The 56,852-nt window shown below is 71.0% G+C and carries 51 protein-coding genes and 1 tRNA gene (1 of these 52 only partly in view); 33 read left to right on the forward strand and 19 right to left on the reverse strand.

What is annotated here, in order from left to right:
• Positions 1–216: 216 nt before the first annotated feature.
• The gene (locus I5731_RS08515) at positions 217–2,364 is read right to left on the reverse strand and encodes a S8 family peptidase (RefSeq protein WP_197310930.1); all 2,148 of its coding nucleotides are present in this window, start codon (positions 2,362–2,364) and stop codon (positions 217–219) included.
• 299 nt (positions 2,365–2,663) lie between these two features.
• Here I5731_RS08515 and I5731_RS08520 point away from each other — a divergent pair, with 299 nt between their 5' ends.
• On the forward strand, positions 2,664–3,908 hold the full coding sequence (locus I5731_RS08520) for an NAD(P)/FAD-dependent oxidoreductase (protein ID WP_235981641.1): 1,245 nt from the start codon (positions 2,664–2,666) through the stop codon (positions 3,906–3,908).
• 488 nt (positions 3,909–4,396) lie between these two features.
• On the opposite strand, the gene I5731_RS08525 is transcribed toward I5731_RS08520, so the two are convergent.
• Entirely contained in the window at positions 4,397–4,693 is a 297-nt protein-coding gene (locus tag I5731_RS08525; protein WP_197310932.1) for a hypothetical protein, read from the reverse strand.
• A 463-nt stretch (positions 4,694–5,156) separates the two neighbouring features.
• On the opposite strand from I5731_RS08525, the gene cbiB reads away from it, so the two are divergent.
• Positions 5,157–6,134 (forward strand): adenosylcobinamide-phosphate synthase CbiB, encoded by a 978-nt coding sequence (gene cbiB, locus I5731_RS08530; protein WP_197311174.1) that lies wholly within the window; start codon positions 5,157–5,159, stop codon positions 6,132–6,134.
• Positions 6,135–6,140: 6 nt separating this feature from the next.
• Here the strand turns inward: cbiB and I5731_RS08535 are convergent, their stop codons facing one another.
• Positions 6,141–8,120, reverse strand: coding sequence for a protein meaA (locus I5731_RS08535; RefSeq protein WP_197310933.1), 1,980 nt, complete (start codon positions 8,118–8,120; stop codon positions 6,141–6,143).
• Between the two features lie 518 nt (positions 8,121–8,638).
• Here I5731_RS08535 and ccrA point away from each other — a divergent pair.
• The 6 genes from ccrA to I5731_RS08565 all read left to right on the forward strand — a co-directional run bounded on the left by ccrA (position 8,639) and on the right by I5731_RS08565 (position 14,667).
• Entirely contained in the window at positions 8,639–9,916 is a 1,278-nt protein-coding gene (ccrA, locus tag I5731_RS08540) for a crotonyl-CoA carboxylase/reductase (protein WP_197310934.1), read from the forward strand.
• Between the two features lie 286 nt (positions 9,917–10,202).
• Positions 10,203–11,126, forward strand: a complete 924-nt coding sequence (locus I5731_RS08545; protein WP_197310935.1) for a metal ABC transporter substrate-binding protein — start codon at positions 10,203–10,205, stop codon at positions 11,124–11,126.
• Positions 11,113–11,943 carry a metal ABC transporter ATP-binding protein gene (locus I5731_RS08550; protein ID WP_197310936.1) on the forward strand — a complete coding sequence of 277 codons (831 nt, stop codon included), beginning with the start codon at positions 11,113–11,115 and terminating at the stop codon, positions 11,941–11,943. The genes I5731_RS08545 and I5731_RS08550 overlap by 14 nt, the downstream gene beginning before the upstream one ends.
• Positions 11,940–12,815, forward strand: coding sequence for a metal ABC transporter permease (locus I5731_RS08555; RefSeq protein ID WP_210336267.1), 876 nt, complete (start codon positions 11,940–11,942; stop codon positions 12,813–12,815). The genes I5731_RS08550 and I5731_RS08555 overlap by 4 nt, the downstream gene beginning before the upstream one ends.
• The gene (locus I5731_RS08560) at positions 12,812–13,672 is read left to right on the forward strand and encodes a metal ABC transporter permease (protein WP_328838440.1); all 861 of its coding nucleotides are present in this window, start codon (positions 12,812–12,814) and stop codon (positions 13,670–13,672) included. Before I5731_RS08555 ends, I5731_RS08560 begins: the two co-directional genes overlap by 4 nt.
• Positions 13,673–13,761: 89 nt before the next feature.
• Positions 13,762–14,667, forward strand: a complete 906-nt coding sequence (locus I5731_RS08565; protein ID WP_197310937.1) for a TraB/GumN family protein — start codon at positions 13,762–13,764, stop codon at positions 14,665–14,667.
• Positions 14,668–14,682: 15 nt separating this feature from the next.
• Here I5731_RS08565 and I5731_RS08570 read toward each other — a convergent pair whose 3' ends face one another.
• The 3 genes from I5731_RS08570 to I5731_RS08580 all read right to left on the reverse strand — a co-directional run bounded on the left by I5731_RS08570 (position 14,683) and on the right by I5731_RS08580 (position 17,501).
• Positions 14,683–15,327 carry a response regulator transcription factor gene (locus tag I5731_RS08570; protein WP_197310938.1) on the reverse strand — a complete coding sequence of 215 codons (645 nt, stop codon included), beginning with the start codon at positions 15,325–15,327 and terminating at the stop codon, positions 14,683–14,685.
• Positions 15,324–16,805 (reverse strand): histidine kinase, encoded by a 1,482-nt coding sequence (locus I5731_RS08575; RefSeq protein ID WP_197310939.1) that lies wholly within the window; start codon positions 16,803–16,805, stop codon positions 15,324–15,326. The genes I5731_RS08570 and I5731_RS08575 overlap by 4 nt, the downstream gene beginning before the upstream one ends.
• A gap of 132 nt (positions 16,806–16,937) precedes the next feature.
• Positions 16,938–17,501, reverse strand: coding sequence for a hypothetical protein (locus I5731_RS08580; protein WP_197310940.1), 564 nt, complete (start codon positions 17,499–17,501; stop codon positions 16,938–16,940).
• Between the two features lie 413 nt (positions 17,502–17,914).
• Between I5731_RS08580 and I5731_RS08585 the strand changes: the two genes are divergently transcribed.
• The 13 genes from I5731_RS08585 to I5731_RS08650 all read left to right on the forward strand — a co-directional run bounded on the left by I5731_RS08585 (position 17,915) and on the right by I5731_RS08650 (position 32,636).
• On the forward strand, positions 17,915–19,807 hold the full coding sequence (locus tag I5731_RS08585; RefSeq protein WP_197310941.1) for a methanol/ethanol family PQQ-dependent dehydrogenase: 1,893 nt from the start codon (positions 17,915–17,917) through the stop codon (positions 19,805–19,807).
• 152 nt (positions 19,808–19,959) lie between these two features.
• Positions 19,960–20,790, forward strand: coding sequence for a methanol oxidation system protein MoxJ (gene moxJ, locus I5731_RS08590; protein ID WP_197310942.1), 831 nt, complete (start codon positions 19,960–19,962; stop codon positions 20,788–20,790).
• Between the two features lie 38 nt (positions 20,791–20,828).
• On the forward strand, positions 20,829–21,371 hold the full coding sequence (gene moxG, locus I5731_RS08595; protein WP_197310943.1) for a cytochrome c(L), periplasmic: 543 nt from the start codon (positions 20,829–20,831) through the stop codon (positions 21,369–21,371).
• A 150-nt stretch (positions 21,372–21,521) separates the two neighbouring features.
• Positions 21,522–21,815 (forward strand): methanol dehydrogenase [cytochrome c] subunit, encoded by a 294-nt coding sequence (locus I5731_RS08600; protein WP_197310944.1) that lies wholly within the window; start codon positions 21,522–21,524, stop codon positions 21,813–21,815.
• Positions 21,816–22,099: 284 nt separating this feature from the next.
• Positions 22,100–23,170, forward strand: a complete 1,071-nt coding sequence (locus I5731_RS08605) for an AAA family ATPase (protein ID WP_197310945.1) — start codon at positions 22,100–22,102, stop codon at positions 23,168–23,170.
• Positions 23,167–24,048: a DUF58 domain-containing protein gene (locus I5731_RS08610; protein ID WP_197310946.1), complete on the forward strand. Its 882-nt coding sequence runs from the start codon at positions 23,167–23,169 to the stop codon at positions 24,046–24,048. The genes I5731_RS08605 and I5731_RS08610 overlap by 4 nt, the downstream gene beginning before the upstream one ends.
• Positions 24,048–24,950, forward strand: coding sequence for a nonribosomal peptide synthetase MxaA (locus I5731_RS08615; protein WP_197310947.1), 903 nt, complete (start codon positions 24,048–24,050; stop codon positions 24,948–24,950). Before I5731_RS08610 ends, I5731_RS08615 begins: the two co-directional genes overlap by 1 nt.
• On the forward strand, positions 24,947–25,972 hold the full coding sequence (locus I5731_RS08620) for a vWA domain-containing protein (RefSeq protein WP_197310948.1): 1,026 nt from the start codon (positions 24,947–24,949) through the stop codon (positions 25,970–25,972). Before I5731_RS08615 ends, I5731_RS08620 begins: the two co-directional genes overlap by 4 nt.
• Entirely contained in the window at positions 25,969–26,586 is a 618-nt protein-coding gene (locus tag I5731_RS08625) for an MxaK protein (protein ID WP_197310949.1), read from the forward strand. Before I5731_RS08620 ends, I5731_RS08625 begins: the two co-directional genes overlap by 4 nt.
• Positions 26,586–28,226 (forward strand): SRPBCC family protein, encoded by a 1,641-nt coding sequence (locus I5731_RS20005; protein ID WP_328838444.1) that lies wholly within the window; start codon positions 26,586–26,588, stop codon positions 28,224–28,226. The genes I5731_RS08625 and I5731_RS20005 overlap by 1 nt, the downstream gene beginning before the upstream one ends.
• A 17-nt stretch (positions 28,227–28,243) precedes the next feature.
• Positions 28,244–29,218 (forward strand): YncE family protein, encoded by a 975-nt coding sequence (locus tag I5731_RS08640; protein ID WP_197310950.1) that lies wholly within the window; start codon positions 28,244–28,246, stop codon positions 29,216–29,218.
• Positions 29,215–29,685, forward strand: coding sequence for a c-type cytochrome (locus I5731_RS08645; RefSeq protein ID WP_197310951.1), 471 nt, complete (start codon positions 29,215–29,217; stop codon positions 29,683–29,685). The genes I5731_RS08640 and I5731_RS08645 overlap by 4 nt, the downstream gene beginning before the upstream one ends.
• Positions 29,686–29,756: 71 nt before the next feature.
• On the forward strand, positions 29,757–32,636 hold the full coding sequence (locus tag I5731_RS08650) for a hypothetical protein (RefSeq protein ID WP_197310952.1): 2,880 nt from the start codon (positions 29,757–29,759) through the stop codon (positions 32,634–32,636).
• Positions 32,637–32,751: 115 nt separating this feature from the next.
• On the opposite strand, the gene I5731_RS08655 is transcribed toward I5731_RS08650, so the two are convergent.
• Positions 32,752–33,165 (reverse strand): hypothetical protein, encoded by a 414-nt coding sequence (locus I5731_RS08655; RefSeq protein ID WP_197310953.1) that lies wholly within the window; start codon positions 33,163–33,165, stop codon positions 32,752–32,754.
• A 299-nt stretch (positions 33,166–33,464) separates the two neighbouring features.
• Here I5731_RS08655 and I5731_RS08660 point away from each other — a divergent pair, with 299 nt between their 5' ends.
• Positions 33,465–33,830 (forward strand): cupin domain-containing protein, encoded by a 366-nt coding sequence (locus I5731_RS08660; RefSeq protein WP_197310954.1) that lies wholly within the window; start codon positions 33,465–33,467, stop codon positions 33,828–33,830.
• Positions 33,827–34,609, forward strand: a complete 783-nt coding sequence (locus tag I5731_RS08665) for a cobalt-precorrin-6A reductase (RefSeq protein ID WP_197310955.1) — start codon at positions 33,827–33,829, stop codon at positions 34,607–34,609. The genes I5731_RS08660 and I5731_RS08665 overlap by 4 nt, the downstream gene beginning before the upstream one ends.
• Before the next feature lie 30 nt (positions 34,610–34,639).
• Here the strand turns inward: I5731_RS08665 and I5731_RS08670 are convergent, their stop codons facing one another.
• A complete protein-coding gene (locus tag I5731_RS08670) occupies positions 34,640–35,584 on the reverse strand; it encodes a ring-cleaving dioxygenase (protein ID WP_197310956.1) in 945 nt (314 codons plus the stop codon).
• 254 nt (positions 35,585–35,838) lie between these two features.
• On the opposite strand from I5731_RS08670, the gene I5731_RS08675 reads away from it, so the two are divergent.
• The 4 genes from I5731_RS08675 to I5731_RS08690 all read left to right on the forward strand — a co-directional run bounded on the left by I5731_RS08675 (position 35,839) and on the right by I5731_RS08690 (position 39,989).
• Positions 35,839–36,606 carry an SDR family NAD(P)-dependent oxidoreductase gene (locus I5731_RS08675; protein WP_197310957.1) on the forward strand — a complete coding sequence of 256 codons (768 nt, stop codon included), beginning with the start codon at positions 35,839–35,841 and terminating at the stop codon, positions 36,604–36,606.
• Positions 36,607–36,775: 169 nt separating this feature from the next.
• Positions 36,776–37,582 (forward strand): CDP-alcohol phosphatidyltransferase family protein, encoded by an 807-nt coding sequence (locus tag I5731_RS08680; protein WP_197310958.1) that lies wholly within the window; start codon positions 36,776–36,778, stop codon positions 37,580–37,582.
• Positions 37,579–38,343, forward strand: a complete 765-nt coding sequence (locus I5731_RS08685; RefSeq protein WP_197310959.1) for an FkbM family methyltransferase — start codon at positions 37,579–37,581, stop codon at positions 38,341–38,343. The genes I5731_RS08680 and I5731_RS08685 overlap by 4 nt, the downstream gene beginning before the upstream one ends.
• On the forward strand, positions 38,340–39,989 hold the full coding sequence (locus tag I5731_RS08690) for an alkaline phosphatase family protein (RefSeq protein WP_197310960.1): 1,650 nt from the start codon (positions 38,340–38,342) through the stop codon (positions 39,987–39,989). Before I5731_RS08685 ends, I5731_RS08690 begins: the two co-directional genes overlap by 4 nt.
• A gap of 286 nt (positions 39,990–40,275) precedes the next feature.
• Here the strand turns inward: I5731_RS08690 and I5731_RS08695 are convergent, their stop codons facing one another.
• The 6 genes from I5731_RS08695 to I5731_RS08720 form a co-directional block, all read right to left on the reverse strand.
• The gene (locus I5731_RS08695) at positions 40,276–41,073 is read right to left on the reverse strand and encodes a class I SAM-dependent methyltransferase (RefSeq protein ID WP_197310961.1); all 798 of its coding nucleotides are present in this window, start codon (positions 41,071–41,073) and stop codon (positions 40,276–40,278) included.
• A complete protein-coding gene (locus I5731_RS08700) occupies positions 41,070–42,167 on the reverse strand; it encodes a glycosyltransferase family 4 protein (protein ID WP_210336268.1) in 1,098 nt (365 codons plus the stop codon). The genes I5731_RS08695 and I5731_RS08700 overlap by 4 nt, the downstream gene beginning before the upstream one ends.
• Complete coding sequence (locus I5731_RS08705) at positions 42,164–42,562, reverse strand: 6-pyruvoyl trahydropterin synthase family protein (RefSeq protein WP_197310962.1); 399 nt, start codon at positions 42,560–42,562, stop codon at positions 42,164–42,166. Before I5731_RS08705 ends, I5731_RS08700 begins: the two co-directional genes overlap by 4 nt.
• A gap of 79 nt (positions 42,563–42,641) precedes the next feature.
• A complete protein-coding gene (locus tag I5731_RS08710) occupies positions 42,642–43,661 on the reverse strand; it encodes a zinc-dependent alcohol dehydrogenase (protein ID WP_197310963.1) in 1,020 nt (339 codons plus the stop codon).
• Positions 43,662–43,665: 4 nt separating this feature from the next.
• On the reverse strand, positions 43,666–44,202 hold the full coding sequence (locus I5731_RS08715; RefSeq protein ID WP_235981642.1) for a cytochrome b: 537 nt from the start codon (positions 44,200–44,202) through the stop codon (positions 43,666–43,668).
• Between the two features lie 114 nt (positions 44,203–44,316).
• Positions 44,317–44,523, reverse strand: coding sequence for a 2TM domain-containing protein (locus tag I5731_RS08720; protein ID WP_197310965.1), 207 nt, complete (start codon positions 44,521–44,523; stop codon positions 44,317–44,319).
• Positions 44,524–44,982: 459 nt separating this feature from the next.
• Between I5731_RS08720 and I5731_RS08725 the strand changes: the two genes are divergently transcribed.
• Positions 44,983–46,332 (forward strand): MFS transporter, encoded by a 1,350-nt coding sequence (locus I5731_RS08725; protein WP_197310966.1) that lies wholly within the window; start codon positions 44,983–44,985, stop codon positions 46,330–46,332.
• Between the two features lie 66 nt (positions 46,333–46,398).
• Here the strand turns inward: I5731_RS08725 and I5731_RS08730 are convergent, their stop codons facing one another.
• Both I5731_RS08730 and I5731_RS08735 read right to left on the reverse strand, forming a co-directional pair.
• Positions 46,399–47,667 carry an SMP-30/gluconolactonase/LRE family protein gene (locus I5731_RS08730; protein WP_235981643.1) on the reverse strand — a complete coding sequence of 423 codons (1,269 nt, stop codon included), beginning with the start codon at positions 47,665–47,667 and terminating at the stop codon, positions 46,399–46,401.
• A 70-nt stretch (positions 47,668–47,737) separates the two neighbouring features.
• On the reverse strand, positions 47,738–50,590 hold the full coding sequence (locus tag I5731_RS08735) for an ATP-binding protein (RefSeq protein WP_328838452.1): 2,853 nt from the start codon (positions 50,588–50,590) through the stop codon (positions 47,738–47,740).
• Between the two features lie 301 nt (positions 50,591–50,891).
• Between I5731_RS08735 and I5731_RS08740 the strand changes: the two genes are divergently transcribed.
• The 5 genes from I5731_RS08740 (at position 50,892) to I5731_RS08760 (ending at position 55,774) form a co-directional block, all read left to right on the forward strand.
• Positions 50,892–51,857 (forward strand): helix-turn-helix domain-containing protein, encoded by a 966-nt coding sequence (locus tag I5731_RS08740; RefSeq protein ID WP_197310967.1) that lies wholly within the window; start codon positions 50,892–50,894, stop codon positions 51,855–51,857.
• 62 nt (positions 51,858–51,919) lie between these two features.
• The gene (locus I5731_RS08745) at positions 51,920–52,678 is read left to right on the forward strand and encodes an alpha/beta fold hydrolase (RefSeq protein ID WP_197310968.1); all 759 of its coding nucleotides are present in this window, start codon (positions 51,920–51,922) and stop codon (positions 52,676–52,678) included.
• 136 nt (positions 52,679–52,814) lie between these two features.
• Positions 52,815–54,062, forward strand: coding sequence for an MFS transporter (locus tag I5731_RS08750; RefSeq protein ID WP_197310969.1), 1,248 nt, complete (start codon positions 52,815–52,817; stop codon positions 54,060–54,062).
• 111 nt (positions 54,063–54,173) lie between these two features.
• Positions 54,174–54,752, forward strand: coding sequence for a type 1 glutamine amidotransferase domain-containing protein (locus I5731_RS08755; protein WP_197310970.1), 579 nt, complete (start codon positions 54,174–54,176; stop codon positions 54,750–54,752).
• An 11-nt stretch (positions 54,753–54,763) separates the two neighbouring features.
• On the forward strand, positions 54,764–55,774 hold the full coding sequence (locus I5731_RS08760) for an aldo/keto reductase (RefSeq protein WP_197311181.1): 1,011 nt from the start codon (positions 54,764–54,766) through the stop codon (positions 55,772–55,774).
• A gap of 260 nt (positions 55,775–56,034) precedes the next feature.
• On the opposite strand, the gene I5731_RS20010 is transcribed toward I5731_RS08760, so the two are convergent.
• The 3 genes from I5731_RS20010 to I5731_RS19940 form a co-directional block, all read right to left on the reverse strand.
• Entirely contained in the window at positions 56,035–56,337 is a 303-nt protein-coding gene (locus tag I5731_RS20010; protein ID WP_328838537.1) for an Arm DNA-binding domain-containing protein, read from the reverse strand.
• Positions 56,338–56,359: 22 nt separating this feature from the next.
• A tRNA-Thr gene (locus tag I5731_RS08765) sits at positions 56,360–56,435 on the reverse strand.
• 161 nt (positions 56,436–56,596) lie between these two features.
• Positions 56,597–56,852, reverse strand: the 3' portion of a protein-coding gene (locus I5731_RS19940) for a heme biosynthesis protein HemY (RefSeq protein ID WP_197310971.1). It continues 1,619 nt past the right edge of the window; 256 of the gene's 1,875 nt are visible here — the last part of the coding sequence; its start codon lies beyond the right edge, outside the window; it ends in the stop codon at positions 56,597–56,599.

Here is a 56,852-nt window from a genome sequence, read left to right on the forward strand (position 1 = left end):
TACTTCCGCTCCCGATTTTTTGCTCTGTCAATAGATGGCTGCAAAGAAATGGGGAGTCGCGTGCAATGTGCCGGAAAGCAATCCTGAGGCGACCGCGACGTCGGTGACTGCCGACGCGCGGAAATTCCAAGCAAAACAAAAGGAGCCGGCGTGAGCCGGCTCCCTGATGGCAGCATCGAAGAGGCCGCGAGCCGTGGCCCGCGACGGATCGTCAGGTCACTTCATCTCGATCAGCGAGACTTCCTCGACCGCCGCGCCGGGCGCCGGGCGCGGTGCGGCGATGCGCAGGCGGATGTTGCCCTGGGCGTTGTTGTAGCCGCCGACCTGGACGAAATAGACCTTGTTGGCGACGCCGGTGAACACGACGCGGCTGGTCCGGTCGGTCGCGCTACGGTCGTCGTTGTACAGCACCAGGTTCAGGTTCTGCAGCGTGGTACCGTCGTAGACGGCGAGCGTCGTGTCGAAGTCGCTCTGCGCCGTCTCGACGATCCAGCGGCCCGCGGCGCTGGTCCGGAACCGGTACCAGACGGTCGCGCTCTCAAAGCCCTGGATGGGTTCGCCCGCCTCGGTGGTCGCAAGCAGGTTCGAGGAACGCAGCGCCACGGCGCCGCCGACCGGCGGCGAGCTCACCGCACGGCTCGACGCGAAGGCGTCGTTCGTCGGGGGCAGCGGCTGGACGGCCGTGCTGATCACGACGTGGCCCTCCTCACCCGGCGCGGCGCCGCCGACGGCGACGTAGTAGAGCCGGTTGCGGTCGGCATTGAAGGAGACGGTGCTCGCCTTCTGGGCGCCGCCGACGTCGTTGTTGGCGGCGACGGGGGTCGAGAGCGCGGCGAGCGAGGTCTCGCTGTAGACCGCGAGCACGGTGTCGAAGTCCGAGCCGAGCGTGTCGATGGTGACGCTGCCGCCAGTCGGCACGCGGATCTTGTACCAGATGGTCTGGCCGTCGGTCGCGGTGACGTGGCGGCGCTCGCCGGTCTGGCGGGTGGCATAGGTGTTGTTGCCGGCGAGGTAGCCGTTCAGCGGCAGGTTGACCGCCTTGGCGAAGGCGTCGTTGGTCGGCGGCGTCGGGTTCAGCAGGAACTGGCGCGCGCGCTCGAGCTTGGTCAGCGGCTTGGTATGCACCGGCGTCGTGATCGCCTGCCCGGTGCGCTGCAGCGCCGCGAGCATCTGCGCCGGCGTCGCGTTCGGGAACAGCTGCTTCAGCACGGCGAACTGGCCGGCCACCATCGGCGACGACATCGAGGTGCCGCAGAAGGCGTCGAAGGCGTTGGTCTGCACCGAGGAGACGACGCAGTCGCCGAATTCGCCGCCGACCGAGAAGAGGTCGGTGGTGCGGTTGATGTTGGAGTAGGACGCGCGCGCCGACGTCTTGCCGACCGATGCGACGGAGACCGCGGTGCTGATGCAGCCGGGGGCGCCCATGTCGTCGTCCCACGAGTTGTTGCCGGCCGAGATGGCGACCGGAATGCCGAGCGCCCGCAGGCGTTCCAGCACGGCCTTGGTGTTCGGCAGGGCGCTGTCGCACTCCGTCCTGAACCGGTTGCCGCCGATGCTCATGTTCACCGCGGCGATCTTGTAGCGGTTGTTGCCCTCGAGGACGAGGTCTTCGACATGCTCGAAGGCGCGGTCGAGGTTGGAGAAGCCGGTGCTGCCGAACGGGCCGAACACGTTGATCGGGATGTAGCGCGACGCGAAGGCGACGCCGGTGCGCGGCCCGGCCGCGCCGCTGCGCCGACCGACCGTGATGCCGGCGACGTGGGTGCCGTGGCTCTGGCCCGGGGCGGCTTCCGAGGCGCCGGCGCCGATCTGGGATCCGGTGCCGTTCGGGCAGGCGGAACTGCCGGCGATGAAGCAGGCCTCGGCGGCGGCGATGTGGCGGTTGCCGAGGAAGGGATGGCTGCGCTGGGCGCCGTCGTCGATGATCGCGACGGAGAGGCCGCGGCCGTTGCCGCCGGCCGAATGCACGGTGTTCGCCTGCACGATCGGGATCGCCTGGTCGAGGTGCTTCTCGACCTGGATGTCGTATTCGATCGAGGCGACCGTCGGCGAGGCGGCGAGCGCCTTGATCTCGGCCGGGGTCAGCCGGGTGGCGAAACGCGGCGAGGTGGTGAGCTTCAGGACGTTGCGGCCGGGCACCAGGCCGGCGACCGCGGCGTCGAGGTCGGCGGCGATCCCGGCCTTGACGGCAGCGCGCGACGCGGGCTCCAGCAGGTCGCGCGCCGAGGCGCGGCGCAGCGTATTGATCGTCACGACGACCGGCACGGCTTCCGTGCCGTTCAGCAACTCGACGAAATTCTTGTTGACCACGATCTTGTCCGGCAGGGTTCCCGGCTTGTCGGCCGCGAACGCAGGCAAGGCCAAGGCAACGGCACTGGCAAAGGCCAGCAGCCGCGATAGAGACATATTCATAATACGACCCCCGATGCTAGGAATCCGGCACGTCCCTGGCCATCGGTGCACGCAATATGTCCGTGCTGGGCCGAGAAGATTTGCCGCCGAACCACCAAATCAGAAATGACTGGATCAGCGGCTCTGTTCTAGCCTTGCACCGGCGACCGGGCAAGCAAAAGCCTCCGCACGAAAGGTCTCGTCGCCGGCAGGCTTGCAGCAACGGGCGTCGCCCCCTATCGATGCCGCAAAGCCGAATGGACGGAGCCCGGATGAGTTCGCTGCGTACTGTCGTCGTCGGAGCCGGACAGGCGGGCCTGCAGCTGGCGCTGAGCCTGCGCGAGGCCGGCGAGACCGGCCCGATCTTGCTGCTCGGAGACGAGCCCTCCGCCCCCTATCAGCGCCCGCCGCTGTCGAAAGCGTTTCTCGCCGACAAGGTCGATGCCGCCGGCCTGCTGCTGCGCCCGCCCGAGGCGCTCGTCGCCGGCGGCATCGAGTGGCGCGGCGGCGTGCGCGTCGAGGCGATCGACCGCGCCGACGCGCGGCTCGAGACCGCCGGCGGCGAGCGGATCGCCTATGACCGGCTGGTGCTCGCCACCGGGGTGCGCAACCGCCGCTTGATGCTGCCGGGCGCCGATCTCGCCGGCGTGCTGTCCGTGCGCACGCTCGCCGATGCGGTGGTGCTGCAGCAGGTGTTGCCCGCGGCGCGCGACGTCGTGGTGATCGGCGGCGGTTTCATCGGCCTTGAGGTGGCGGCGCTGGTCGCCGCCGCGCGCGGTGCCGGCGCAGCGCCGGTCCGGGTGCTGGAAGCGGCGCCGCGAGCGCTGGCGCGGGCCGCCTCGCCGGCGATGTCGGCCGAGGTGACCGCCCGGCTCGCCGCCGCGGGCGTCGTCGTCGAGGCGGGCGCGGCCGTCGCCGGGCTCGAAGGGCGAGACGGCCGGGTCGCCGGCGTGCGGCTCGCGGCGGGGGATCTCGTGCCGGCCGACCTCGTCATCGTCGGCATCGGCGCGGTGCCGAACACCGAGCTCGCCGTCGGCGCCGGCCTCGTCGTCGACAACGGCATCGCCGTCGATGCGGAACTCGGCACGTCCGATCCGGCCATCGCGGCGATCGGCGACTGCGCGTCGTTTCCCGACGCGCGGACCGGCCAGCGCATCCGCCTCGAGTCCGTGCAGAACGCCGTCGACCAGGCACGCCATCTCGCCGCGCGCTTCGCCGGGCGCGCCGGGCCCTATGCGGCGGTGCCGTGGTTCTGGAGCGACCAGGGGCCGCTGAAGATCCAGATCGCGGGGCTCACCGCCGGCGCCGACCTCGTGCTGCCGCGCATCGATGCCGCGGGGGCGACCATGCTGTGCTTTGCGGGTGGGCGGTTCCTCGGCGCGGAGACGATCAACCGGCCGGGCGACCACATGGCGGTGCGCCGGCTGCTCGCCGCGGGCACGGAGCTCGACCCGGCAACCGCCGCCGACCCCGCCTTCGACCTCCGCGCCGCCGCGGGCGGGCGGCGGCACGGGTGAGGGGGTAGGACACAGCGTTCCATCTGCCGGCGCCTCGGCTTTTCCGTTGCCCTTCGAGACAGGCGCTGCGCGCCTTCCTCAGGATGAGGGAAAAGGATAACGGTCTGAAGAGAAAACAGAAAACCCCTCAGGCCTCATCCTGAGGAGGCCCGAGAGGGCCGTCTCGAAGGACGAGGCCGGGCGCACGACCCCGCTCCGACTGCGAACCCGACAGCCGTGAGTCAAGCCCGGCGATGACGGATCGAAGGTCGAAGTGATGTGCTGCCGAGGGTCGCGTCCGGGCGGCGCAGCTTCGTCGATGATGTTATCGAGCAAGCCAAGACGCGTTAGCAAGATGTCGCGGTAAGCCACATCGATCCGCTTGCGTGGCGTCGTATAGCTGGCTTGGAAAGCGTTGGCGATCCCATTGGGGAGGAACGAACGCGCCGACACGAGCGATTTGTTTGAGCAGTCTCGTTTGGCAAAAACCGCTATAGCTTAGCAGAAAATTAACTCATGCTGATGACTAGTTCCCTCAACATTTCAGCATACCTAATCTCAGAGAATGCAATCACAAGATATTCTTTTAGATAATCCTGCCTCGCCTCGCCCTTTCGTAGATGCAATGCAGAACCTGTCAGTCTGTGCTGTATTTCGTTAATTGCCATCATCAATTTTTCGTCGCTAACATGGCCACTTGGATAAGCGGTTCTACTCACAACTGTTAGTTTGAAAGATAAATTTAAAACTAAATCTATTATTTTTTCATTACTCATATTTTCAATGATAAGTTGAATATCCTTCATTTTAATAAAATCCCCCTACATTTCATCATCATACTCTCCGGGATAGCTCGTTTCAGATTTATCCCTTTTAATTTCCACTTGAGGCAGCGCATCTACGTCATACCCTAGCTCTCGCAGGCCTTAGTCTTCGTATTGCCATCCCAAATTTCACCATCTGGCGTAACTTTTAGTGGTTCTTTCGCGCCCGGTACTAATGATTTGACTATCTCGTCGGTTTTAATTGCTTACCAATGCTCAAGTCTGTAGTATTCTGCCCCGTTTTCCATGTAGAATCTTTGTGCATACTCTCCAGTTTCGGCAAACTTGACCCACACGGTGCATTATTAACCCAAATGCTTCCATTTCCCACGAAGAAGGAATGATCCGTCTTATCGGCGTGAAAAGCAGCTCCTCGTCGCCGTTCGGCTTCCTGTTCTTCAGACCTCCCACCCTCGCCACCCCGCCAGCCCGGATCGGTCTCTCGATGGAACTCGCCCTCTTCCCCCTGCTCGCGCTGGTCGCCGCCCTCATCGAGGCCGGGGCCGGCTATCCGGCGGCGGTGTTCCGGGCGATCGGGCATCCGGTGACGTGGATCGGGGCGCTGATCGCGGCGCTCGACCGGGCGCTCAACCGGGACACGGCGACGCCGCGCCGGCGCCGGGTCGGCGGGGTCGTGGCGCTTGGGGTGCTCGCCGGGGTGCCGGTGCTGGTCGCCGCCGGGGTGCAGGCGCTGCTGCTGCCGTTCGGCTGGCTCGGCTTTGCGCTGCTCGCGGTGCTCGCGGCGAGCCTGCCGGCGCAGCGCAGCCTGCATGAGCATGTCGCGGCGGTGGCGGATGGATTGCGCGACGGCCTCGAGCCCGGCCGGTTGGCGGTCGGGCGGATCGTCGGGCGCAATCCGGCCCTTCTGGATGAAGCCGGGGTGGCACGCGCGGCGATCGAAAGCCTCGCGGAGAACTACTCCGACGGCGTCGTCGCGCCGCTCGCCTGGACCGCGGCCTTCGGCCTGCCGGGCGGGGTGTTCTACAAGGCGGTCAACACCGCCGACAGCATGATCGGCCACCGCACGCCGCGGCATGAGGCCTTCGGCTGGGCCGCCGCGCGGCTCGACGATCTCGTCAACCTTCCCGCCTCGCGCCTCGCCGCGCTGGTCCTCGTTCTCGCCGCCGCGACGCTGCCGGGGATGAATGCCGCGGGCGCGATCCGCGCGGTGCGCCGCGACGCGGGCCGGCACCGCTCGCCGAACGCCGGCTGGCCGGAAGCGGCGATGGCCGGGGCCCTCGGCCTCGCGCTCAACGGCCCCAAGGTCTACGGCGACGTCCGCGTCGAGGACGCCACCATGGGCGACGGCCGGCGCGACGCCGGGCCGGCCGACATCGACCGGGCGCTCAGGCTCTACCGGCGCGCGCTGGTGATCGAAACACTGGGGCTCGCCGCGGTCGCCGGGCTGGCGCTCGCGGCCTGAGTGACGTCAGGCCGCGACCGCCGTCCCCTGATCCACGATCCGCACCACGTCGGCCATGATGTCGGTGAGCTGGAAATCCTTCGGCGTATAGACCGCGGCGACGCCGAGGGCCTTCAGGGTTGCGGCGTCGTCGGGCGGGATGATGCCGCCGACGACGAGCGGCACGTCGTCGAGGCCGCTCGCGCGCATGCGGGCGATCACGTCGCGCACCAGCGGCACATGGCTGCCCGACAGGATCGACAGGCCGATGATGTGGACGCTCTCTTCCAGCGCGGCGTTGACGATCTCGGCCGGGGTCAGGCGGATGCCCTCGTAGACCACCTCCATGCCGCAGTCGCGGGCGCGCACGGCGATCTGCTCGGCGCCGTTTGAGTGGCCGTCGAGGCCGGGCTTGCCGACGAGGAACTTGATCCGCCGCCCGAGCCTTTCCGAAACCGCGTCCACGGCGGCGCGGACCGCCTCGATCTCGCCGATGCCGGCGCTCGCCGCGGCGCCGACGCCGGTCGGGGCGCGGTATTCGCCGAAGACGTCGCGCAGGGTGCGGCCCCATTCGCCGGTGGTGACGCCGGCCTTCGCCGCGGCGATCGACGGCTCCATGATGTTGCGGCCTTCGCTCGCGGCGGCGCGCAGGTCGGCGAGCGCGGCAGCGACGGCCTTCGCGTCGCGCTGGTCGCGCCAGGCTTTCAGCGCCTCGATCGCCTCGGGCTCGACGTGCTCGGGCACGGTGAGGATGCCGCCGTCCGCGCCGGCGGCGAGCGGCGAGGGTTCGGTCTCGGTGAACTTGTTGACGCCGACGACGGTCTGCTCGCCGGCCTCGATGCCGGAGAGGCGGCGCGTGTTGCTCTCGACGAGGGCGCGCTTCATGTAGCCGCTCTCGACGGCGGCGATCGCCCCGCCCATTGCGTCGATGCGGGCGAGTTCCTCGCGCGCCTCGGCCTTCAGCCCCTCGACCTTGGCGTCCATGACGCGGCTGCCGTCGAAGATGTCCTCGTGTTCGAGCAGGTCGGTCTCGAAGGCCATGATCTGCTGCATGCGCAGCGACCACTGTTGGTCCCACGGCCGCGGCAGGCCGAGCGCCTCGTTCCAGGCCGGCAGCTGCACGGCGCGGGCGCGGGCGTTCTTCGACAACACCACGGCCAGCATCTCGATCAGGATGCGGCTGACGTTGTTTTCCGGCTGCGGCTCGGTGAGACCGAGCGAGTTGACCTGCACGCCGTAGCGGAAGCGGCGCATCTTCGGGTCCTCGATGCCGTAGCGGCTTTCGAGGATCTCGTCCCAGAGCGCGGTGAAGGCGCGCATCTTGGCGATCTCGGTGATGAAGCGCATGCCGGCGTTGACGAAGAAGGAGATGCGGCCGACCGCCGCCGGGAACTCGGCGGCGGGGATCGCGCCGGAGGCCTTCATGCCGTCGAGCACACAGACGGCGGTGGCGAGGGCATAGGCGAGCTCCTGCACCGGCGTCGCCCCGGCCTCCTGCAGGTGGTAGGAGCAGACGTTCATCGGGTTCCACTTCGGCATGTGCTGGTAGGTCCAGGCGATCATGTCGGTGGTGAGCCGCATCGAGGGCGCGGGCGGGAACACATAGGTGCCGCGCGACAGATACTCCTTGATGATGTCGTTCTGCGTCGTGCCGTTCAGCTTCGCCCGGTCGGCGCCCTGCTCGTCGCCGGCCGCGACATAGAGCGACAGCAGCCAGGCCGCGGTCGCGTTGATCGTCATCGAGGTGTTCATCCGCTCGAGCGGGATGTCGGCGAACAGGCGGCGCATGTCGCCGAGATGGGCGACTGGCACGCCGACCTTGCCGACCTCGCCGCGCGACAGCGCGTCGTCGGGGTCGTAGCCGGTCTGGGTCGGCAGGTCGAAGGCGACGGAGAGGCCGGTCTGGCCCTTGGCGAGGTTGGAGCGGTAGAGCGCGTTCGAGGCCGCGGCCGTCGAATGGCCGGCATAGGTGCGGATGATCCAGGGCTGGTCGCGTTTCACGCTCATCTTGTCGCCTCCGCCGCGGCCTGCCCGAGACCGGGGCAAGGCCGACCGCTCGCAGCCCGCAGGACGGCGGGCGCGCCACATGCTGATGCTATAGGATGATGCTTCGCGGACGGGGAAGCCCTCCCTTGGCGGCATGGGCCGCCGGCACGGCCCGGGCACAATACGGCCGCACCGCATCAAGTCATTGAACAGAATTGGTTTTCATGCCCGGGCAGGTGCGTTCGGTGCGCGATTCCGCCGGCCGGGCGGAACAATTGGACGCACCTGCGGCCTGGCCCGGGGCGGCCATCGGCGCCGCCGATGCGCCGATGCGACGTGTTGCCCTATCCCGCAGGCGCACGGCTTCAGCGCATGGTGCCTCCAGCCGATGCCGCAGTGCAAAAGTGGCGCGCCTCGCGTGCCGCGGCCTGCACCGCACGCGGTGATCACCATGCCGCCACCCGGCTGAAGGCGCCCTCCGGAGAGAACGGGCGCCCCGCGGGCGGTTCGACCGAGGCAAGGACAAGGGAGCCACCATCATGCAAGCCGTCGCCAGCAGCCGGGCCGAGCCTGAGCTCAAGGACCTCTACGACGTCGGCGAAATCCCGCCGCTCGGCCATGTGCCGGCGAAGATGTGGGCGTGGGCGATCCGCCGCGAGCGCCACGGGCCGCCGGACACCGCGATGCAGCTCGAAGTGCTGCCGACCTGGACGCTGGAGAGCGACGAGGTGCTGGTGCTCGTGATGGCGGCCGGCGTCAACTACAACGGCGTCTGGGCCTCGCTCGGCCAGCCGATCTCGCCGTTCGACAGCCACAAGCAGCCCTACCACATCGCCGGTTCCGACGCCTCGGGCATCGTCTGGGCGGTCGGCTCGAAGGTGACGCGCTGGAAGGTCGGCGACGAGGTCGTGGTGCACTGCAACCAGGACGCCGGCGACGACGAGGAATGCAACGGCGGCGACCCGATGCTGTCGCCCTCGCAGCGGATCTGGGGCTACGAGACCGGCGACGGCTCGTTCGCGCAGTTCGCGAGGGTGCAGAGCCGGCAGCTGCTGGCGCGGCCGAAGCACCTCACCTGGGAGGAGAGCGCCTCCTACACGCTCACCCTCGCCACCGCCTACCGCATGCTCTACGGCCACGCGCCGCATACGCTGAAGCCGGGCCAGAACGTGCTGGTCTGGGGCGCGTCGGGCGGCCTCGGCGTGTTCGCGGTGCAGATCTGCGCCGCGGCGGGCGCCAACGCGATCGGCGTGATCTCGGACGAGTCGAAGCGCGACTACGTCATGAGCCTCGGCGCCAAGGGCGTGATCAACCGCAAGGACTTCGCCTGCTGGGGCCAGCTGCCGAAGGTCGGCTCGCCGGAGTACGACACCTGGTTCAGCGAAGCGCGCAAGTTCGGCAAGGCGATCTGGGACATCACCGGCAAGGGCAACAACGTCGACACGGTGTTCGAGCACCCCGGCGAGGCGACGTTCCCGGTGTCGTGCTTCGTCGTGAAGCGCGGCGGCATGGTGGTGTTCTGCGCCGGCACCTCCGGCTTCAACATCACCTTCGACGCGCGCTACGTCTGGATGCACCAGAAGCGCATCCAGGGCTCGCACTTCGCCCACCTGAAGCAGGCGTCCGAGGCGAACCGCTTCGTGCTCGACCGCCGCGTCGACCCCTGCATGTCCGAGGTGTTCGCCTGGGACCAGGTGCCGGCGGCGCACATGAAGATGTGGAAGAACCAGCACGCGCCCGGCAACATGGCCGTTCTGGTGAGCTCGCCGGTGACGGGGCTCCGGACGCTGGAAGACGTGATCGCGGCCGGCCGCTGACCGCCGTCGTCTCTGGTCGGGATTTCATCAATGAGGGGGTGGCGCTGCCGGCGCCGCCCCTTTTTGCGTCTGGGTCTGCTGCACCGCGGGAACGAAACGGTGCTCGCCGAGTTTAGATTGCAAATCATTCGCACTTGCATTCCTACCTCGGCACCCTATTCTGCAGTTGCAACTCATTTGCAAAAAGCCGGTGCAGGCACCGTCCCATCCCTGGGCAGGTTCCGGTGGCACCGGCGGATGACCACGGACGAGGAGCATGAATTTGCCGCGCGGAATCAAATCCGGAATGACGACGAGCCGGGACGGGCGCGCCGGGCGCGTCGTCCTCGCCGCGGCCACCGGCCTCATCGCCCTGGTCGGCCTCGCCGCCAATCCGGTGCGCGCCGACGAGCCGAAGCGGATCGTCACCACCTTCACGATCCTCGCCGACATCGCCCAGAACGTCGCGGGCGACAAGGCGCTGGTGGAATCGATCACCAAGCCGGGCGCCGAGATCCACGACTATGAGCCGACGCCGCTCGACGTGGTCCGCGCCCGCTCCGGCGACCTCGTGCTCTGGAACGGGCTCGGCCTCGAGCGCTGGTTCGAGCGCTTCTTCGCTGGCGTCGACGTGCCGAGCGTCGTCGTCTCCGACGGCGTCGCGCCGATCGCGATTTCCGAAGGCGCCTACGAGGGCAAGCCGAATCCGCATGCCTGGATGTCGCCGGCCAATGCCGCGATCTACGTCGAGAACATCCGCAAGGCGCTCGCCGAGCTCGACCCCGCCAATGCCGATGCCTACGCCGCCAATGCGGCCGCCTATCTCGAAAAGCTCGCGGCGATCGATGCGCCGATCCGCGACAAGCTCGCCGGCCTGCCGGCCGACCAGCGCGTGCTCGTCACCTGCGAGGGCGCCTTCTCGTACCTCGCCCGCGACTACGGCCTGACCGAGAGCTATCTCTGGGCGATCAACGCCGACGAGCAGGGCTCGCCGCAGCAGATTCGCCGGGTTATCGACACGGTGCGCGATGCGTCGGTGCCGGTGGTGTTCTGCGAGAGCACGGTCAACGACCGGCCGATGCAGCAGGTGGCCTCCGAGACCGGCGCCCGCTACGGCGGCACGCTCTATGTCGACAGCCTGACCCCGGCGGACGGCCCGGCGCCGACCTATCTCGACATGATGGCGCTCAACGCCGAAACGCTGACGCGAGGCTTCGATGTCGTCAACTGACCCCAAAAGCGGGCCTGCGCCCGTCGTCCGCGTCGACGACGTCACCGTCGCCTATCGCTCGGGCACCGTCGCGCTCGAAGGCGTCAGCCTGACGCTCGACCGGCCGTCGATCTGCGGCCTCGTCGGCATGAACGGCGCCGGCAAGTCGACGCTGTTCAAGACCATCATGGGCTTCGTCGAGCCGACGCGCGGCAAGGTGAGCATCGGCGGACGGCCGGTCTCGGCCGCGCAGAAGGAAAACATCGTCGCCTACGTGCCCCAGGCCGAAGAGGTCGACTGGACCTTCCCGGTTTCGGTCGCCGACGTCGTGATGATGGGCCGGCAGGGGCGGATGGGCTTCCTGCGCATGCCCGGCGGCACCGACCGCCGCCTCGTCGCCGAGAGCCTCGCCCGCGTCGGCATGGCGGATTTCGCCGACCGGCAGATCGGCGAACTCTCCGGCGGCCAGCGCAAGCGCGTGTTCCTCGCCCGGGCGCTGGCGCAGCAGGCGTCGATCCTCTTGCTCGACGAGCCGTTCACCGGCGTCGACGTGCGCACCGAGGAGGCGATCATTGCCATCCTGCGCGATCTGCGCGCCGGCGGCGCCATCGTGCTCGTCTCGACGCACGACCTTGCCACCGTGCCGGCCTTCTGCGACAGCGTCGCGATGGTCAACCGCCGCCTCGTCGCCTTCGGCCCGGTCGCGACCACCTTCACGGAAGCCAATCTTTCCCGCGCCTTCGGCGGCACGCTGCACCGTTTCCTGCCCGGCCACGGCCTGCCGGCCGGGCCCGATGCCGCGGCCGCCCGCGGTCTCGCGCTGGGAGCGGCCGGATGACGACCGCGGAGATCGCCGCGCTGCTCGCCGAGCCGTTCGGCTACGGCTTCATGATCAAGGCGATCGCCGGCGGCGCCGCCGTCGGCGCGCTGTGCGGCCTGCTCTCCTGCTTCGTCACGCTCAAGGGCTGGTCGCTGCTCGGCGACGCGCTGTCGCATGCGGTGGTGCCGGGCGTTGCGATCGCGGCGATCTTCGGGCTGCCGTTCGTCGCCGGCGCGGTGGTCGCGGGTGTCTTCGCGGTCGGCGCGATCGGCTTCGTCGAGCGCAATTCGCTCCTGAAGAACGACGCGGTGATCGGCGTCGTGTTCACCGCGATGTTCGCGCTCGGGCTGTTCCTGATCTCGGTGTTTCCGAGCAACCTCCGCCTCACCACCATCCTGTTCGGCAATCTGCTCGGCGTCGCCGACGCCGATCTCTGGCAGGTGGCGGCGGTCGGCGCGCTGGCGGTCGGCATCGTCGCGCTGAAGTGGAAGGACCTCTTGCTGTTCTGCTTCGACGCCGGCCACGCCCGCTCGATCGGCCTCGACACGCGGTTGCTGCACGGCGTGCTGCTCGGCCTGTTGTCGCTCGCCGCCGTCGCGGCGCTGCAGGCGGTGGGGGCGCTGCTCGTCGTCGCCATGCTGATCACGCCGGGGGCGACCGCGCTGCTGCTCACCGACCGCTTCGGCCGCATGCTGGTGATCGCGCCGGCGCTCGGCGCACTCGCCGCGGCGCTCGGCGCCTATGCGAGCTTCTTCCTCGACGGGTCGACCGGCGGCCTGATCGTCGCGCTGCAGACGGCGATCTTCTTCGTCGCCTTCCTGTTCGCGCCGCGCCGCGGCGTGCTGGCCGGCCGCCGGCGGGCCGCTGCCGCCGCGGAGGCCGCGCCGTGACCGGCTTCCTCGCCACCATCGCCGAGCCGCTCGCCTACGACTTCATGTGGCGGGCGATGGGTGTCGGCGTCTTCATCTCGGTGCTCTGCGCCGTGCTGTCGTGCTTCATCGTGCTGAAGGGCTGGGCGCTGGTCGGCGATGCGCTGTCGCATGCGGTGCTGCCGGGCATCGTCGTCGCCTATGTCGCCGGCCTGCCGCTGGTGCTCGGCGCCGCGGCGAGCGGGCTCGCCTGCGTCTGGCTCGCCGGCGCCGCCAACGGGCGCACGCGGGTGAAGCCGGACGCCCTGCTCGGCATCTCCTTCACCGGCTTTCTCGCCGTCGGGCTGATCCTGATGGTCGCGACGCCGAGCGAGATCCACTTCATGCACGTCCTGTTCGGCAACCTGCTCGGCATCGAGACGGCGGCGATCCTGCAAGTGCTCGCCGTCGGCGTGCCGACGCTCGCCATCGTGCTCGCCTGGCGCAAGGACCTGGTGCTCGCCGCCTTCGATCCGGCGCAGGCGCGGGTGATCGGCCTCTCCCCGGTGCGGCTCGAACTGCTGCTGCTGGCGCTCACCGCGTTCACGGTGGTGGTCGCGATGCAGGCGGTCGGCATCGCGCTCGTCATGGCGATGCTGGTGACGCCGGGTTGCATCGGCCGCCTGCTCGCCGATCGCTTCGACCGCATGCTGATCGCGGCAGCAAGCTCCGCTGCGTTCGCCACCGCGCTCGGCACGCTGGCGAGCTTCTGGGCCGACGGCGCCACCGGGGCGACCATCGTGCTGGTGCAGGCGACGCTGTTCGTGCTCGCCTTCCTGTTCGCGCCGCGCCGCGGGCTGCTCGCGCGCCACCGCGCGGTGGCGCGTGCCGGCAGCTGAGCGCGCGCCGAGGCGGCCGCCAAGCGTTTGACCTCGGCCGCATTCGAAGGCAGGCTCGGCGTCCCTGCTGCTGCCGAGGGATCCTTGCCATGCCGGTCGGTGCCTTGAAGAACGGCCTTGCCCGCGCGGTGCGCGCGGGATGCGGGATCGCCCTCGCTGTGGCCGTCGGCCTCGCTGCGGCCCCGGCGTCGGCGTCGCCGCCGCTCTGGCGGGTCAGCGACGGCGACTCCACCGTCTGGCTGTTCGGCACCGTGCATGCCCTGCAGCGCGGCGAGCGCAACTGGCGGCCGGCCGCCGAACTCACCGCCGCGATGGCCGAAAGCCAGTCGTTCTGGCTCGAAACCGAAATTCCCACCGAGGATCCGGCCGCGTCGCTCGCCCGGCTCGGCCGCAGCCCGGGCGAGCCGCTGTCGAGCCGCTTCGCCCCCGCCGACTACGCCCGGCTAGCGGCCGTTGCCGACGGGCTCGGCGTCGATCTCGCCGACCTTGACGAACTGCGCCCCTGGCTCGCGGCGATGACGCTGGTGTCGGCGTCCCTCAACCGCGGCGGCTTCGACCAGGGCGGGGCGGACGGGCGGCTGCTGCGCGATGCCGCGTCGCTCGGGCTCGAGGTCGCGGGCTTCGACCCGGCCGACCGGCCGCTCGCGCTCTATGCCGGGCTCGATCCGGCCGAGGAACGGGCGCTGCTGCTGAGCACCGTCGACGACCTCGCCGGACGGCAGCCGCAGCACGAGCGCCTCGTCGCGGCCTGGCTCGCCGGCGACGAGGCGGCGCTGGAGGCGATCGGGCTGGACGAGATGCGGGCGGCGGGCGAGGGGATCTACGACCGCTTCATCACAGAGCGCAACGCGGGCTTCGCCGCGCGGATCGAGGGGCTGATGCTCGGCCGCGGCACGCATTTCGTCGCCATCGGCGCGCTGCACCTCGTCGGTCCCGACCGGATCCAGAACGCGCTGCTGGCGCGCGGGCTCAGCGTCGAGCGGGTCGACCGCTGAGCCCGCGCGGCGCGCCTAGCGCCGCTGCCGCGGCGGCGAGAAGCGCTGCACCGCCTTGAAGACGAGGTCGGGCAGGGTCTCGGCCTCGAGCTTCGACTTCAGGATCGAGCAGACGTTCGCCACCGTCTTGTAGCTGACGCCGAGTTCGTCGGCGATCTCGCCATAGCTGCGCCCCTCGGCGAGCAGGGCGAGGATCTCCTGCTCGCGGCGGGTGAACTCGCCCGTATCCAACCGGCGGGCGGCGCTCGCGTGCAGCGCCACCTCGGTGGCGAGGTCGCCGGCGATGAACGGCTGGCCGGCGGCCACCTTCTCGAAGGCATGGCCGATCTCGGCGGGATCGGCGTCCTTGTGCACATAGCCGGTCGCCCCGGCCGCGAGCGACTTGCGCACGATCACCGGGTCGGCATGCATGCTGAAGACGAGGATCGGCACGTTGCGGTCGATGGCACGCAGCCGGCGGATGAAGCCGATGCCGGCGAGGGTCTTGCGGGCGATCGAGAGGTCGACGACGACGACGTCCGGCCGGGTGCGGCGGTAGATCTGGAACGCCTGCAGCAGGCGGGAGGCGGTGTGCACCTCGCTGGCGCCGTGCGCCTCGAGGATGCGCCGGCAGCCCTGCAGCACGATCGGATGGTCGTCGATCAGGAGAACCCGGGTCATGCCGTCTCCTCCGGCTCGCCGTCGGAGAGCGCGGCGCGGACCGGGGCGCGGTGCTCGATCGGCAGCACGATCTCGGTCACCGTGCCGGCCGGCGTACTGCGCGGCGGCGACCATTCGCCGGCGAGCGCCAGCACCCGTTCGGCAAGGCCGGTGAGGCCGTAGCCCGGCCGCGCCGGCACGTCGCCCGGCGGGCCGGCGCCGTCGTCGGTGATCCGGGCGACGAGCCGGGCGCGGCCGTTCTCGGCGGGGCCCTCGGCGAGGCGGATCTCGATCTGGCGCGCGCCGCCGTGGCGCAGGGCGTTCATCAGGCTCTCCTGCACGAAGCGGAACACGGTGAGGTCCACCGCCTCGCCGAACGAGGCGTCGCCGATGCGGGCGTCGAGCCTGATCTCGGCCTCGGGGGCGAAGCGGCCGACGGTGTCGACGAAATCCGAGACCAGTTCGGCGAGCGGCACCTCGCCGAGCGACATCGGCCGGAGCGCCGACACCAGCTTGCGGGTGCGGCTCTGGATCGACTGGGTGAGGTCGGCGAGCGAATCGAGCCCCTCGCGCAGGTGCCGGATATGCGCCGTCTCCAGCGCCGCGATGGCGCGGCCGAGGCTTTCGGTGGTGGCGCGGACGCCGAAGAGATAGGGGCCGAGCTCGTCGTGCAGGTCGTAGGCGATGCGGCGGCGCTCCTCGTCCTGGATGACCAGCAGGCGGCGGTTGAGATGGCGGTTCTCGGCGTCGCGCTCGCCGAGGCGCTCGGCGAGGTCGTTGAAGCGCTCGACGATGAAGGCGAGTTCGGGAATGTGCAGATCGGAGAGGCGGGCGTCGAGGCCGCCGTCGCCGAGCCGCTGCATGCCGTCGGCGACGGCGCGCAGGCGGCCGAAGACGTGGTTCAGCACGAGGATCGCGGCGCCGAGCAACACCACCGAATAGGCGACGGTGACCGGCAGGATGAAGCGGAAGTCGGCCCAGACCTCGGCGATCTCGTCCTCGCTGTCGCTCACCAGCACCAGCGTCGCGATGCGGCCGTCGGCGAGCGTGATGGGATACTCGCTGCGCAGGTGCTCGCCGTCGAGCAGGCGCTGGAACCACGTCGGCGGTGCCGCCTCATCGTCCTCGCCCGCATCCGCCGTGCCGTCGGGAGCGGTGAAGACGGCGCCGCTCGGGTCGTACAGCGTCTTGCGCACATGGCGGGTCGACATGCCGGAAAGACCCAGCGCCTCGGCGGCCGCCGCGATGTCGGGCGCGCCGACCGCGTCGCGGCTGCGCGTCTCGAGGAACAGCGCCGCGATGTCGAACGAGGATTCGATCTCCTCGCGCACGGCGATGCGGGCGTTGAGCACGAGGCCGATCGCGACCAACGCCCAGACGGCGACGCCGAAGGCGACGAGGGCGATCGTCACCTGCCGCTTGAACGTCATGCCTCGCCTGAGCGCGGGAGCCGGCCGGGCCTCGTGCCGGTCGGCGTCGTCCAGTCCGCTGATCGCCATGGTCTCGTCCGTCTCCTCGCGTGGATCGTCGGGGGTCGTCGGGTTGTCGTCGGGGGTCGTCGACCCGTCGCCTTGTTCTGGGGCCGTGTCCTTGGGGCCGTGTCCGGGGGGCGGCTCGCGCCGACCGCCGCGTCAGGGCGCGCGCGCCGTCCGGGCGGTGAATTCGCGTCGCAGCGCCGCGACGGCCGACGCGTGGTCGGCGCCGCTGCGGCGCAGCTCGATGTAGGCCTGCGCGATCACGCCGAACCAGTGCTTGCGGCCGTCGGGATCGGGGATGGCGAGGTCGGCGAGCAGTTGCTCGGGCGAGATCGTGCCGCCGCGCTCGGTGTTGACGTCGACGAGTTGCGCCGTGCGGTTGGCGAGCATGCGGCGGGTCTCGACGAAGAGCGCGGCCCCGCGGTCGAGGGCGGCGTCGACCGCCGCGACACGTGCGGCGTTTTGTCCGCTGCCTGGCGCGGAGCCGGGCGGGGCGGTGCGGTCGGCGAGCCAGACGCCGGGTGAGCGCGGGTCGTCGGGGGTCAGCCAGTGGCCGGCCCCGAGATCGTCTTCGTCGCTCGAGCTGGCCGCAGCGGCCGCCGGCGGGGTCGTCTCGAGCGGCGCATCCTCGCAGGCGGTGAGCGTGGTCAGCGCCGCCAAGGCCATGGCGACACACGGGAAATTCTGGCGGCGAAGGGGTGTCGGCGACGGCATGGACATGGACTCGCTCCGGGAAGCCGACGACGGCGGGCGGCGGCGCGACCGCGGCGGTGCGCAGCGCGGCGAGCCGGTGCACGGTCATCGAAGCATCGGATGATCGACACTAGGACTGCCTAACCCGATATTCCTGTTAAAGAAATGTAATATTGCCTGCTGCAGCGCGGCAAAGTGCCGAAATCCTTGCTGTTTGCTGCGAGTCCCCGGTTCAATCGGTTCAAATACGGGAACAACTTCCCGAACCGGTGCGGGAAAACTGCTCAAGACATGGCAGCGGTCGCGTGCGATCCAGAATGCCGGAACGACAAGCTGCCGACGCAGCGGTCTTTCTTGGTTTCGCGAAAGAAGATCGATCGCAAAGCCGTCTCTGCGGAACCAACGTGTTCCCAGGAACCAAAACCAACCGGGGGGATCCCATGGATCGGTTCAAGTCTACGGTGTCGAAAACCGCCGTCGCGACCTTGCTGGCTGCCGGCCTCGGCGCCGTCGCGCTACCGGCGAACGCCAACGACAAGCTCGTCGAGCTTTCGAAGAGCAATGAAAACTGGGTGATGACGGGCCGCACCTACAAGGCCCAGAACTACAGCGAGATGACCCAGATCAACCGCGAGACCGTGAAGGATCTCCGCGCGGCCTGGTCGTTCTCGACGGGCCTGCTGCACGGCCACGAGGGCACGCCCCTCGTCGTCAACGGCGTCATGTATGTCCACTCGCCGTACCCGAACACGACCTTCGCCCTGTCGCTCGACCAGCCGGGCAAGATCCTGTGGCAGCACAAGCCCAAGCAGGATCCGACCTCGCGCGCCGTCGCCTGCTGTGACGTGGTCAACCGCGGCCTCGCCTACTGGCCGGGCAACGACGACGTCCAGCCGCTGATCCTGAAGACCCAGCTCGACGGCCACGTCGTCGCCCTCGACGCCGCGACCGGCGAAGAGCGCTGGAAGGTCGAGAACTCCGACATCAAGGTCGGCTCGACCCTGACGATCGCCCCCTATGTGGTGAAGGACCTGGTGCTGGTCGGCTCCTCGGGCGCCGAGCTCGGCGTGCGCGGCTACGTCACCGCCTACGACGCCACCACCGGCGAGCAGAAGTGGCGCGCCTATGCCACCGGCCCCGACGACGAGATCCTCCTCGCGGACGATTTCAACATCAACAACCCGCACTACGGCCAGAAGAACCTCGGCCTCGACACCTGGGAAGGCGACGCCTGGAAGATCGGCGGCGGCACCAACTGGGGCTGGTACGCCTACGACCCGGACGAGAACCTCTTCTACTACGGCTCGGGCAACCCGGCGCCGTGGAACGAGACCATGCGTCCCGGTGACAACAAGTGGACGATGACGATCTTCGGCCGCGACGCCGACACCGGCAAGGCGAAGTTCGGCTACCAGAAGACGCCGCACGACGAGTGGGACTACGCCGGCGTCAACGTGATGATGCTGTCGGAGCAGAAGGACAAGGACGGCAAGGAGCGCAAGCTGCTGACCCATCCGGACCGCAACGGCATCGTCTACACGCTCGATCGCACCAACGGCGACCTGATCTCGGCCGACAAACTCGACGACACGGTCAACTGGGTGAAGCAGGTGCAGCTCGACACGGGCCTGCCGGTCCGCGACCCCGAGTTCGCCACCCGCATGGACCACAAGGGCCGCGACATCTGTCCGTCGGCGATGGGCTACCACAACCAGGGTCACGACAGCTACGACCCCGAGCGGCAGCTCTTCTTCATGGGCATCAACCACATCTGCATGGACTGGGAACCGTTCATGCTGCCGTACCGGGCCGGACAGTTCTTCGTCGGCGCGACGCTGTGGATGTACCCCGGCCCGAAGGGTGATCGCCAGGCCTATGAAGGTCTCGGCCAGGTGAAGGCCTATAACGCCATCACCGGCGAGTACAAGTGGGAAGTCATGGAGCGCTTCTCCGCCTGGGGCGGCACGATGGCGACCGCCGGCGGCCTGACGTTCTACGGCACGCTCGACGGCTTCATCAAGGCGCGCGACAGCGACACCGGCGACCTGCTCTGGAAGTTCAAGCTTCCCTCGGGCGTGATCGGTCACCCGATGACCTACGAGCACAACGGCACCCAGTACGTCGCCATCAACTACGGCGTGGGTGGCTGGCCGGGCGTCGGCCTGGTGTTCGACCTCACCGACCCGACCGCCGGCCTCGGCGCGGTCGGCGCGTTCAAGGAACTCGCGAAGTACACCCAGATGGGTGGCGGCGTGATGGTGTTCTCGCTCGACGGCAAGAACCCCTACAGCGAGGACCTCGAGACCGGCGAGTGGAAGCCGACCAACGGCTGACCCCGCTCCGGCCCCGCCGCCCACCGCCCCTGATCCGGCGGGCGGCGGGGCCTCCGGCGCCCTTTGCCCAGCTCTCGACCCCGGCCAGGGACCGGATGGGGGCAGGGCGGACCGGCCCGCAACCGACAAGACCACCGTGAGGGAGAACATCCATGATGAAGTCCGCCATAGCCGCCGGCTCGCTCGTGGCCGCCGCCGTCCTCGCCACCGGGCCGGCCGCCGCCGAAGCGACCCTGAAGATCTGCGCTTCCACCAAGGAAGCCCCCTATTCCGCCGCCGACGCCGCCGGCTTCGAGAACAAGATCGCCGTGAAGCTCGCCGAGGCGATGGGCCGCACGCCCGAGTTCGTCTGGACCGACAAGTTCGGCGTCTACCTCGTCCGCGACTTCCTGGATCCGAAGGCCTGCGACGTGGTGTTCGGCGTCGATGCCGGTGACGAGCGCCTGCTGACCTCGAGCTCGATCTATCGCACCGGCTACGTCTTCGTCAGCCGCGCCGACGAGAACTTCGACGGCCACAACTGGCAGGATCTCGCCAAGCCCGACTACGGCCGCTTCGCCGTCCGCTTCTACTCACCGGCCGAAGTGATGCTGAAGTACACCGGCAAATGGGAAGACAACGCGGCGTACCTCTACGGCCTGATCAACTTCAAGTCGAGCCGCAACAGCTACAACCAGGTCGAGGCGTCGCGCCTCGTCTCGGAAGTCGTGGCCGGCGAGGCCGACCTCGCGATCGCGTTTGCCCCCGACGTCGCCCGCTACGTCAAGTCGTCGACCGTGCCGGTCCGCATGACGATGATCGAGGACGACATCACCCGGTCGGACGGGCAGGTGATTCCGCTGAAGTACGACCAGGCGATCGGCGTCCGCAAGGACGACACCGCGCTGATGGCCGAGATCGAGGCCGCCCTCGGCAAGATCCGCGGCGACATCGACCAGATCCTCGCCGACGAGGGCATCCCGCTGCTGCCTCCCAGCAGCTGAGCCCCCGTTCCTTCCGTACAGATCCAGGGCAGAACCACATGAAGTATCCGGGACTGAGGCCGCTCGTCTTCACCGTCGCCGCAGCAGGTTTCGCGGTGACGGCCTTCGCCAGCGCGGTGCCGCTGTTCAATGTCGTCACCGGCGAGCAGCTCGACCTCAGCTATGCGCTCGAGGACGGGCGCGACACCGAAGCGGTGAAGACCTTCTTCGAGACGGGCGTCAACATCTACAACGAGAACCCCGACGTCCTGCCGCAGGGCGAGGAGGTCTACCTCACCGCCTGCTCGGGCTGCCACGGCCACCACGGCGAGGGCAAGATCGGTCCCGGTCTCAACGACAGCTACTGGACCTATCCGGACGGCAAGACCGACGCCGGCCTGTTCCGGATCATCTTCGGCGGCGCGCAAGGCCAGATGGGGCCGCAGTACGGCCACCTGACGCTCGACGAGATGCTGCTCGGCATGGCCTGGGTCCGTCACATCTACACCGGGAAGCCTGAAACCGCGCGCTGGCTGACGCCGGAGCAGAAGGCGAACTTCAAGCCCTTCCCGAAGACCCACCCCGATCCGAACGACGGGTGAGCAAGCGACGACCGGGCGCCCGCCGCAGCGGCGGGCCGCCGGGTCGAAGACCGGCGCGGCCGAGGTGCCCGGCCGCGCCGACCGTCCACCGGCACCGCGACGACGCGCCGGAACCAACGAGCCGTCGACCGAACCCTTGGGGGAAACACCATGAAGATCGCCGCTTTCGCCGCCGCCGCCCTCGTCGCCGGCTGCTTCGCCGCCGCCCCGGCCCTCGCCTACGACGGCACCAACTGCCGCGCGCCGGGCAACTGCTGGGAGCCGAAGCCGGGCTACCCGGATCAGGTCGCCGGTTCGAAATACGACCCGCAGCACGACCCGATGGAGCTCAACAAGCAGTCGGAATCGATCAAGGGCATGGAGGCGCGCAACGCCCAGCGCGTCGCCCATTTCAAGAAGACCGGCGAGTGGGTCTACGACGTCGAGGAAATTCCCGCCGAGTAAAGCGTTCGGCCGGCGCGGAGCCATCCGCCCGGCCACCTGCCGCGCGCCGGCGGATGCCGCGGACCGGATCCCTCACCCGGTTCGCCTCGCCCGCATCCGCCGGCCGCCGTGAGCGAGACGCCCGGTCGGGGGGCCTACTCAAGGGTTTCCGACGTCCTCCCTAGACCACCGAAACGCCAGGCCGCGAGCCCGGGCGTCTCGCTCCCGAATTCCCGCGGGTTGGACAGCTGCCCCCGCGCCTCGACCTCGATCGCCGGCGCGCCCGCCGGCTCAGGTGACGGATGATGTATGAGTTTCGCGATGCCGGGCCGGTCGATCTCGGCGAATGGCGCGACCGCGCGCTCGCCTTCGAGACGGCGCTCGCCGGGGCCGTCGTCGGCCAGGACGCGACGATCCGGCTGGTGACGCTGGCCGTGTTCTGCCGCGGCCACGTCTTGCTGCAGGGCGATGTCGGCGTCGGCAAGACGACGCTGCTCCGGGCGGTGGCCCGGCTCGTCGGCGGCCCCTACGAGCGTATCGAGGGCACCGTCGACCTGATGCCGACCGACCTCGTCTATGCGGCCTTCGTCGCCGAAGACGGGCGGCCGCGCATGGAGCCCGGGCCGATGCTGCGGCACGGCGCCGACCTCGCCGTGTTCTTCTTCAACGAGATCAACCGCGCCCGGCCGCAGGTGCACGCACTGCTGCTGCGCGCCATGGCCGAACGCACGCTGACCGCCTTCCAGCGCGAGTGGTCGTTTCCGCACCTGCAGGTGTTCGCCGACCGCAACCGCGTCGAGCGCGAGGAGACCTTCGAGCTGCCGGCGGCGGCGCGCGACCGCTTCTTCATGGAAATTCCCGTCGATGCGCCGGCCGACCCGGAAGTGCGGCGCCGGCTCGTCTTCGACAACCGCTTCCACGACGCCGACGCGCTGGTGGCGGCGCTCCCCGAGGGGCTGCTCGACTACCGCCGGCTCGACGGCGTCGCCCGGGCGATCCAGCGCGAGGTGCACGCCGGCGACGAGATCGAGGCCTATGTCTTCGCGCTCTGGGAGGCGCTGAAGCATCCGGCGGACGCCGGCATCGAGCTCAACGGCGTCGCGATGGACCGGCTGGTTCAGGGCGGCGCGAGCCCGCGCGGCGTGTCGACGCTGGTGCGGGCGGCCCGGGCGCGGGCCTTCATCGAGGGCCGCGACTTCGTGATCCCCGACGACCTGCGCGCCGTGTTCCCGGCGGTGATGGCGCACCGCGTCTTCCTCGCCCCGGTCTACGAGCGCCGCCGCGAGGCGCTGGTGCCGGCCCTGTGCGACGCGGTGTTCGCGAAGGTGCCGACGCCGCGGGCGCCGGCAGCGGCGCAGCGCGGAGCCCGGCTATGACCGAGATCGCGGCCGCCGACATCGAGGTGCTCGCCGACGTCGCGGTCGCCGCGCGCGGCCGCCTCGGCGGCTGGATGCCAGGTCGGCACCGCGGGCGGAACCCCGGCGCCGGCGGGTCATTTGCCGGCTATGCATCTCTCATCGACCATCCCGATGCGCGCCGCATCGACCTGCGCGCTTCGCTGCGCGATCCCGTCGGCACGGTGCTGGTGCGGCGGTTCCGGCAGGATGTCGCTGCCGCGATGTACATCCTCGTCGACCGTTCGGGCTCGATGGCGATCTCGGGCCGCGCCGACCGGCCGGCGCTCGCCGCGCTCATCGCCGGCGGGCTCGCGCGCGCGGCCGAGCGCTCCGGCGACCGGGTCGGCCTGCTGATGGCCGGCGCGACGATCCGCGACGGCGGCATCCTGCCGGCGGTGCGCCGGCGCGGTATCGGCGTTGAGATCGCCGCCGCCGTCGCCGCCGCCGAACCCGCGGGCGCCGGCATCAGTGGGTTGATCGCGGCCGCCGAACTGATCCCGCCGCGCCGGGCCGTCGTCTTCATCGTCTCCGACTTCAGCTTTTCGCCCGAGATCCTCGACGCGTTGCTCGGCGCCCTCGCCGTGCACGACGTGCGGCCGATCCGCCTCGTCGACGGCGCCGTCGACGCGCCGCTGCCGGCGTTCGGCCTCGTCGAGCTGTTCGATCTCGAGCAGCGTCGCCGCCGGCTGGTGCTGATGCGCCCGAAGCTCGCGGCGGCGTTCCGCGCCGCGGCGGCGGCGCATGCCGCGGCGGTCGATGCGGTGTTCTCGCGCCACGACACGGCGCCGATCGACATCGTCGACCAGCTCGACGCCGACGCCTTCTTCGAGGCGCTGGTGCTCGGAGGGCCGGGGTGATGCGCGCCGTCGGCACCGGCCTGCTCCTGTTGCTCACCGGCGTCGCCCCGGCGGCCGCGGCCGAGCCGCGTGTCGTGCTGGAGCCGCCGCGCGGGCACGGCTGGTGGATGGGCGACCAGCTCGGCGCGCGGGTGCGCATCGAGGTCGACGCCGGGCTCGCCGTCGACACGGCGGCACTGCCGCGGCCGCGGCCGATCGACTATTGGCTCGACCTCGTCGCGGTCGTGGTGGAGCCGGCCGGCGACGCCGGGCCGGGGCGGACCGCGTTCGACCTCCGCCTCACCTACCAGACCTTCTACGCGCCGCTGGAGCCGAAGCAGCTGGTGGTGCCGGCGGCGACCGTCGGCTTCAGTGGACCGGACGGCCCCGTCACCGTGACGGTGCCGGCCTGGCGCTTCGTCACGGCGCCGCTGCGCGAGATCATGGCGCCGACGGTGCCGGCGGCGATGCGGCCGAACGTGCCGCTCGCCCTCGCCGACACGCGGCCGCTGCAGGTCGGCACGCTGGCGGCGGCCGCGCTGGCGCTGCTCTCGGTCACCGGGCTCGCGCATCACCGGGCGTGGTGGCCGTTCCGCCGCCGCGACCGGCCGTTCGCCGCCGCCGCCGGCGTCATCGCCCGGCTGCCAGCGGACACCGGCGGCGCGGGGCTGAAGCCGGGCTTTGCCGCCCTGCACCGCGCCTTCGACGCGAGCTTCGGCCGGCGCATGCTGGGCGAGGACATCGGCGATTTCCTCGCCCGGCGGCCGGCGTTCCGCGGCGCGCTGGTCGAGACCGCCGCCTTCTTCACCGCCTCGCGCCAGCTGTTCTTCAGTCGGGGCGACGCCGGGCTCGACTTCGACCGGGCGCGGCTCGCCGGCCTCGCCAAGCGGCTCGCGGCGATCGAGCGGGGAGGCGCGGCATGAGCTTCGAGCGCCCGCTGCTCCTCGTCCTCCTCGTCCTCGCGCTGCTGCCGCTGCTGCTGCGCCCCGAGCGGCCGTCGGCGCATCCGGCCCTCGGCCTCACCCCGCCCGACCCCCTGTCGCGCTGGGTCAGCGCCGGCCTGCGCCTTGCCGGCATCGCGGCGATCGCCACGCTGGTGGTCGCGCTCGCCGGGCCGTTCGCCGGCGGCGGCAGCGTGACCCGGCAGGGGCAGGGCGCCAACATCGTGCTGCTGATCGACCGCTCGTCGAGCATGGACAACAGCTTTGCGGGCCGCGCGCCGGACGGGGCCGAGGATTCGAAGTCGGCGGTGGCGAAGCGCCTGCTGGTCGATTTCGCCAGCCGGCGGCCGCACGACCGCATCGGCGTCGCTGCCTTCTCGACCTCGCCGATGCAGGTGCTGCCGATCACCGACCACCTCGACGCCGTGCGCGGCGCGATCGCGGCGATCGACCGGCCGGGCCTCGCCCACACCGACGTCGGCCGCGGCCTTGCCCTCGCCTTCGGGCAGTTCGGGCCGGAGACGCTGGGGGAGGCGCGCGCGGTGGTGCTCGTCTCCGACGGCGCCGGCGTGATCGGCATGGAGGTGCAGGACCTCCTGCGCCAGCAGGTGGCGCGCGAGCCGGTCAACCTCTACTGGCTGTTCATCCGCACCATGGGCAGCCCGGGCCTCTTCGAGACCCCCGCCTCGAAGTCCGACGACACGCCGCAGGCGCGGCCCGAGCGGCACCTGCATCTGTTCCTCGGCCGGCTCGGCATCCCCTACCGCGCCTTCGAGGCGGAAAGCCCGGAGGCGATCGCCGAGGCGATCGGCGAGATCGACCGGCTGGAAACGCGGCCGATCGCCTATGTCGAGGAGCTGCCGCGCCAGCCGCTCGCGTGGGCGTTCTATGCCGGCGCCGCCGTGCTGCTCGCCGCCCTGCTCGCTGCACGTCTCGCCGAACGGCCGCTGGTGCCGGCCGGCCCGCCCTTGCCGGCGCTGAAGCGGCGGGAGGGGGGGCTGTGAGCCTCGGCACGCTCGATACCGGCGCTCGCCCGCGCGGTTTTGCGCCGCGCCGGCTGCTGCCGCGCGATCTCGGCACGCCGGTCTGGCCCGCCGTCCTCGTCCTCGCGCTGCTCGGCACGGCGACCCTCGGTTCCCTGCTCGTCGCCGCGCGGCAGGAGAACGCCCTGATCCGCGGTCTCGTCGCCGGCCGCGACCTTGCGATTCCGGCCGATGCCGGGCCGGAGCTGATCCGGGCGCGGGCTCAGTTCCTGCTGCGCTACGCCGGTGCCACGTCGGCAGAGGCGCTGGTGGCGCCGATGACGGGCACCGGCGACGTGAAGGCGCTCGCGGCGCTCTGGTACGACATCGGCAACCGCCGCCTGCGCGACGGCTTCGACGCCATCGACCGGCAGGACGTCGATGGCGCCGCCGCCAACGTCCGCCTCGCAAAAGACGCCTATCGGGCGTCGCTGCGGCTCGATCCCGGTGCGTTCGACGCGAAGGTCAATCTCGACATCGCCAGCCGGCTGGTGCGCGATTTCCCCTCGGCCGAGCAGGAGGGCGAGGACGACCCGGAAGCGCAGCCGAAGAAGGTGTGGACCGATCTGCCCGGCCTGCCGAAGGGGCTGCCTTGATGGCCGCGCCGACACCCTCCGGCCGCCGCGGCGGCGCCGTGCTGCGCAGGTTCGCCGATGCGCGCGCGCTGCTGCTCTTCGCCGCGCTGCTGCTCGCGGTGGTCGCGGCGCTCCGGCCGCTGTGGCCGCGCGAGCGCGTTGCCTACGATCTGATGTTCGTCGTCGACGTCACCGGCTCGATGAACGCCCGCGACTATACGGCGAACGGCCAGCCCGAGAGCCGGCTCGGCTTCGTGCGCGGCCTGCTCGTCGGCACGCTGGAGCAGCTCCCCTGCGGCTCGCGCGCCGGGCTCGCCCTCTTCACCGAGCGGCGGCCCTTCGTGCTCTTCGAGCCCGTCGAGGTCTGCGAGAATTTCGCGCCGGTCGCCGCCACGATCCGCGCGCTCGACTGGCGCATGGCCTGGGAGGGCGACAGCCGGATCGCCGACGGGCTCCACAACACGCTGGAGATGCTGGCCGTCGCGCCCGGCGTCGACGCGCGGACCACCGACCTCGTGTTCCTGACCGACGGGCAGGAGGCGCCGCCGCTGCCGTGGACCGGCGGCCCACGCTTCGTCGGCCGCCCCGGCGCGGTCGGCGGGCTGATCGCCGGCATCGGCGGCGACACGCCGGTGCCGATCCCGAAGTTCGACGACCGCGGCCGCGAGGTCGGCTTCTTCAGCCAGGCCGACGTGCCGCATGAATCTCGCGTCGGTCCGCCGCCGCCCGGCGCCGAGAACCGGCCCGGGTGGCATCCGCGCAACAATCCCTACGGCGAACTCCCCGACGGCGGCGGCGAACATCTGACCGCCCTGCGCGCGACCTATCTCGGCGAGCTCGCCGCGGCGACCGGGCTCGGCTTCGCGCGCCCCGCGGACGCCGCCGGCCTCGTCGCGGCGATCGCGGCCAACGCCCGGCCGCGCCAGGTCGTCACCGTCGCGGACGTCTCGTTCCTCCCCGGCGGAGCGGCGCTCGCCGCGCTCGCCGTCGCCTATCTCGTCGCGCTCGGCCGGCGGCGACCGCGCCGGGCGGCTGTTGTCCGCTCCCCCGACCTGCTCCGCTCTCCAGACAGAGGTGATCACGTGCATTCCAGTGTTTCGCGTACCGAGTCTCCCGCCACCCGCGCCGCCGGCCTGTTCGTCGCCTGCGCCGCCGCCGGCTTCGTCCTCGCCGCCGTCGGCCCCGCCGCCGCGCATGGGCCGACGCCGCAGAAGGTGGATCAGGCGATCGAGCTCGCCGTGCCGTGCGAACTCGTCTGGTCGACGCTGCGCGACTTCGGCTCGATCGGCAAATGGCATCCGGACGTTGCCGCCGTCGAGGCGACCGGCGCCAGCGAGCCGGGCGTCACCCGCACGCTGACGCTGGCGAACGGCGAGAGCATCACCGAGCGGATCGACGACGTCGACGGCGCCGGGCAGTCGCTCTCGTACCGGCTGTCGAAAGAGAACCTGAAGGCGCTGCCGGTGAGCTTCTACACGGCGAAGATCGCCACCACGCGCAGTGAGGACGGCCAGGGCTGCCGGGTCGACTGGCAAGGCCGCTTCTATCGCGGCGACACCGGCAACTTCCCGCCCGACGACCTCAACGATGCCGCCGCGGTGGCGGCGATGACGGCCTTCTTCGAGACCGGCCTCGCCGGCCTGAAGGCGACGCTCGAATGAGACGCCGAGGCGCCTATTTGTCCGCGGCCCTGCCGCTCGCCAGCCTCCTGCTGGCGGCCTGGCTCGGGGCTGCCCGGGCCGAGCCGCAGCTCGTCGTGCTGAGCCAGGGCGGGGCAACGCTGACGGCGACGGATCCCGCCGGCGAGGGCGAGCCGCGCATGATCGCGCTCGACCCCGCGCCGGGCGGGCTCGCGGTGGCGCCGGATGGGCAAAGCGTGGCGGTGAGCCATGCCGATCTCGGCCGGATCGCGCTGGTCGATCTCGAAAGCGGCGCGGTGACGGCGCGGATCGAGGTGGGCGGCCAGCCGTTCGGGCTCGCCTTCGCCGGGCCGGACAGGCTGCTCGCGGCCGACTGGGACCGCGACCGCGTGCTCGAGATCGACACCGTGGCCGGCACGGTGCTGCGCAGCGTCGCGGTCGGCGCGGCGCCGTCGGCGGTCGTCGTCGATCCTGCGGCGGGTCTCGCCTACAGCATCGACCGGGAGAGCGACCAGGTCTCGATCATCGAGCTCGCCGGCTTCACGGTGACGGGCACCGTCGCGGTCGGCCGGGCGCCGTTCGCGGCGGCGCTCTCCACCGACCGCGCCCGGCTCTTTGTTGCCAATGTACAGAGCGGCGACCTTTCGGTCGTCGATCTCGCCGGCGGGCGCGAGGAAGCGCGGGTGGCGATCGGCGGCATGCCCTACGGCGTCGCGGTGCTCGCCTCGAACAGCACCGTCGTCGTGGTCGACCAGGAGGGCGGCCGCATCGTCGAGGTCGATCCCGGCACGCTGGAAACCGGGGCGGCGTTCAAGGTCGGCGACTATCCCGAAGGCATCGCCGCGCTGCCGGACGGGCGCACGGTCGCGGTCGCCAACTGGTTTTCCGACAGCGTCTCGCTGGTCGACATCAGCACCGGCGCGGTGCGGGCGGTGGAGGTCGCGGCCGGGCCGCGGGCGCTCGCCGTTGTTGCGGCGCGGCAGGCAGAAGCCGCAGCGGAGGCAACCCCATGACGCGTTTGATCGGCACCCGGGCGCGCCGCGCCGCCGCCGCCCTCGGCCTCGCCGGCCTGATCGCCGTGCTGCCGCCACCGTCGCTGCTCCGCGCCGCCGACCCGGTCGAGGCGCGGCAGCGGCTGATGGTGTCGGTGGTGCGGGCGACCAGGATCCCGCGCGAGATGGCGCAGGGCAAGACCGAGATCGATGCCGCGGCGGTGCGCGCGGCGATGCTGCCGGTGATCGAGGCGGCGGCGGTGCTGCCCGGGCTGTTTCCCGACTCGAGCAGCGGCATGAAGAGCGGCGCCCTGCCGGCGGTCTGGCGCGAGCCCGAAGCGTTCCGCGCCGGCTTCACCGCGCTCGAGCAGGCGGCGGTGCAACTCGTGTTCGCGGCGGAGCAGGGCGGCGACGCCTTCGCGTTCGCCTTCGACGCCTATGCCGCGACCTGCGACAGCTGCCACGCGAGGTACCGCGCGGCGGAATGACGGCGGACGGGCCGCGCGGGCAGGGAGGCCCGCGTAGCCCGTCCGGGTATCAAGCATGCGGAGTGGGGGACATGGGCGTGATCGCGCAGATCCGGAATCTGGGGTTCGCGGCGGCGAAGGCGGTGCCGGCACGCGGCAGGGTGCTGGCGGGGCTGCAGGGGCTGCTCGGCGCCGTGCCCGGCGTTGCCCGGCGTCCCCGTCTCGCCGGCCTGGTGCCGATGTCCGGCCTGCTGCCCGGCCGGCGACCGATCACGCCGGCCGGCTGGCTGCTGCTCGCCGCGGTCGGCGTGATCGCGCTGATCGTCGTCGCGATGCTGGCGCTGCTCGCCGGCCGGTCGTCCGACCCGGTCACCGCGACGGCGACGCCGCCGCAGGCCGCCGCGCCCCGCGCGGCGGAGCCGGCCCCCGTGCAGCGGCGGCTGTCCGACGCGCGGGTCCGGCTCGCTGTGGCTGAGCGCGCGCCGCTGCTCGGCGGCCGGCTGCAGCCGCGCCTTGCCGAGATCGTCGACGGCGGCCGGGCCGTCGTGCTGCAGCTCGGCGACGCCGCGCCCGACACGATCACGCGCGGCCAGTCGATCGACATCCGCCTCGGGTCGGAATCCTGCCGCCTCGTCTACCTCGGCCTCATTGGCGGGCTCGCTGACATCGAGGCACAATGCGGCGCGCTGGCGACGGCGCCGACGAGCACCGGCCCGGCGGTGACCTCGCCCGAGCGCCGGGTGCGTCCGGGCGACACGGTGCGCTTTGCGCCCGGGGTCGAGATCAAGGTGTCGATGATCGCGCCGAGCGGCGGGGCGCTCAGGGTCAACGTCGCCGGCGGGCCGCTGGTGACGCTGGAGGAAGCGACGCCGATGCCGTTCATCGCCGGCGTGGACAGCTGCGCCGTGTCCTTCCTCGGCCTCGATCCGTCGCAGGCGCAGCGGCCGGGCCGCGACATGACCGGCCGGCTCGTCCGGCTGGCGGTCGCCTGCAACGGCGCGACAGGCGCGCGGCTCGCGAGCGACGCCCGGATCGCAGCCGATCTCGCGCCGTATCTCGGCACCGCCGCGCGGGTCGGCGAGACGGTGTCGTTCCTCGACGAGCAACTCGAGGTCTACGTCGGCTCGAAGCTCGCCGGCGGCGGGGCGCGGCTTTCGGTCGGCGGCGGCGTGCTGCAGCCGGTCGCGGTCGGCCAGTCGGTGCCGGTCACGGCCGGGGGCACGGTGTGCGCCATCGGCCTGCGGCCCGGCGAGGGCGACGCCGTGCTGGTCACCGCCGCCTGCAACGGCCAGACGGCCGGGCCCGGCGTGATTGCCCGCGGCAGCGGCGACGCCAACACGGCGCGGGTGATCCTGCAGCCCAATCTGCCGGCGAGCCTGCTCGGCGAACGGGTCCGGCTGAAGCTGTCGATGATCTCGCCGGACGGCGAGGCGTTGCGGCTCCAGGTCAACGACGCGCCGCTCTCGACCTTGGCGCGCGGCGCCATGGCGGAGATCCCGGTCGGCGACGGCCAGTGCACGGCGGAGTTCCTCGGGCGCGATGGCACCGGCGCCCGTATCCGCGCGCGCTGTGACGAGGCGGCGATGGCCTCGCGCATCCTGGTCGCGGCGGAGCAGGAGGTGGCGGTCCTCGGCGTCGGCGCCACCCGGCCGCTGCTCGGCGGCAAGGTGAAACTCCGGCTCTCGTTGCTGGCGCCCGACGGCGCGGCGGTGCGGCTCGCGGTCAACGAGGCGGAGCTCAGGACGCTGGAGCGCGCCCGGCCGGTGCTGATGACCTATGGCGACGGGCTCTGCTCGGTCGAGTTCCTCGGTGCCCGCGACGCCGGGGCGGCGCTGCGCGCGGTGTGCGACCGGGCGGCGCTCGCCTCCAACCTGCTGATCCCCGAGGCGGCCGAGACCGTGCTGCTCGCCCCCGGCGCCGAGCGCCGGCTGCTCGGCGGGCGCGCGACGCTGAAGCTCTCGATGATCTCGCCGGACGGCGAGGCGCTGCGGCTGGCGCTGAACGGCGGCGCCCTGCGGACCGTGGAGCGCGGGGAGCCGGTCTCCATACCGACCGGCGCGGGGCGCTGCGAACTCGCCTATCTCGGCCCCGAGGGCGGGCGGGCGTCGATCCGCGCCGCCTGCGACGCGGCGGCGCTGGAGGCCGATCCCTTCGTGCCGGTCGCGACGGAGACGGCGAGCCTTTCGACGGGCGGCACGGCGACGCTGTTCGGCGGGCGCCTGCCGCTCGCCGCTTCCATGCTGTCGCCCGATGGCGAGGCGCTGCGGCTCAAGGTGGCGCAGGGGCCACTGATGACGCTGGAGCGGGCGCGGCCGCTGTCGGTGGCGGTCGGCCAGGGCAAATGCGTGCTGACGTTGGCCCCCGCGCCCGACGTGCGGGTCGCCGGCTCGACCCGGCGGGTGGCCGGGGTCGAGGCCGCCTGCGATGCCGGCGCCTTTACCCGGGCGCCGCTGACGACGGCGCGCGAGACGATCGAGCTCGGTTACGGCCGGCCGACGCCGGTGCTGGACGGCCGGCTGACGCTGACCCTGTCGATGATCGCGCCGCGCGGCGACGCGATCCGGCTCGACCTCGGCGCGGGGCTGCGCACGCTGGAAGCGGGCGAGCCGCTGGCCGTCACGGTGGACGGCGCTGACTGCGCGGCGAGCTTCGCCGGCATCGGCGCGGATGGCGCTGCGGCGGGGCGGGCGACGGTGACCGTCGACTGCGGCGGGTCGGCTGCCGGTGCGGCGGGAACCGAGGAGGTCGTACTCGGCTGGGGCGAGACGGCGTCGCTGTTCGGCGGCCTGCTGCCGGTTCGCCTCGACATGATCGCGCCGAGCCGGACGGGGGTGCGCATTGCCGTCGCCGGCGGCCGGGTGACCAGCCTCGACCGCGACCTCCCGATGGACGTCGAAGCCGGCGGGCGACCGTGCCGCCTCAGTTTCCTCGGGGTCGACGGCGACCGCGCGCGCCTGTCGGCGGTGTGCTGAGCCGGCAAACCGGAGCGCCGGATACGACAAAGCCGGATTCGCTTCGCGCGGATCCGGCTGGTTCATGTCGACGACGAAGGCTCTGGTCTACGGGGAAGGCGCGCAGGCCTTTTCCTTATTCGCTGTCGAGACGCAGGCTGAAGACCGACGCCACGGCGGCGATCGCGGCGATCACGGTCGCGACGGTCGCGGCCTGATCGTGCATCGTCAACAGCATCGGATGACGCAGTGCGGCATAGGCCGACAGCGACAGCAGCGTGAAAACCACCACGAGTGCGGCCCAGAGGGCAGCGACCAGGGCGGCGCGCAGCGCGATGGCTGCGGCAAGGGAGTAGGCACGTGGGACGACGGCGGTCCGGACGAATTCGACCATGGCTGCCTCTTCGGAACTGGATTGGACCGCGGCGACGGGGCCGTCCGCGGTTGGCTCATGGCTGATAGAACGGAGAAAAGCCGGTTCTGTTCCGACGTCGGAGGCATGCTCCGGACGCAGGTCCAGCGTGGCGAGCGGTTCGTGCGCGAGCGACATGCCCAATGACCGCATTCGTAAGAGGAGGAGCGTTTGAGGTGTGGCCACGATCCTTACGAATCGCGCGCCGCAATGCAATATGATGAGCGGTCGCAACTCTTACCAATGCGTTGAATTCCGGACGTGTTTTGGGCGCCGTCACCAGTGCCGGAGGCGGTTTTGCGCCGCAAAACCGTGATGGCTTGCGGCCGGACAGCTGCTGCCATGTGCAAGGTGCAGAGGAGGATTGCGTTCTGGACGCATCAGGGCGCAGCCCCTATCCTCCGGGCTCCGTCCAACCCGCATCGATGGGCCGTGCCATGACTGCCGCCGACCCCCGCTACCTGCCGTTCGACCTCGCGGCCGTCGTGCCCGAAGACGGCGCGCCCGACCCCGAAAAGGTCGTGAAGGGTGAGCCGCGCACCCGCACCTGGAACGTCGAGGAGACCCCCGACGGCAAGGTGTTCTCCGGCGTCTGGGAGGCGACCCCGGGCATCTGGCGTGTCTCCTACGACGAGTGGGAATTCTGCTCGATCCTCGCCGGCATCAGCCTGCTGCACGAGGACGGGGTCGATGCGCCGCACCGGCTTTCGGCCGGCGACAGCTTCGTAATCCGGCCCGGCTTCACCGGCCTCTGGGAAGTCGTCGAAACCACCCGCAAGCTCTACGTGATCCGCCTGCCGTGACCGGATGGCCCGCAGCGGATGACGGGCGGCCGCCGCGGATCCTGCTGCTCGGCGGCACCGCCGAGGCGGACGCCATCGCCCGCGATCTCTCCGGCCGGCCCGGCATCGCGGCGCTGATCTCGCTCGCCGGGCGCACGGCCGAGCCGCGGCCCCAGGCGCTGCCGACCCGCGTCGGCGGCTTCGGCGGCGCGGACGGTCTCGCCGCCTTTCTCGCCGCCGAGCGGATCGACCTTCTCGTCGACGCAACCCATCCCTTCGCGGCGCGGATCTCGGCCAACGCCGCCGCGGCGGCCGCCGCCACCGGGGTGCCGCTGTTCCGCCTCGCGCGGCCGGCGTGGCAGGCCGAGCCGGGCGACCGCTGGACGGTGGTCGGCGACAATGCGGCGGCCGTGGCGGCGCTCGGTGCCGCGCCGCGGCGGGTGTTCCTCACCATCGGCCGGCTCGGGCTCGCCGATTTCGCCGCGGCCCCGCAGCATCACTATCTGGTGCGGTCGATCGATCCGCCGGAGGGCGGCGTGCCGCTGCCCGATCACCGGCTGCTGCTGGCGCGCGGGCCGTTCGACGCCGGTGCGGAGGCGGCGCTGATTGCGGCGGAGCGCATCGACGTGCTGGTGACGAAGAACAGCGGCGGGCCGCTCACCTACGGCAAGATCGTCGCGGCGCGCCGGCTCGGCCTGCCGGTCGTGCTCGTCGCGCCGCCGCCGCCGGCCGGCGGGCGGCTCTTCACCACCACGGCCGGCCTGCTCGCCGCCGTCCTCGCCGCCGTGCCGGCGGGCTGACGCCCGGACGGCACGGCGGCGAGGGGCTGCTCAGTCGAGGGCGGGCAGGGCGCCCTCGATCGCGGCGCGCCGGCCTTCGAGGAAGGCGGGCAGCTTCAGCGCGCCGCCGAGATCGGCCGCGGGCTCGTCGACGGCGAAGCCGGGCGCGTCGGTGGCGATCTCGAACAGCACGCCGCCGGGCTCGCGGAAATAGACCGAGCGGAAGTAGTCGCGGTTCTTCTGCTCGGTTGTGCCGAGGCCGTGCTCCTCGGCGAGGCGGCGGACCATGGCCGCCTGCGCCGCGTCGTCGGCGGCGCGGAAGGCGACATGGTGCACCGAGCCCGCCCCGAAGCGATGCGGCAGGAAGCCGCCGACGGCGCGCAGGTCAATGATGCCGCCGAGCGTGGTGCCGGGGGCGCCGAGCCTGAGCACGCTGCCCTCGCGGCCGGTCTCGGCGAAGCCGAGCACGTCGGTGAGGATCGCCGCCGTCGCTTCGGCGCGCTCGAGCAGCAGCGTCACGCCGGCGAGGCCGCGGATCGCAACCTCGGCGGGAACCTCCGCCGTCGCCCAGGCCGGCTCGGCGCCGATGCCGGGCAGTCCGACGAGAGCGAGGCGCATGCCGTCCGGATCGCGGAAGGCGAGTACCGTCTCGCCGAACAGGCGCACGGGCGCGTCGTGCGGCACGCCCTGCGCCAGCAGCCGGTGCAGCCACCAGCCGATCGCGTCCTCGGGCACGCGCAGCCGGGTCTCCTGCGTCTCGCCGACCCCGGCCCGTCCGGCGGCGGCGTGCTGCCAGGGGAAGAAGGTCAGGATCGAGCCCGGGCTGCCGGCCTCGTCACCGAAATAGAGGTGCCAGGTGCCCGGATCGTCGAAGTTCACCGTGCGCTTCACCAGCCGCAGCCCGAGAACGCGGGTGTAGAAGTCGAGGTTCCGCCGCGCCGGGCCGGCGATGGCGGTGACGTGGTGAATGCCGGAACGGGTGTCGGTGACGGCCATGATGGGCTCCTCGGCGCGGCCGGCCGGCGGTGGGCGCCGGTCGGTCCGCGCAGTCTGGCGGCGGCGGGGACGCCGGCGCGGGTGTTTTTCGGGTTCCAGCCCCAGATGGGGCCGCGGTGCTTCGGTCGCAGTATCGCCGATGGTGACCAGATCGTCGTCGTCCGCTTGACCAAACGCCCGCGATTGTCGACACCCCGGGGCGGAACGATCCCGCGGTGCGTCGCCGCCGCCAAGGCCTGCAGAAGGAATCCCCGATGTCCCGTTTCGCCAGCTATCCGAGCCTCGACGCGGCCACCGTCTTCGTCACCGGCGGCGCCTCGGGCATCGGCGAGGAGATCGTGCGCGCGTTTGCGGACCAGGGCGCGCGCGTCGGCTTCGTCGACATCGACGTGGAGCGTGGTGCGGCGCTGGCGGCGGAGATCGTCGCCGGCGGCGGCAGCGCCCACTTCGAAGCCTGCGACCTGCGCGACATCGCGGCGCTGCAGCGGGCGTTCGCGGCGCTGGAGGCGGCGCTCGGCCCGGCGTTCGTGCTCGTCAACAACGCCGCCCGCGACGACCGCCACGGCTGGCAGGACGTGACGCCGGACTATTACGACGAGCGGATCGCGGCCAACCTGCGCCACATGTTCTTCGCCACCCAGGCGGTGGCGCCGGGCATGATCGCCGCCGCCAAGGGCGGCTCGATCATCAACCTCGGCTCGAACTCCTGGTTCGAGGCGGTCGGCGGCATGCCGGTCTACACCACGTCGAAGGCCGCCGTGCACGGCATGACACGTTCATTTGCGCGCGACCTCGGCCCGCATCGCATTCGCGTGAACACGGTCGTGCCGGGCTGGGTGATGACCGAGCGGCAGAAGCAGCTGTGGGCGACGCCGGAATCGCTGGCAAAACACCTTGCAAACCAGTGCCTTCCGGACCTGATCGAGCCGGTCTACATCGCCCGGATGGTGCTGTTCCTCGCCTCCGACGACGCCGCGATGTGCACCGCGAACAACTTCCTCGTCGAGGCCGGATCGGTCTGAGGGAGCCTGCCGGGGCCGTCCGGCGGCGGCGCGGTGAAACCCATTCGGTATCCCCGCGCGTAGAGAGAACAGCCCCTTGCGTTTTGCCGGCATTGATCCAGATTTGCCACGTCCGGATCGTTTATTCCGGCCGCCCTCGCCCTGGGGCGAAAGGTGTGCTGGAGCAATGATGAAATATTCGACGACGCCGTCGGCCGATGGTCCGGCCGGGACTCAAGTCAGGACATCTGGCCATGCCGACGCCCCGCGGGGCGTCAGCGCCGTGCAGGCGCTGTGGCTCGGCGCGCTCGGCCTCGGCGCGCTCGCCGTGGCGCTGGTCGCCGGCGGGGTGCTGGCGCCGTCGCCCGCGTCGCTGCTCGCGGCGATCGTGTTCTATGGCGGGGTGGTCTGGGCCGTCGCGGTCGCGGCGCCGGCCGGAGCCTTCGGCTGGCCGAACATCGTCACCCTGCTGCGGGCGGTGATCACCGTCGGCCTGATCGGCCATGTCGCCGAAAGCGCGCTGACGGGCTATCGGCCGGACCTTCTCGGCGCCTGGCTGGTGGCGCTGCTCGCCGCGGCGGCGATCCTGCTCGACGGGCTCGACGGCTGGATCGCACGGCGGTTTCGCCGGGAAACCGCCTTCGGCGCCCGCTTCGACATGGAAATCGACGCGCTGCTGATCCTCGCGCTGTCGGTGCTCGCCGTGGTGCTGGACAAGGCCGGCTGGTTCGCGCTCGCCATCGGCGGCATGCGCTATGCCTTCGTCGTCGCCGGCTGGCTCGTGCCCGCGCTCGCCGGCCCGCTGCCGCCGTCGCTGCGGCGGAAAACCGTGTGCGTGGTGCAGGGGGTGACGCTGGTGCTGCTCGCGATGCCCGTCGTGGTGCCGCCGGCGAGCGAGGCCCTCGCCGTCGCCGCGCTGGCGCTGCTCGGCTATTCCTTCCTCGTCGACATCCTCTGGCGGCTGCGGCTCGCGCGCCGCGAAGCGCGGGCGACGTGAGCCTCCCCGACCTGCCGACCCTCGCCGGGCTCGCCCGTTCGCTCGCCGTCTACTACGGCCAGCCATGGAAGACGCGGCGGCTGCGGCGGTTCTACCGCGACCTCGTCCGCCCGGGCGACCTCGCCTTCGACGTCGGCGCCCATGTCGGCAGCCGGACGCGGGCGCTGGTCGCGGCCGGGGCGCGCGTCGTCGCGCTGGAGCCGCAACCGGCGTTCCATCGGCTGCTGGAAATGATCCTGCCGCGCCGCGGCGTGGTGCTGCGCCGCGAGGCGGTCGGGGCGCGGCCCGGGCGGCTGGCGCTCGCCGTCTCGCGGCGACACCCGACCGTCTCCAGCCTGTCGCCCGACTGGATCGAGCGCGTGCGGTCGAGCTCGGGCTTCGGCGACGTGGTCTGGGACCGGCTGATCGAGGTGCCGGTGACGACGCTCGACCTGCTGATCGCCGAGCACGGCATCCCGGCCTTCGTGAAGATCGACGTCGAGGGCATGGAGGCGGAGATCCTCGCCGGCCTGTCGCAGCCCCTTCCGCTGGTGGCGGTGGAGTACCTGCCGGCGGCGATCGAGGTCGCCTACGCCTCGATCGCGCGGCTCGAAAGCCTCGGCCGCCACGCCTACAACCGGGTCGAGGGCGAGCGGCACGGCTTTGTCCATGCCGCCTGGCGCGACGCCGAGGCGATGCGCGCGGACCTCACCGCGCTGCCCGCGGGCGCCCCGTCGGGCGACCTCTACGCCCGGCCGGCGGCCGCGGAAACGCTGCGATGACCGCAGGGGCGCCCGCCGCGGCCCGGCGGCGGGTCGGCTGGCTTGGGCCGATGATCGCCGTCATCGCCGTGCTCGCGGCGTTGCAACTGCCCGACCGGAGCAGCCGGCTGACGCTGCCGGGCATGGCGCTGCCGCTGCCGCTGGAACTGCCGGCCCTGCTCTTGCTGCTCGTCGCCGCCGCCTGGTTGCCGCGGGCGCTCCGCACGATGGTCACGGCGGCGGCCGGGCTGGTGCTCACCCTCGTCGTCACGGCCAAGCTCGCCGACATCGGCTCGCGCACGGCGTTCGGGCGGCCGTTCGAGGTGGTGCTCGACCTGCCGCTGCTCGGCGCCGGATGGAACCTTTTGTCGGGATCGGTGGGCCGGGCCGGGGCGGCGGCGGCCTTCGCCGCGGCCGGTGTCGCGCTCGTGCTGCTCGGCGCGCTCTTCGTCTGGGCGGTCGGCCGGCTCGGCGCCGCGGCGGCCCGGTGGCCGGTCCGCACGGCGCTTCTCGCCGGCCTCGGCCTCGCGCTCGGCGGGGCGGCGCAGGTCGCCACGCCGCAGGGGCAGCCGCCGCGCGCGGATTTCGCCGCGACCCGCTTTGCCGCCACCCACGTCACCGCGTCGCTGCGCAGCCTCGACGACATCACGGAATTCGACGCGGCGGCGGCGATCGATCCGGTGATGGGCCTGCCGGATGAGGCCTTGCTCAACGCGCCCGCGCTCGCCGGCAAGGACGTGCTCGTCGTCTTTGTCGAATCCTACGGCAGCAGCGCGCTGGAAGACCCGCGCTATGCGCCGGCCGTCACCGCCGCGCTCGGCCGGGCGGCAGAGCGGCTGGAAAGCGCCGGGCTCGGCGTCACCAGCGGCTACCTCGTCTCGCCCACCGTCGGCGGCCAGAGCTGGCTGGCGCACGGCGCGCTGCTCGCCGGCCTGCGCGTCGACAACCAGCGCCGCTACGACCGGCTGATCGGCAGCAGCCGCGGCACGCTCAACCGCGACTTCCGCCGCGCCGGCTGGCGCACGGTGGCGGTGATGCCGGCGATCACCATGGACTGGCCGGAAAGCGCCTTCTTCGGCTACGACGCGATCTATGATTCCGAGGGGCTCGCCTATCGCGGCAAGCCGTTCAACTGGGTGACGATGCCGGACCAGTACACGCTGGCCGCCTTCGACCGCTTCGAGCGCCCCCCCGGGCCGCGCCGGCCGGTGATGGCCGAGATCGCGCTGATCTCGAGCCACGCGCCGTGGACGCCGATCCCGACCCTCGTCGACTGGGACGACGTCGGCGACGGCAGTGTGTTCAATGACATGGCGTCGAGCGGCGATCCGCCCGACGTGGTCTGGCGGGATTCCGAGCGCGTGCGGCTGCAGTATCGCCTCTCGATCGAATATGCGGTCGAGACGGTCGCGGCCTATCTCGCCGACAAGGGCGGACCGGACCTCGTCGCCTTCGTCGTCGGCGACCATCAGCCCGCGCCGCTGATCACCGGCGACGACGCCGGGCGGCGCGTGCCGATGCACGTCATCGCCGCCGACCCGGCCGTGCATGCGGCGCTTAGCCGTTGGAACTGGCAGGCCGGCCTGCTGCCGGACCCCGCCGCCGAGCCGCTGCCGATGGAGGATTTTCGCGCGCGGCTGGTGCGAACGTTCTCCGACGCACCCTGACCCCGGCGCTTCCGGTTCGGGCAAGTGGCGGCGGTCGTCGGGTTTTCCAGCCTCGCGACCGTCATCACCGGCCTTGAGCCGGTGACCCACTCGCCGTCCTGAACGGGTTTTGGCTCGCAATGGAATTCTTGCAAGCGATCAATCTCTTGGCTCGCACTATGCCGCACGGCCATTGGGTCGCCGGGTCAAGCCCGGCGATGACGATCGCGAGGGGGCTCATCTCAGCGAAGTCCGGCGGGCATCAGCGAAGTCCGGCGGGCGATCTCTTGACCCCTTGCGCCCGCCCTCAGCCGGGCGGCAGCGCCAGCAGGTCGCCGTGGCCGATGCGGATGATACCGGGGGCGGCGAGGCGGAACGCCAGCCAGTTGTCGATCGCGGCCTTTGCCGCCGGGTTTATCTCGCGTGCGGCGCCGGCGATGCCGGTCAGCAACTGCTCCCGGAAGGCGGCCGTCTCCGGCGCCTCGTCCGCCGTCGTTCCGGCAATCTCCCACGGGCTCGGCGCCGTCACGACCCGGTAGCCGCGGGCGGCGAACACCGCTGCCGCGGTGGCGGCGGCATCGGGGCCGAGCGCGGGTCCGAACCCCTTGTCGCTGCGCTGGTGGCGGTTGAAGAGCTCCGTCACCTCGGCGTCGAGCGGGTGGGCGGGGTCGAAGTGCATCACGCCATCGTACGACAGCGCCGCATAGACCGCGGCGCCGGCCGCCGTCGCCGCGTCCGCCAGCCGCTCGATCCATGCGACCGAGACGAGGTCGAACAGCGCCGAGGCGGTGATCAGCCGGGCGCCGGCGACCGGCAGCACGGCGTCGGCGGCGAGATCGGCGACGACGGTCTCCGCGCGCGGGCCGGAGCGGGCCTTCGCCTCGGCGAGCAGGCCGGCGTCGGCGTCGACGAGGCGCCAGCGGAGATCTGCCGGGGCGAGCGGGTCGAAGGCGCGCAGCGTCGCGCCGGTGCCGCTGCCGAGGTCGACGGCGAGCGGGGCAGCGACGGCACGCAGCCAGTCGGCGGCGGCGGCATGCAGGGCCGGGTCGCGCGCTCCGCTGTCGGCGGGGGCGCGCAGGTCGAGCCAGCGGACGGAAAAGCTCATCGGTCGGCTCCGGCGCGGGCGAGGAGGGCGGGGAACGAGCCGGCGGCGGCGAGTACGTCGGCGACGATCGCCGCGGTCTCCGGCCAGCGCGGCAGGTCGGCGGCAGCGGCCCGGGTGGCATCGCGTGCCGCGCGGCGGACGTCCGCGTCGGCGAGCAGCGGCCGCAGCGCCGCGGCGAAGGCGGCCGCGTCGCCGGGGGCGACGAGCCGGCCGGCGCCGGCGGGCACCGCCTCGGCCACCGCGCCGCCGGCGCAGCCGACCACGGGCAGGCCGTGCGCCACGGCTTCGCAAAAGGCCATGCCGTACCCCTCGTACCAGGACGCGAGCACGAAGAGGTCGGCGGCGGCGAACGCCGGGCCGACATCGGCGGCGGCGCCGCCGAAGGTGATGCGCGCTTCGAGCCCGTGCTCGGCGACCCGGCGGCGCAGGCCGGCCACCCAGTCCGGGTCGCGGCGGTCGTCGCCGACGCAGCGGCAGGTCCAGGGAAGATCGGCGACGGCGGCGAGCGCGTCGATCAGCACGTCGTGGCCTTTGCGCGGGATCAGGCTGCCGAGGCTGAGGAGGCGCGGCGGGTCGCCGCTCGCGGCGGCAAACTCGGCCGGGTCGGTGCCCGGGACCGCGACGGTGAGCCGGTCCGGCGCCACGCCGTAGTCGGCGACGAGGCGGCGGCCGGTGTCGGGGCTGGTGGTGACGACGGCGACGGCCGCCTCCAGCGCGGCGCGCTCGGCCGCGGCGAGGCGGCGCGCCGTTTCCGGCTCGAGGCCGGTTTCGAGCGCGAGGGGATGGTGCACCAGGGCGACGAGCCGCAGCCGGCCGGCCTCGCGCCGGGCGAGGTCCGGCAGCGCGCCGAAGGCGAGGCCGTCGATAAGCACCACGGTGCCGTCGCCGAGGCCGGCGAGCTGCCGCGCCGCGTCGGCGGCGTCGGCCGCCGCCGGGTGCGGGAACGCGGCGCCGAGGGCGAGGTGGCGGACGCGGATGCCGGCGCGGCGCCATTCGGCGATCAACCGGCGGTCATAGCCGGTGCCCCCGGTCGGGGCCTCGAGGTCGCCCGGGATGGCGAAGACGATCTCCGCCGGGGCGGGGGCAAGGCTCAAAGCGCCGCCTCGTACCAGGCGCGCGCGACATGGCTTTCGTGCAGCTGTACCTTCAGCCGGGCGACGCGGCTGCCGCCGGCGCCGAGCTTGCCGGCGGCGATCTCGGCGCTGAGCCCGTCGAAGATCACCTTCGACAGGAATTCGGTCGTGGTGACCTTGCCGGCGAAGGCGGGCACGGTGTCGAGGTTCGCGTAGCGCAGCGGCTGCAGCACGCGGCCGAGCGCCTCGGTGGCGAGCCCGATGTCGACGACGAGGCCGTCGTCGTCGAGTGCCTCGGCGTAGAAGGCCGCATCGACCACGAAGGTCGCCCCGTGCAGGCCCTGGGCGGGGCCGAACACCGCGCCGGGCAGGCTGTGGGCGATCATAATGTGGTCTCGGACTTCGACGGCAAACATTTGGCTCTCCGGTCCTGCGGCGACGGCGTCGCGGCAACGAGGGGCGTTAACTAGGCGCTTCGGCGCCGATGGCGAGGGCTCAGGGCGCCGAAGCGGCCGCCGTGCCCTCGTCATAGCGCACGCGGTGGCAGAGTGTTCCGGCATCGGCGAGGATCGCCGGGTAGGCCGCAGCGAGGTCCGCGAACGCCGTCTCGCCCGAAATCAGCGCGTCGAGACGGTCGTCGCCGAGAAGATCGAGGGCAAGGGCGAGGCGGCGGGCAAAATCCCAGCGGCCGCGCCGGGACGCCGGCAGGTGGCCGACCTGCGACGAGACGAGGCGCAGGCGCCGGCTGTGGAAGGCGCCGCCGAGGTCAACGGCGACCGGCCCGGCGCCGTGCCAGCTCGCCTCGACCACCACCGCCTCGAAGCCGGCGAGGCCGATCGCGGTGGCGAGGCCCGCGGCGCTGGCGCTGGCGTGCACGACGACGTCACAGGCCTCGCCGAGCCCGGCCGCCGCGTCATCCGGCTGCGCGAAGCGGCAGCCGAGACGGGTGGCTAGGCTTGCACGGCTCTCCAGCCGGTCGACCAGCGTCACCTCCGTGCCGGGAATGCGCGCGGCGAGGTGGGCGACGAGGGCGCCGACGACGCCGGCGCCGACCACGGCGACGCGGTCGCCCGGCGCGATGCCGGCGTCCCAGACGACGTTTACGGCGGTTTCCATGTTGGCGGCGAGCACCGCGCGTGCGGGGGGCAACCCGGCCGGCAGCGGCGTGACGGCGGCGGCCGGCACGACGAAGCGGTCCTGGTGCGGGTGGAGGCAGAACACGGCGCGGCCGCGGAGGTCCTCCGGCCCGGCCTCGACCACGCCGACGGCGGCGTAGCCATATTTGACGGGAAAGGGAAAATCGCCGTCCTGGAACGGCGCGCGCATCCGCGTCCGCTCGCTGTCGGGCACCCGGCCGGCAAACACCAGCGCCTCGGTGCCGCGGCTGATGCCGGAATGGAGCGTGCGCACAAGCACCTCGCCGCCGCCCGCTCGCGGCAGTTCGGTGCGGCGCAGTTCGGCCTTGCCGCCGCCGACGCACCAGAGCGCCGTTGCGGCGGCGGGATTCTCGGTCATCCGCTCAGATGATCCGGTAGAGGGTTTCGTCGCGGCGGATGACGTGATGGTAGAGCGCGCCGCCGATGTGGCCGGCGATCAGCGCGAGGATCGCCCAGCCGAGCGCGACATGGCCGAGCTTCAGATAGCCGGCCAGCACCTCGTCCTTGCCGATCGGGCTCCAGATCGGCACGAGGTCGAACAGGCGCAGCGGAAAGCCGTAGGCGTTGGTCATCAGGAAACCGAGGATCGGCTGCGCGATCAGCGCCACATAGAGCAGCACGTGCACCGAGCCGGCGACCTTCTCGAGGAACGGCGACATGGTGGAAGGGTGCGGCGGCGGCGGATTCGACAGCCGCACCGCGAGGCGCGCCAGCATGATCCACAGCACGATGAAGCCGAAGGACTCGTGCAGCATGTAGAAGCTGAGCTTCACGTCGTCCTTGACGAACTTGATCACCGCGCCGAGCGGAAACACCACGACGACGAGCAGCACCACCCCCCAGTGCAACAATCGCTGCGCCACGCCGTAGCGCTCGATCGTCGGCATCACCGTACGCATGCCCATGTCTCCCCCCGTTGACCGGCCGCGGAACCGGTACGGAGGGTAACAGGAAAACCGCGCGGGCGCGATGGAAGTCGAGGCGCGGGCAGGCGCGACAGGCGATGAGGATTCTCAGGCCGGCCCCGAGCGTGCGCCCGGTCCGATCGAGAAGAACCAGTGGCTGAGCAGGCCGATACTCCAGCCGAGGAGCGGCCACTGGACCCACCAGGGCGGGCCCACCGCGATATTGACGATCAGCAGCACGATCATCGTCACGACGAAGGCGAAGGCGTGGATGGCGACGGCGCGGCGACGGCCCGCCGGACTCATGGGGATCATGTTGCCCTCCGGAATGCGAATGGGTACCGGCCGCCGGCTTCTGCGGGTGGCGGCGGAATGCGGGAAGCGCCGACGTTGCGGACGCATCCGACCGTCGAGCCCCTCCCGAGCCTGATCGGGAACGAAACCGGCGTCCGGTGCCTGCGCTGGCCGGACAAGGCGCCGGAGCCATCGTGGCGACGTTTGACATCACCCCGCTTCGCCTTCGCACTTGTGCGTCACGATCCCCCATCGGGGCCGCATGTTCTTTGCCCCTCTTGCGCTCGACCTGCACGGATCTTGCTTTTTCTGCGGCAGCGGTGGCACGCCCCACGGACGATGCCTTGCCGCCCGAGGAGAGCCATGGGAAAACTGCTCGTGCTGATGGCGATGTCCGGGCGCAGGCGCGGCGAGTTCTCCTTGCCCTGTCCGGCATGACCGCTGGCGCTTGACCTCGACAGCACGCGACGAGGGCAGAAGATGGCCGGGCCAGCGACAGGTGAGGATGCCTCCGTTGCCGACGCGGCTTCACCCGTCCGAGGCGGCTGGTATGCCGTCGCCGTGCTGCTGGTCGCGCTGCTTCTTTCCTTCACCGATCGGTTCATCCTCAACCTCGTCGTCGACCCGATCCGCATCGAGCTGTCGCTCAGCGACATCGAGGTCAGCCTGTTGCAGGGCGCCGGGTTCGCGATCATCTTCGCGCTCGCCGGCCTTCCCTGCGGACGGCTCGCGGACCGGGTGAACCGCCGCCGACTGATCGCCGCCGGCGTGCTCCTGTGGTCGGCCGCAACGGTCGCCTGCGGCTTCGCCACGGATTTCTTCAGTTTCTTCGCCGCGCGTCTTGCCGTGGGGGCCGGCGAGGCGACGCTGATTCCGGCCGCCTCGTCGCTGATCATCGACCTCTTCGCGCCGCGCCGCAGGGGAACCGCCCTCGGCGTCTTCGCCCTCGGCGCCACATTCGGGACCGGCACCGCGCTCTTCATCGGCGGGCAGCTTCTCGGGCTGATCGAAAGCGGGGCGTTCGCGTCGATACCGTTCGTCGGCGGGCTGTCGTCCTGGCGCATCCTGATGATCGTCGCCGGCCTGCCCGGACTTGTCGTCGCCGCGCTCGTCCTGATGATCCGCGAGCCGATGCGCCACCATGCCGCCGGCTTTCTGCCGCTCTCCGCCGTCGCCCGCCGGCTCCTCGCCGACAACGGGTCGGTGCTGCGGGTCACGATGGTGAAGGGTGCGCTCGGGATTGGCGACTACGGGCTGATCGCATGGCTGCCGACGCTGCTGCAACGCGTCTACGGCCTCTCCGCGCAAGATGCGGGCAGCCTCCTGGCGCTGTCGATTACCGCGAGCGGGGCCATGGCATCGCTCGCCGGGGGCACGCTCTCCGATGCCTTCGTCCGCCGCTGGGGCACGGCGACGCGTGTGGTCCTGCTGCTCGGCTGCTATGCGCTCGCCCTGATGGGCGCCGTGGCGGTGTTTCTTGCCGCGACGCCCGCCTTCGTCGGCCTTGCTTTTGCGATCTGGGCGTTCGGTTCGATCGGCGGCTACGTCATCGGCCATGTCGTGATGCAGGAGAGCGTGCCCGCCGACATGCGTGCGACGACCATCGCCCTGTCGCTGACCGCGACCGCGCTCGTTGGCATCGGGCTGGGGCCGTCGCTGGTGCCACTGGTGGCACAGCATGTCTTCGGGAGCGAGGCCGCGCTTCAGCCGGCGATGGCAACCGTGGCCCTCGCCGCCGCGCTCGCGGCCTGCGTCATCATCGCGCCGCCGATCCGGCGTGGCCTCGCCGAACTGCGGCGTGCGGCGAGGCCGTCGCCGTCGCGGTCCTGATCGAGCCATCGACACGGCGGCGAAGCGCCGGGCGTTGAATCGTCTTCGCGCAAGGAGACCCGGCGCTCACCGGGCCATCCAGCCGATCGTTTGGGCGTGGAGGCTTTGAACGTAGAGACGGTCGGCGGTTTCCGTCGCGCCGGTCGTCTCCGGATAGCCCCCGCTCGGATCCTGAAGATCCTCGACGACACGGCCGCTCTCGTCGATGGCAAAGACGTGGGAATAGGGCGCGCCGAGGGGCAGCATCGACCTCGGCAGGCGGGCAATGACCGAACGCAGGGACGGCCACCCGCTGAGGCTGTCGGCCGCCGGATTTCGGGGACGGAACAGACCGACCCAGATCCGGCCGTCTCGGCCTGCCATCAGGTTGTCCGGATAGCCCGGAAGATTGTCGAACAAGATCGTCGCGTCGGTCTCGCCCGGGCCGATCGCAAGGTCGCGCGCGCCCGTCGCGATCTTCCAGATCCGGTAGCGGCCGGTCTCGGCGACGAAAAGGCTCTTGCCGTCGGACGAGAGCGCAATGCCGTTGGCAAACGAAAATCCCTTCGCCACGACGCGCGTCTCACCGGTGGCCGGATCATAGGCGAGCACCCGCCCGCTCGCCGACTGCTCGAGAATATCGAGCACGCTCGCCTCGAGTGTCTCGCCCCAGTCGGCAGGCCGGAAACGGGTCGAGGAATCCGACAGATAGATTGTTCCGTCGGGCGCGACGACGACCGCATTGGCGTAGCCGATCGGATCGCCGTCACTGACCCGGTCGGTCAGGAACTGCGGCTTGCCGTCCGGGGAGATCGCCAGCAGGCCGAGCATCGCGTCGGCCGCGATCATCCGGCCGTCGGCGTCGAAGGCAAAGCCCAGCACCCGGCCGGCCGTCTCGGCGAAGACGCGGCGGTCGCTGCCGTCCGGCGCCAAGCTGAGGATCGCCCCGCTCGTCATCGCGGCATAAAGCCTGCCGCCCGGACCGAAGGCGAGATGTTCCGGTCCGAAGTCCGTGCCGAGGTCGATGTGGTTCAGGTCGGCGAGCCGGGTGTTCGGCGCGAACGGGCCGGTGAAGCCGGCTGGCTCCGCCGCCGACCAGGCCACCGGCTGGATCGGCACCGGCCAGAGGCACAGATAGGCCAGCCCTGCCAGCAGCACGAGGCCGGCGATGGCGGCAATTCCCCGGGCAAAGCTCACGTCCCGTCCTCCACGGTTGGACATTCGGCGGCCGAGGCGCCGTTCGAACCGGATAGCCGCGATTTGGGCGTGTCGTCTTGGCCGTCCTTGCCGACGTTGCACCCGATCTTGCCAGATCCGTCCCCTGCCCGACGGCGCCGACCCGGCCCGGCGCCTCATCCGGGCGGCGTGAAACGAGGATCGATCAGATAATGCTTGTTTAAACAATGGCTTGCGGCGTCCGTCTCAATCAGTCGGACCGACCGGCGCTCTGGTTGCGCGCATCGAGCAGAGCGCGCGCGCGGACGAGGTCGCCGGAGCCAAAGCCCTCGGTGAACCGCGCATAGGTCGCGGCGAGCATCGCTTCGGCGTCGTCGTCTCCTCCCCGGCCACGGCAGTGCCGGACGAGACTGATCGTGGAGCGCAGCTCCCAGGACAGCGAGCCGTCGGCGCGCGCCCTCGCGATCGAAAGGCGGTAGAGGTCCGCCGCTTCGGCACCGCGCGCCGGATCGCCGAACCGGATCATGTTGGCCTTGATCCGAAGGATTTCCGGGATCCCCACGACCTGGCCGTTGGCCTCGCAAAGCGCGATCGCCTCATCCACCGCGGCGAGCCCGGAGGCAAGGTCGCCCTGTCTCGCCAGCGCCTCGCCATAGTTGGTGAGGTAGTTCGGGTAGCGCATCCGGAAGCCGCCCGAGCGCACCTCCTCGAGCGCCTGCCCATAGGCGGCAAGATCGAACGGCCGTCCGGCATAAAGACGGAGCCGGCCGCAGGAACAGTCGGCCATGTTGCGCCAGATCCTCAGCCCGTGGCGGTCGGCGTGCGCCCGTCCGCGCGTGTAATGCTGCCAGGCTGCCTCGTAGTCGCGCCTGTACATGGCGATGATCTGGGAGCCGTGCAGCAGAGCGCAGCAGAGCGAGACCGCGTCGTTGGAAGCCTCCGCTTCCCGAAGCTGCGTTTCCGCCGTCGCCTGCGCCTCGTCGGGAAATCCCTGCAGCCACTGCACCGTCGCCAGGGTTCCGAGCGCCGTCAGCCGCTGATCGAGATCGAACCGTGCGCCGGGGTCCCGCGAGAGCGCACTGACCGGCCGACGCACGATGCCCTCCAGACGCCGGCGCGCGGCGCCGAGGGCGCCCATCCACGAGAGTGCGGAGCCGGCGGGCGCATCGGCGCCGCCGTCGGCGACCGAAGGGCCACGGCCGGACAGCGCCTGAATCTTCTCGGCAATCGCCATCGCCGAGCGGCTGTCGCCGGTCCACAGTTCGTACTCGGACAATCCGCTGAGGCATTCGAGCTGCAATTCAGCGTCGCCGATGTCCTCGGCGATCGCGAGCGCCTTGCCGAGTGCCTCCTTGACCTCCGCCATCGGCCCCCGGGTGTGCAGCAGCGTCGCGCCGAGGGTCATGTTCAAGATCAGATCGTCGGTCCTGTCGCGCCATTTGGCATAGCGGTCGTCGAGAGCCCGCTCGGCTGCGACACGGCATTCCTCCGGCAGCGACAGCTGCTTCCAATAGCGGATCGCCTCCACGGTCAGGCGAATGGCCAAACCCGCGTCCCCGGACGGGCCGAAGGCCCAGCGCAGGGCCTCGCGAATATCGTCGATCGTCTGGCTGCACCGGTCGGACCAGTCAATCACCGTGCCCGGTCCCGGTTCGGCCTGCTCGATGCTGCGGAGGGTGAATTCCGCGTGGCGCCGCCTGGCATTGTCCAGCTCGCCCGCTTCCGCGAGCTTGGCGATCGCGAAGTCCCGCGTCGTGTCGAGCAGTCGATAGACGACAGAGCGGTCGCGCACCTCCGCCGACAGCAGCGATTTGGCGACGAGCCGCCCGACGATCCCGACAAACGCATCGGCGCCATGCCCGGCAGTGGCGGCGACGGCGCCCGCGGCGTCGAGACGGAAGGAGGAGGCGAAGGTCGCCAGACAGCGCAGGGCACGCTTTTCGTCCTCGGCCAGCAGCGCATAGCTCCAGTCGATGGTCGCGGCCAGCGTCCGGTGGCGCTCGGCGCCGCCACGGCGCCCTTCGAGCAGCCGCAGCCGGTGCTCGACCTCGTCGTGGAGGCCGGCGACACCGAAGGCATCGATCTGGGTCGCCGCCATCTCGATGGCGAGCGCCAGGCCATCGAGCCGGCGGCAGATCCCCGCGACGCCGGCCGCATCGGCGTCGCTCAGCCGGAAGGTTTCGAGCTGGTCCGTCGCCCGCTGGACGAAGAGCTGGACGGCGGGGAAGGTCAGAGCCTCGGCCGCCGTCAGCCCGGCACTCTTGCCCGGCGCATCGAGGCCGCCGAGCCGCCGCACGCGTTCACCGGTCACCCTCAGGGGCTCGCGGCTGGTCGCCAGAAACCGGACGCCCGGCGCGCGGAGCAGGATCTGGTCGACGAGGACGGCAACGCCATCGATGAGATGCTCGCAACTGTCGAGCACCAGCAGCATCTGCCGTCCTCGCAGTTGGTCGGCCACCGCAGCCTCGGTGCTTCCGGAATCGGTCGAGAGCCCGACCACCGTCGCGATGGCGCCTGCCACGAGGCCGCCATCCTTGAGCGGGGCAAGATCGATCAGCCAGAGGCCGTCGGCATGCTGGTCGAGGATCGTCTCGGCAACCGCCAGCGCGAGCGTCGTCTTGCCGATGCCGCCGGGTCCGACGATCGTGACCAACCGCGTTTCGCCGATGTCGCGCGCAATCTGTGCCATTTCCTCCTTGCGGCCCACGAGACGGGTGCTCGCGGTCGGCAGGTTGTGGCGGCGCGGCGGATCGACCGCGGGGGTGAAAACGGCCTCTTCGGTTACGGTGACCGGCGCGACGAAGCGGTAGCCGCGCCCCACGACCGTGGCGATGTAGACCGGGGCGCCGGGGCCTTCGCCGAGGGCCCGTCGCAGCGCGTTCATGTTGACCTTGAGATTGCCTTCCTCGACGAGCGTGTCGGGCCAGACGCGGGCCATCAACTCGCGCTTGCCGACGATTTCGCCCGACCGCTCGACGAGTGTCACCAGTATGTCGAGCGCACGGCCGCCGATACGGACGGGGTGACCCGCCAGCAACAGCATCTGTCGCTCGGGCATCAGCCGGAACGGACCGAAAGCGAAGGTGCGAACGCGCTTCTGCACAGCCAATTCCGTTTGCCGGACCCGTCGCGACGGCGGTGCGCGGCATTCTGCCTCGTCCCGCGCGCCTCAGCCACGATCAATGCCGGAATTTAACCTCACTTAACTGGCCCCGCCGCCGGGCCATGCCGGATGATCACCATGGTGCCGGAGCGATCGTCGACCGGATGCAATGCCCGGGGCGGCGGACATCGCTCCGGATCGGAACGGCGGGCACGTTTTGGGTCGTCCGCGCCGTGTCGGCGTGGCCGGACGACCTTGGCGCCATCCGGGCCGCCACCTGACGGGCGACGGGGACAATCCGATGACACTTCAGACCCATGGCGACCAGAAATACAACGCCGGAAGCCTCGTCGGCCGGGCCGCCGAGTGGGAGGCCTTGCGCGTCGAACACCGACGGGTTTCGCCGGGGCGACAACAGTGCGTCAGGCCGGCCTGCACGGAGTTTCTCCACATCCTGTCGGGCCACGCCCACGTCAGACGGATTGGCAACGGGCAGCGGCAGGAAGGTCTGGCGTTGCCCGGAACGAGCTGGCTGGTTCCGGCCGGAACAGAGGAAACGCTGCTGGAGCTCGACGGTCCGGCCGAGTGCCTGATCGTCTTTCTGCCCGCGGAGGTGCTGGAGGGCAGCGCGCTCGCCGAGTTCGGACTCGACCCGGCCCGGTCGTCGCTCGCCTATGCCGCGGCCATTGCCGATCCGGCTCTCTCCCACCTCGGCGCAGGCTTTCGCAGCCTGCTCGGCCGGGCCGGCGCTCCGCCGGACAGGCTCTTTGCCGAAGGTCTGAAGGTGGCGCTCTCGGCCCATCTCGTCGGGCATTACCGCCGCGAAAGCTGGCGCCCCGCCGAACGGGACCGGACACTCGACCCGATACGGCTGCGGCGCGTGTTCGACCTGATCGAGGATCGCCTCTCCGAACCGCTGTCGCTCGAAGACCTCGCCGGCGCGGCCTGCCTCAGCCCGTTTCACTTCTCGCGCCTGTTCCAGAAGACGACCGGAAGGCCGCCGCACCGCTACCTCATGGAGCGCCGGATCGCGGCGGCGCGAACATTCCTTGCCGAGACCCGCCGCCCGCTGGCCGAAGTCGCGCTCGATGCGGGCTTCGGCAGCCAGGCGAACTTCACCAGGACATTCCGCAAGGCATCGGGTCTCACGCCCGGCGAATATCGCGCGCTGCACGCTCGCCGCATGCCCGATGCAGCGCGTGCGAAGGCAACATCTGCCGCCAACACGGCAAGCGCTCGAAAGACCGGAGACAGCCTCGCGCTTTAGGGAAGAGGCGATCGGGGCCGCCGCGTTCCTGCGGCATGCCCGTCTCGAAGCGAGGAAAGCCGATGTCCTTGAAACAGACCATTGCCGCCGCCGCCCTGTCGACGACCGGGCTCGTCTCCGCCGCTCTGGCGCAGGACCGGCCGGTCATCATCCTCGTGCATGGTGCCTGGGCCAACGGCTCGAGCTGGGAGCGGGTGGTGCCGATGCTGCAGGCCGAGGGGCTGACCGTTCATGCGGTCCACAATTCCGCCGCCTCCTTCGAGAGCGATGTGGCCGCGACGCGCCGCGTCATCGATGATCAGCCGGGGGCCGTCATCCTCGTCGGCCATTCCTATGGTGGCGCCGTCATCACCGAGGCCGGCACCAACGACAAGGTACGCGCACTCGTCTATGTCGCCGCCTTTGCCCCGGCCGCAGGCGAATCCGTCAACAGCATCGTCGGCCAGCACGGACAGCCGGTCTGGTTCGGCGAAATCCATGCCGATGCGGGCGGCTATCTGACCTGGGCCAGCGAAGGCATGGCGAAGTATTTCGCGCCGGATCTGCCGGCCGGCGAGTCCGCGCTTCTGGCCGCCGTGCAGGCACCGCTCTTTGCCGGCGCGTTCGACGGCAAGGTCAGCCGTCCGGCCTTCGCCGAGAAGCCGAGCTGGTTCCTGATCGCCGATCAGGACCAGATCATCCCGCCGCCGCTGCAGCAGTTCTTCGCCGCGCGTATGGGGGCGACGGTGAAGCACGCCGCCGCCAGCCATGCCGTCATTCTTTCGCAGCCCGGCGCCGTCGCCGAGGCGATCCTCGCGGCCGTGGGCGGGTCCACCGAATAGACGGCCGACCGATCGACCGATCCGTTCCGGGTTGCAGCCCGGCGCCCTCCCACGCCGCGCGCCCTGAGCCGGCGGCGTTCTCCCCGCCGCCGGCTCCTTTTCGCCGCCCGTTTTCGACATCCGGAGGACCAGCCGCATGTCCCTGCCGTCCGAAAGCCACCCGACCGCCTCCGCCACGACGGTCCCCGGCCGGAGCACCGCCGCGTCCCGCGCCGGGGAGACGAGGCGCCGCGCGACCCTTCCGGGCCTCCTCGCCCTTGCGCTCGGCACCTTCTGCATCGGCACGACCGAGTTTGCCAGTATGGGCATGATCCAGCTTTTCACGGCCGATCTCGGCATCGACCTGCCGACGGCGACGCACGCGATCACCGCCTATGCGATCGGCGTCGTGGTCGGCGCGCCGGCGCTGACCCTCGCGGCGGCACGATGGAACCGGCGCAGCCTTCTCCTCGCGCTGATCGCCGTCTTCGTGCTCGGCAACATCCTCTCGGCCTTTGCGGCAAGCATCGGCGGACTTGCCGTGGCACGCTTCGTCAGCGGCCTGCCGCAGGGGGCGTATTTCGGCGCCGGCGCGGTCGTTGCCTCGTATCTTCTGGGGCCGGGGCGTTCCGGCTTCGCCTTCGCCATCGTGATGACGGGGCTGACGGTCGCGACCATCGCCGGCGCGCCGATGGCGACCTGGCTCGGTCAGACGATCGGCTGGCGCCAGACCTATCTCGGCATTGCGGCCATGGGCTGTCTGTCCCTCGCCGCGCTCTGGAGCTTCGTGCCGCACTGCACGGCGCTGGGCGGGGCGTCGATCAGCCACGAACTCGCCGCCATGCGCCGGTTCCGCGTCTGGCTGATGATGGCCGTGGCGGCCCTCGGCATCGCCAGCATTTTTGCGGTCTACACCTTCATCGCGCCCTTCGTGACCGATCTCATCGCGGCGCCGCCTGAGATGATCCCGATCGCGCTGGCGCTCTTCGGCGTCGGGATGACGGCGGGCAACCTCGTCGGCGGCCGCCTCGCCGACCGGCATCCGGATCGTGGCCTGATCTTCGGATACGCCAGCGCGCTCGCGGTGCTGGTCCTGCTCGGCGTCTGGGGCGGGTCCACCTGGGTGTTCTATCCGGCCATGTTCGGCGTCGGTGCGACGACGATGGCGGCGATCCCGTCCATCCAGGTTCGCCTGACCGGCCTTGCACCGGAGAGCGCCACCTTGATGGGGGCCCTGAACCTTGCCTCCCTCAACGTTGCCAATGCACTCGGCGCCTGGGCGGGCGGGCTCACCATCGGCGCCGGTCTCGGCCTCCTGTCGACGGTCTGGGCCGGCTTTGCGCTGACGGCCTCGGGGCTCGCCCTGTTTCTGGCGATCCGGCGCGGCCTGCCACGGCCGGAATGATCGCCCTCCACCGCAAGGACCGCCCCGATGTCCAGCATCCTTTTCATTCTCACCAGTCACGGCCACCTGCTCGACGGCACGGCGACCGGTCTATGGCTCGAAGAATTCGCCGTGCCGTGGCTCGCCCTGACCGAGGCGGGCCACGCGGTCACGGTCGCCTCGGTGACGGGCGCCGAGGTGCCGCTCGACCCGCGGAGCGTGCCGACCGGCGACAAGGCCGCCGCCTGGTCCCGGCCTCTCGCCGCGCTTGCGGGCCCTCCGGCCTTCGACATGTTGCCGGAAGCGGATTTCGACGCCGTCTTCCTGCCGGGCGGGCACGGCACGATGTTCGACATGCCGTTCAATCGCCGGCTGCACGATCTTCTGTTCCGCTTCGACGAGAGCGGGCGCCTCATCGCGGCGATCTGCCATGCGCCCGCCGTCTTCGTCGGCATGCGACGGCCCGATGGCACCCCCTTCATCGCAGGCCGCAAGATCGCCGCCTTCACCGATGCCGAGGAGAGGTCGGGACACAGCGAGGCCAACGTGCCGTTCCTGCTCGAGACGCGCCTGAAGGAGCTCGGCGCCTGGCATGTCGCGGCCGGAACCTTCGCCTCCCATACGGTCGCGGACGGACGCCTTCTGACCGGCCAGAATCCGCAATCCTCCGCGCAACTGGCAGGTCTCGTCCTTGCCCGGCTCCGCTCATGAAGGACTTCGCCATGAAATTGAGTGACATCATTCCCGGCCGGATCGGTTTCGGCTCAGCGCCGCTCGGCAACATGTTCCGTGCCATCCCCGACGCCGAGGCCGAGGCGACCGTGAATGCCGCCTGGGACGCCGGCATCCGCTATTACGACACGGCGCCCTTCTATGGCGCTGGTCTCGCCGAGTTGCGCCTCGGCGAAATGCTCGCGGGCAAGCCGAGGTCGGAGTTCGTGCTCAGCAGCAAGGTCGGACGGATCGTTCTCGATGAGATCGAGGATGTCTCCGAGCGCGACTTCGGTGAAAAGGGCGAGGTCTTCCGCCATGGCCGGCCCAACCGGATCGTCAATGACTATTCGGCCGATGGGACGCTGAGATCGATCGAGGACAGCCTCGCCCGGCTCAGGACGGACCGGATCGAGATCGTCTTCGTCCACGATGTCGCCCAGGATTTTTACCTCGACGAGTGGCTGTCGGTGTTCGAGACCGCCCGCAAGGGCGCCTTCCGCACCCTTGACCGGCTGCGCGACGAGGGTGTGATCAAGGCATGGGGGCTCGGCGTCAACCGCGTCGAGCCGATCGAACTGCTGCTTGCCCTCGACGAGCCCCGCCCCGACGGCTTTCTCCTCGCCGGACGCTATACGCTTCTCGATCACGATCGCGCCCTGCAACGGGTGATGCCCGCCGTCGTCGAGGCGGGGCTGGAGATCGTATCCGGCGGCCCTTACAGCTCCGGCGCACTGGTGGGCGGCCCGAACTTCGAATATGCCCCCGTCACGCCCGCGATCCGCGAGAAGGTCGACCGTATCGGCGACCTCACGCGACGGCATGACATTTCGGTCAAGGCGGCCGGGCTGCAGTTCGTCCTTGCCCATCCCGCCGTTGCCGCAGCCATCCCTGGCGCCAGCAAACCGCAGCGAATTGAAGAGGATCGGGCGGCGTTCGAACAAGAGATCCCGGCCGGCTTCTGGAAGGACCTGCGCGCCGCGGGGCTGATCCACCCCGATGCGCCGCTGCCGTCGAACTAGATTCGAGGTCCGGGCCCTCGCCGGATTAGATCGCGTAGGGCCGAACAGCGACCGGGTCGCGATCACGTCTGTTCAGACCGGGGACATGACCGACGGGTGTTCCGGGACATCATCGACAGTTCTCGCTGGCTGGATTCGGTTCTTGAGGGAGGCCGTCCATGCCGTGGCAGGCGTTGTCGGTTGTGGAGCAGCGACGGGAATTCGTTCGTCTGCGATGCAGGAATGGCGAACCGGCGGGGGTCGTGCCGCCGGTTCGCCATTCATCCGCACACCGCCTGCAACCGCGCCGAGCCGGCGCCGCCAAACCGATACTTCCAGCGCCAAAGGCGCGACCCGTTCGCGTTGACCAGCACATGGAGGCCACCGCCGTCGACCATCTTGTCGGCCTTGGCCTCGCCCTTGGCGCTGCGGATCGACGTGTTGGGGGTATCGCCCTTGGCGGTATCGGCTCGATACCCCCAGAAATACCCCCAATCCCGCCGGATGCAAACGAACGTCCCCGGCCTTTGCTGGACGCAAAAAGTCCGGAAATTGGCGCTAAGCCATTGAATTTTGGATGGTATTGGACGACTTGGGAGGGGGAAATGGTGCCGCTTACAGGACTCGAACCTGTGACCCCATCATTACGAATGATGTGCTCTACCAACTGAGCTAAAGCGGCGATCCGATGCGGGGCGCGGGGGGCCCCTCGGATATGGGCGGCTTGATAGCCGCAATGCGCGTGGAATTCAAGCGCCGAACGTGTGGCCGGTTCTGGCGGGGCGGCGGCAGTGCCCGTCGGCGCCCCCGACCGCCGGCGGGGGCCGGCGGTCGGGGGCGGGATCAGCTGTAGGCGGGTGCGGAGCGGGCGGGGGTGAAGTCGTCGTCGGCGGCGAGGGGGCCTGGGTCGTCGGGGCGGCGCTGCGTCGGCAGGTCGGCGGAGGCGGTGAGCACCGCCGACTGCGCCGGGCGGGGCGCGGGGCGGGACGCCTGGGTGGTCGCCTGCGGGCGTGCCGCGGGCTCGGGTCGAGCCGGTCCAGGGGCTGCCATTGCGGCGGTCATCGGGGCGGGCGCCGCCAGGGCTGCGGTCGCCGGGACG

The organism is Methylobrevis albus, assembly GCF_015904235.1.
Taxonomy (GTDB): domain Bacteria; phylum Pseudomonadota; class Alphaproteobacteria; order Rhizobiales; family Pleomorphomonadaceae; genus Methylobrevis_A; species Methylobrevis_A albus.

Coding starts and splice junctions, on each gene's coding strand:
- I5731_RS08520 (WP_235981641.1), top strand. CDS start 2,664: ATGAGTTCGCTGCGTACTGTCGTCGTCGGAGCCGGACAGGCGGGCCTG.
- I5731_RS08525 (WP_197310932.1), bottom strand. CDS start 4,693: ATGAAGGATATTCAACTTATCATTGAAAATATGAGTAATGAAAAAATA.
- cbiB (WP_197311174.1), top strand. CDS start 5,157: ATGGAACTCGCCCTCTTCCCCCTGCTCGCGCTGGTCGCCGCCCTCATC.
- I5731_RS08535 (WP_197310933.1), bottom strand. CDS start 8,120: ATGAGCGTGAAACGCGACCAGCCCTGGATCATCCGCACCTATGCCGGC.
- ccrA (WP_197310934.1), top strand. CDS start 8,639: ATGCAAGCCGTCGCCAGCAGCCGGGCCGAGCCTGAGCTCAAGGACCTC.
- I5731_RS08545 (WP_197310935.1), top strand. CDS start 10,203: ATGACGACGAGCCGGGACGGGCGCGCCGGGCGCGTCGTCCTCGCCGCG.
- I5731_RS08550 (WP_197310936.1), top strand. CDS start 11,113: ATGTCGTCAACTGACCCCAAAAGCGGGCCTGCGCCCGTCGTCCGCGTC.
- I5731_RS08555 (WP_210336267.1), top strand. CDS start 11,940: ATGACGACCGCGGAGATCGCCGCGCTGCTCGCCGAGCCGTTCGGCTAC.
- I5731_RS08565 (WP_197310937.1), top strand. CDS start 13,762: ATGCCGGTCGGTGCCTTGAAGAACGGCCTTGCCCGCGCGGTGCGCGCG.
- I5731_RS08570 (WP_197310938.1), bottom strand. CDS start 15,327: ATGACCCGGGTTCTCCTGATCGACGACCATCCGATCGTGCTGCAGGGC.
- I5731_RS08575 (WP_197310939.1), bottom strand. CDS start 16,805: ATGGCGATCAGCGGACTGGACGACGCCGACCGGCACGAGGCCCGGCCG.
- I5731_RS08580 (WP_197310940.1), bottom strand. CDS start 17,501: ATGTCCATGCCGTCGCCGACACCCCTTCGCCGCCAGAATTTCCCGTGT.
- I5731_RS08585 (WP_197310941.1), top strand. CDS start 17,915: ATGGATCGGTTCAAGTCTACGGTGTCGAAAACCGCCGTCGCGACCTTG.
- moxJ (WP_197310942.1), top strand. CDS start 19,960: ATGATGAAGTCCGCCATAGCCGCCGGCTCGCTCGTGGCCGCCGCCGTC.
- moxG (WP_197310943.1), top strand. CDS start 20,829: ATGAAGTATCCGGGACTGAGGCCGCTCGTCTTCACCGTCGCCGCAGCA.
- I5731_RS08600 (WP_197310944.1), top strand. CDS start 21,522: ATGAAGATCGCCGCTTTCGCCGCCGCCGCCCTCGTCGCCGGCTGCTTC.
- I5731_RS08605 (WP_197310945.1), top strand. CDS start 22,100: ATGTATGAGTTTCGCGATGCCGGGCCGGTCGATCTCGGCGAATGGCGC.
- I5731_RS08610 (WP_197310946.1), top strand. CDS start 23,167: ATGACCGAGATCGCGGCCGCCGACATCGAGGTGCTCGCCGACGTCGCG.
- I5731_RS08615 (WP_197310947.1), top strand. CDS start 24,048: ATGCGCGCCGTCGGCACCGGCCTGCTCCTGTTGCTCACCGGCGTCGCC.
- I5731_RS08620 (WP_197310948.1), top strand. CDS start 24,947: ATGAGCTTCGAGCGCCCGCTGCTCCTCGTCCTCCTCGTCCTCGCGCTG.
- I5731_RS20005 (WP_328838444.1), top strand. CDS start 26,586: ATGGCCGCGCCGACACCCTCCGGCCGCCGCGGCGGCGCCGTGCTGCGC.
- I5731_RS08645 (WP_197310951.1), top strand. CDS start 29,215: ATGACGCGTTTGATCGGCACCCGGGCGCGCCGCGCCGCCGCCGCCCTC.
- I5731_RS08650 (WP_197310952.1), top strand. CDS start 29,757: ATGGGCGTGATCGCGCAGATCCGGAATCTGGGGTTCGCGGCGGCGAAG.
- I5731_RS08655 (WP_197310953.1), bottom strand. CDS start 33,165: ATGTCGCTCGCGCACGAACCGCTCGCCACGCTGGACCTGCGTCCGGAG.
- I5731_RS08660 (WP_197310954.1), top strand. CDS start 33,465: ATGACTGCCGCCGACCCCCGCTACCTGCCGTTCGACCTCGCGGCCGTC.
- I5731_RS08670 (WP_197310956.1), bottom strand. CDS start 35,584: ATGGCCGTCACCGACACCCGTTCCGGCATTCACCACGTCACCGCCATC.
- I5731_RS08675 (WP_197310957.1), top strand. CDS start 35,839: ATGTCCCGTTTCGCCAGCTATCCGAGCCTCGACGCGGCCACCGTCTTC.
- I5731_RS08680 (WP_197310958.1), top strand. CDS start 36,776: ATGAAATATTCGACGACGCCGTCGGCCGATGGTCCGGCCGGGACTCAA.
- I5731_RS08690 (WP_197310960.1), top strand. CDS start 38,340: ATGACCGCAGGGGCGCCCGCCGCGGCCCGGCGGCGGGTCGGCTGGCTT.
- I5731_RS08695 (WP_197310961.1), bottom strand. CDS start 41,073: ATGAGCTTTTCCGTCCGCTGGCTCGACCTGCGCGCCCCCGCCGACAGC.
- I5731_RS08705 (WP_197310962.1), bottom strand. CDS start 42,562: ATGTTTGCCGTCGAAGTCCGAGACCACATTATGATCGCCCACAGCCTG.
- I5731_RS08710 (WP_197310963.1), bottom strand. CDS start 43,661: ATGACCGAGAATCCCGCCGCCGCAACGGCGCTCTGGTGCGTCGGCGGC.
- I5731_RS08715 (WP_235981642.1), bottom strand. CDS start 44,202: ATGCGTACGGTGATGCCGACGATCGAGCGCTACGGCGTGGCGCAGCGA.
- I5731_RS08720 (WP_197310965.1), bottom strand. CDS start 44,523: ATGATCCCCATGAGTCCGGCGGGCCGTCGCCGCGCCGTCGCCATCCAC.
- I5731_RS08725 (WP_197310966.1), top strand. CDS start 44,983: ATGGCCGGGCCAGCGACAGGTGAGGATGCCTCCGTTGCCGACGCGGCT.
- I5731_RS08730 (WP_235981643.1), bottom strand. CDS start 47,667: ATGAGGCGCCGGGCCGGGTCGGCGCCGTCGGGCAGGGGACGGATCTGG.
- I5731_RS08740 (WP_197310967.1), top strand. CDS start 50,892: ATGACACTTCAGACCCATGGCGACCAGAAATACAACGCCGGAAGCCTC.
- I5731_RS08745 (WP_197310968.1), top strand. CDS start 51,920: ATGTCCTTGAAACAGACCATTGCCGCCGCCGCCCTGTCGACGACCGGG.
- I5731_RS08750 (WP_197310969.1), top strand. CDS start 52,815: ATGTCCCTGCCGTCCGAAAGCCACCCGACCGCCTCCGCCACGACGGTC.
- I5731_RS08760 (WP_197311181.1), top strand. CDS start 54,764: ATGAAATTGAGTGACATCATTCCCGGCCGGATCGGTTTCGGCTCAGCG.